This is a genomic window from Dyella sp. 01N448 (assembly GCF_056399225.1).
Map to the genome: position 1 here is coordinate 456,498 of NZ_JBFTQX010000001.1, position 57,513 is coordinate 514,010.

49 protein-coding genes (1 of these 49 cut by a window edge) are annotated in these 57,513 nt (G+C 63.5%); 27 read left to right on the forward strand and 22 right to left on the reverse strand.

Annotation, left to right across the window (positions count from 1 at the left end):
* Window positions 1-235: 235 nt before the first annotated feature.
* From AC1DKY_RS01995 to AC1DKY_RS02005, 3 genes are all read left to right on the forward strand, one after another.
* Window positions 236-1,756, forward strand: coding sequence for a tetratricopeptide repeat protein (locus tag AC1DKY_RS01995; RefSeq protein ID WP_441602078.1), 1,521 nt, complete (start codon window positions 236-238; stop codon window positions 1,754-1,756).
* A gap of 29 nt (window positions 1,757-1,785) precedes the next feature.
* The gene (locus AC1DKY_RS02000; protein ID WP_441602079.1) at window positions 1,786-2,262 is read left to right on the forward strand and encodes a LysR substrate-binding domain-containing protein; all 477 of its coding nucleotides are present in this window, start codon (window positions 1,786-1,788) and stop codon (window positions 2,260-2,262) included.
* 68 nt (window positions 2,263-2,330) lie between these two features.
* A complete protein-coding gene (locus AC1DKY_RS02005; protein ID WP_441602080.1) occupies window positions 2,331-2,981 on the forward strand; it encodes a uracil-DNA glycosylase in 651 nt (216 codons plus the stop codon).
* A 60-nt stretch (window positions 2,982-3,041) separates the two neighbouring features.
* Here AC1DKY_RS02005 and AC1DKY_RS02010 read toward each other — a convergent pair whose 3' ends face one another.
* From AC1DKY_RS02010 to AC1DKY_RS02020, 3 genes are all read right to left on the reverse strand, one after another.
* On the reverse strand, window positions 3,042-3,566 hold the full coding sequence (locus AC1DKY_RS02010) for a hypothetical protein (RefSeq protein ID WP_441602081.1): 525 nt from the start codon (window positions 3,564-3,566) through the stop codon (window positions 3,042-3,044).
* A gap of 175 nt (window positions 3,567-3,741) precedes the next feature.
* On the reverse strand, window positions 3,742-5,244 hold the full coding sequence (gene pdxR / locus AC1DKY_RS02015; protein ID WP_441602082.1) for a MocR-like pyridoxine biosynthesis transcription factor PdxR: 1,503 nt from the start codon (window positions 5,242-5,244) through the stop codon (window positions 3,742-3,744).
* Between the two features lie 256 nt (window positions 5,245-5,500).
* On the reverse strand, window positions 5,501-6,202 hold the full coding sequence (locus AC1DKY_RS02020; protein ID WP_441602083.1) for an SDR family oxidoreductase: 702 nt from the start codon (window positions 6,200-6,202) through the stop codon (window positions 5,501-5,503).
* A gap of 220 nt (window positions 6,203-6,422) precedes the next feature.
* Between AC1DKY_RS02020 and AC1DKY_RS02025 the strand changes: the two genes are divergently transcribed.
* The 8 genes from AC1DKY_RS02025 (at window position 6,423) to AC1DKY_RS02060 (ending at window position 13,162) form a co-directional block, all read left to right on the forward strand.
* The gene (locus tag AC1DKY_RS02025; RefSeq protein ID WP_441602084.1) at window positions 6,423-7,328 is read left to right on the forward strand and encodes a LysR family transcriptional regulator; all 906 of its coding nucleotides are present in this window, start codon (window positions 6,423-6,425) and stop codon (window positions 7,326-7,328) included.
* 123 nt (window positions 7,329-7,451) lie between these two features.
* Complete coding sequence (locus AC1DKY_RS02030) at window positions 7,452-7,796, forward strand: FxLYD domain-containing protein (protein ID WP_441602085.1); 345 nt, start codon at window positions 7,452-7,454, stop codon at window positions 7,794-7,796.
* A gap of 125 nt (window positions 7,797-7,921) precedes the next feature.
* Window positions 7,922-8,707: an alpha/beta fold hydrolase gene (locus AC1DKY_RS02035; protein ID WP_441602086.1), complete on the forward strand. Its 786-nt coding sequence runs from the start codon at window positions 7,922-7,924 to the stop codon at window positions 8,705-8,707.
* A 98-nt stretch (window positions 8,708-8,805) separates the two neighbouring features.
* Window positions 8,806-9,192, forward strand: coding sequence for a DUF1090 domain-containing protein (locus AC1DKY_RS02040; RefSeq protein ID WP_441602087.1), 387 nt, complete (start codon window positions 8,806-8,808; stop codon window positions 9,190-9,192).
* A 165-nt stretch (window positions 9,193-9,357) separates the two neighbouring features.
* Entirely contained in the window at window positions 9,358-10,305 is a 948-nt protein-coding gene (locus AC1DKY_RS02045; RefSeq protein ID WP_441602088.1) for an ABC transporter ATP-binding protein, read from the forward strand.
* Window positions 10,302-11,063: an ABC transporter permease gene (locus AC1DKY_RS02050; RefSeq protein WP_441602089.1), complete on the forward strand. Its 762-nt coding sequence runs from the start codon at window positions 10,302-10,304 to the stop codon at window positions 11,061-11,063. The genes AC1DKY_RS02045 and AC1DKY_RS02050 overlap by 4 nt, the downstream gene beginning before the upstream one ends.
* A gap of 103 nt (window positions 11,064-11,166) precedes the next feature.
* On the forward strand, window positions 11,167-11,751 hold the full coding sequence (locus tag AC1DKY_RS02055; protein ID WP_441611351.1) for a TetR/AcrR family transcriptional regulator: 585 nt from the start codon (window positions 11,167-11,169) through the stop codon (window positions 11,749-11,751).
* Window positions 11,735-13,162 carry an apolipoprotein N-acyltransferase gene (locus AC1DKY_RS02060; protein ID WP_441602091.1) on the forward strand — a complete coding sequence of 476 codons (1,428 nt, stop codon included), beginning with the start codon at window positions 11,735-11,737 and terminating at the stop codon, window positions 13,160-13,162. The genes AC1DKY_RS02055 and AC1DKY_RS02060 overlap by 17 nt, the downstream gene beginning before the upstream one ends.
* Window positions 13,163-13,395: 233 nt before the next feature.
* Here the strand turns inward: AC1DKY_RS02060 and AC1DKY_RS02065 are convergent, their stop codons facing one another.
* The 5 genes from AC1DKY_RS02065 to AC1DKY_RS02085 form a co-directional block, all read right to left on the reverse strand.
* On the reverse strand, window positions 13,396-14,313 hold the full coding sequence (locus AC1DKY_RS02065; RefSeq protein ID WP_477179873.1) for a JmjC domain-containing protein: 918 nt from the start codon (window positions 14,311-14,313) through the stop codon (window positions 13,396-13,398).
* A 346-nt stretch (window positions 14,314-14,659) separates the two neighbouring features.
* The gene (locus AC1DKY_RS02070) at window positions 14,660-15,301 is read right to left on the reverse strand and encodes a DUF2894 domain-containing protein (protein ID WP_441602093.1); all 642 of its coding nucleotides are present in this window, start codon (window positions 15,299-15,301) and stop codon (window positions 14,660-14,662) included.
* Window positions 15,291-15,941 (reverse strand): OmpA family protein, encoded by a 651-nt coding sequence (locus AC1DKY_RS02075; protein ID WP_441602094.1) that lies wholly within the window; start codon window positions 15,939-15,941, stop codon window positions 15,291-15,293. Before AC1DKY_RS02075 ends, AC1DKY_RS02070 begins: the two co-directional genes overlap by 11 nt.
* Window positions 15,938-18,034, reverse strand: a complete 2,097-nt coding sequence (locus tag AC1DKY_RS02080; protein ID WP_441602095.1) for a DUF802 domain-containing protein — start codon at window positions 18,032-18,034, stop codon at window positions 15,938-15,940. The genes AC1DKY_RS02075 and AC1DKY_RS02080 overlap by 4 nt, the downstream gene beginning before the upstream one ends.
* A 10-nt stretch (window positions 18,035-18,044) precedes the next feature.
* Window positions 18,045-18,752, reverse strand: a complete 708-nt coding sequence (locus tag AC1DKY_RS02085; protein ID WP_441602096.1) for a DUF3348 domain-containing protein — start codon at window positions 18,750-18,752, stop codon at window positions 18,045-18,047.
* Between the two features lie 205 nt (window positions 18,753-18,957).
* On the opposite strand from AC1DKY_RS02085, the gene AC1DKY_RS02090 reads away from it, so the two are divergent.
* The 4 genes from AC1DKY_RS02090 (at window position 18,958) to AC1DKY_RS02105 (ending at window position 21,906) form a co-directional block, all read left to right on the forward strand.
* Window positions 18,958-19,617, forward strand: coding sequence for a hypothetical protein (locus AC1DKY_RS02090; RefSeq protein WP_441602097.1), 660 nt, complete (start codon window positions 18,958-18,960; stop codon window positions 19,615-19,617).
* A gap of 2 nt (window positions 19,618-19,619) precedes the next feature.
* Window positions 19,620-20,282: a helix-turn-helix transcriptional regulator gene (locus AC1DKY_RS02095; RefSeq protein WP_441602098.1), complete on the forward strand. Its 663-nt coding sequence runs from the start codon at window positions 19,620-19,622 to the stop codon at window positions 20,280-20,282.
* Window positions 20,283-20,351: 69 nt separating this feature from the next.
* Window positions 20,352-20,981 (forward strand): class I SAM-dependent methyltransferase, encoded by a 630-nt coding sequence (locus AC1DKY_RS02100; protein ID WP_441602099.1) that lies wholly within the window; start codon window positions 20,352-20,354, stop codon window positions 20,979-20,981.
* A 1-nt stretch (window position 20,982) separates the two neighbouring features.
* Window positions 20,983-21,906 carry a flavin reductase gene (locus AC1DKY_RS02105; protein ID WP_441602100.1) on the forward strand — a complete coding sequence of 308 codons (924 nt, stop codon included), beginning with the start codon at window positions 20,983-20,985 and terminating at the stop codon, window positions 21,904-21,906.
* 127 nt (window positions 21,907-22,033) lie between these two features.
* On the opposite strand, the gene AC1DKY_RS02110 is transcribed toward AC1DKY_RS02105, so the two are convergent.
* The 5 genes from AC1DKY_RS02110 to manD form a co-directional block, all read right to left on the reverse strand.
* Window positions 22,034-24,142, reverse strand: coding sequence for a TonB-dependent siderophore receptor (locus AC1DKY_RS02110; protein WP_441602101.1), 2,109 nt, complete (start codon window positions 24,140-24,142; stop codon window positions 22,034-22,036).
* A gap of 231 nt (window positions 24,143-24,373) precedes the next feature.
* Window positions 24,374-25,132 carry an SGNH/GDSL hydrolase family protein gene (locus AC1DKY_RS02115; protein ID WP_441602102.1) on the reverse strand — a complete coding sequence of 253 codons (759 nt, stop codon included), beginning with the start codon at window positions 25,130-25,132 and terminating at the stop codon, window positions 24,374-24,376.
* 85 nt (window positions 25,133-25,217) lie between these two features.
* Window positions 25,218-26,474: an MFS transporter gene (locus tag AC1DKY_RS02120; protein ID WP_441602103.1), complete on the reverse strand. Its 1,257-nt coding sequence runs from the start codon at window positions 26,472-26,474 to the stop codon at window positions 25,218-25,220.
* A gap of 54 nt (window positions 26,475-26,528) precedes the next feature.
* On the reverse strand, window positions 26,529-29,147 hold the full coding sequence (locus tag AC1DKY_RS02125; RefSeq protein WP_441602104.1) for a glycoside hydrolase family 2 TIM barrel-domain containing protein: 2,619 nt from the start codon (window positions 29,145-29,147) through the stop codon (window positions 26,529-26,531).
* A 204-nt stretch (window positions 29,148-29,351) separates the two neighbouring features.
* On the reverse strand, window positions 29,352-30,578 hold the full coding sequence (manD, locus tag AC1DKY_RS02130; protein ID WP_441602105.1) for a D-mannonate dehydratase ManD: 1,227 nt from the start codon (window positions 30,576-30,578) through the stop codon (window positions 29,352-29,354).
* A 90-nt stretch (window positions 30,579-30,668) separates the two neighbouring features.
* Between manD and AC1DKY_RS02135 the strand changes: the two genes are divergently transcribed.
* The 5 genes from AC1DKY_RS02135 to AC1DKY_RS02155 all read left to right on the forward strand — a co-directional run bounded on the left by AC1DKY_RS02135 (window position 30,669) and on the right by AC1DKY_RS02155 (window position 37,946).
* Window positions 30,669-31,469 (forward strand): FadR/GntR family transcriptional regulator, encoded by an 801-nt coding sequence (locus AC1DKY_RS02135; protein ID WP_441602106.1) that lies wholly within the window; start codon window positions 30,669-30,671, stop codon window positions 31,467-31,469.
* Between the two features lie 12 nt (window positions 31,470-31,481).
* On the forward strand, window positions 31,482-32,897 hold the full coding sequence (gene uxaC / locus AC1DKY_RS02140) for a glucuronate isomerase (RefSeq protein ID WP_441602107.1): 1,416 nt from the start codon (window positions 31,482-31,484) through the stop codon (window positions 32,895-32,897).
* 32 nt (window positions 32,898-32,929) lie between these two features.
* Entirely contained in the window at window positions 32,930-34,243 is a 1,314-nt protein-coding gene (locus tag AC1DKY_RS02145) for a mannitol dehydrogenase family protein (RefSeq protein ID WP_441602108.1), read from the forward strand.
* A 256-nt stretch (window positions 34,244-34,499) separates the two neighbouring features.
* Entirely contained in the window at window positions 34,500-36,788 is a 2,289-nt protein-coding gene (locus AC1DKY_RS02150) for a TonB-dependent receptor (protein WP_441602109.1), read from the forward strand.
* Window positions 36,789-36,929: 141 nt separating this feature from the next.
* Window positions 36,930-37,946 (forward strand): PfkB family carbohydrate kinase, encoded by a 1,017-nt coding sequence (locus AC1DKY_RS02155; protein WP_477178550.1) that lies wholly within the window; start codon window positions 36,930-36,932, stop codon window positions 37,944-37,946.
* Between the two features lie 43 nt (window positions 37,947-37,989).
* Here AC1DKY_RS02155 and AC1DKY_RS02160 read toward each other — a convergent pair whose 3' ends face one another.
* The gene (locus AC1DKY_RS02160; RefSeq protein WP_441602111.1) at window positions 37,990-40,200 is read right to left on the reverse strand and encodes a TonB-dependent receptor; all 2,211 of its coding nucleotides are present in this window, start codon (window positions 40,198-40,200) and stop codon (window positions 37,990-37,992) included.
* Window positions 40,201-40,422: 222 nt separating this feature from the next.
* On the reverse strand, window positions 40,423-40,566 hold the full coding sequence (locus AC1DKY_RS02165; protein WP_441602112.1) for a hypothetical protein: 144 nt from the start codon (window positions 40,564-40,566) through the stop codon (window positions 40,423-40,425).
* A 189-nt stretch (window positions 40,567-40,755) separates the two neighbouring features.
* On the opposite strand from AC1DKY_RS02165, the gene AC1DKY_RS02170 reads away from it, so the two are divergent.
* Window positions 40,756-41,016 (forward strand): hypothetical protein, encoded by a 261-nt coding sequence (locus tag AC1DKY_RS02170; RefSeq protein ID WP_441602113.1) that lies wholly within the window; start codon window positions 40,756-40,758, stop codon window positions 41,014-41,016.
* A 3-nt stretch (window positions 41,017-41,019) separates the two neighbouring features.
* On the opposite strand, the gene AC1DKY_RS02175 is transcribed toward AC1DKY_RS02170, so the two are convergent.
* Entirely contained in the window at window positions 41,020-41,853 is an 834-nt protein-coding gene (locus AC1DKY_RS02175) for a helix-turn-helix transcriptional regulator (protein ID WP_441602114.1), read from the reverse strand.
* 160 nt (window positions 41,854-42,013) lie between these two features.
* On the opposite strand from AC1DKY_RS02175, the gene AC1DKY_RS02180 reads away from it, so the two are divergent.
* Window positions 42,014-42,883: an isocitrate lyase/PEP mutase family protein gene (locus tag AC1DKY_RS02180; protein WP_441602115.1), complete on the forward strand. Its 870-nt coding sequence runs from the start codon at window positions 42,014-42,016 to the stop codon at window positions 42,881-42,883.
* Between the two features lie 78 nt (window positions 42,884-42,961).
* Here the strand turns inward: AC1DKY_RS02180 and AC1DKY_RS02185 are convergent, their stop codons facing one another.
* A complete protein-coding gene (locus tag AC1DKY_RS02185; protein ID WP_441602116.1) occupies window positions 42,962-43,249 on the reverse strand; it encodes a hypothetical protein in 288 nt (95 codons plus the stop codon).
* A 266-nt stretch (window positions 43,250-43,515) separates the two neighbouring features.
* Between AC1DKY_RS02185 and AC1DKY_RS02190 the strand changes: the two genes are divergently transcribed.
* On the forward strand, window positions 43,516-44,790 hold the full coding sequence (locus AC1DKY_RS02190) for an MFS transporter (protein WP_441602117.1): 1,275 nt from the start codon (window positions 43,516-43,518) through the stop codon (window positions 44,788-44,790).
* Between the two features lie 1,040 nt (window positions 44,791-45,830).
* Here AC1DKY_RS02190 and AC1DKY_RS02195 read toward each other — a convergent pair.
* The gene (locus tag AC1DKY_RS02195; RefSeq protein WP_441602118.1) at window positions 45,831-48,728 is read right to left on the reverse strand and encodes a TonB-dependent receptor plug domain-containing protein; all 2,898 of its coding nucleotides are present in this window, start codon (window positions 48,726-48,728) and stop codon (window positions 45,831-45,833) included.
* 723 nt (window positions 48,729-49,451) lie between these two features.
* Here AC1DKY_RS02195 and AC1DKY_RS02200 point away from each other — a divergent pair.
* Together AC1DKY_RS02200 and AC1DKY_RS02205 are read left to right on the forward strand one after the other, a co-directional pair.
* Window positions 49,452-51,374 carry a M61 family metallopeptidase gene (locus AC1DKY_RS02200; RefSeq protein ID WP_441602119.1) on the forward strand — a complete coding sequence of 641 codons (1,923 nt, stop codon included), beginning with the start codon at window positions 49,452-49,454 and terminating at the stop codon, window positions 51,372-51,374.
* A gap of 68 nt (window positions 51,375-51,442) precedes the next feature.
* A complete protein-coding gene (locus tag AC1DKY_RS02205) occupies window positions 51,443-52,117 on the forward strand; it encodes a cysteine hydrolase family protein (RefSeq protein WP_441602120.1) in 675 nt (224 codons plus the stop codon).
* 115 nt (window positions 52,118-52,232) lie between these two features.
* Here the strand turns inward: AC1DKY_RS02205 and AC1DKY_RS02210 are convergent, their stop codons facing one another.
* Complete coding sequence (locus AC1DKY_RS02210) at window positions 52,233-53,609, reverse strand: aldehyde dehydrogenase family protein (protein WP_441611339.1); 1,377 nt, start codon at window positions 53,607-53,609, stop codon at window positions 52,233-52,235.
* A gap of 478 nt (window positions 53,610-54,087) precedes the next feature.
* Between AC1DKY_RS02210 and AC1DKY_RS02215 the strand changes: the two genes are divergently transcribed.
* Together AC1DKY_RS02215 and AC1DKY_RS02220 are read left to right on the forward strand one after the other, a co-directional pair.
* A complete protein-coding gene (locus AC1DKY_RS02215) occupies window positions 54,088-54,678 on the forward strand; it encodes a DUF5671 domain-containing protein (RefSeq protein ID WP_441602122.1) in 591 nt (196 codons plus the stop codon).
* Window positions 54,675-55,115 carry a hypothetical protein gene (locus tag AC1DKY_RS02220; protein WP_441602123.1) on the forward strand — a complete coding sequence of 147 codons (441 nt, stop codon included), beginning with the start codon at window positions 54,675-54,677 and terminating at the stop codon, window positions 55,113-55,115. The genes AC1DKY_RS02215 and AC1DKY_RS02220 overlap by 4 nt, the downstream gene beginning before the upstream one ends.
* A gap of 81 nt (window positions 55,116-55,196) precedes the next feature.
* Here the strand turns inward: AC1DKY_RS02220 and AC1DKY_RS02225 are convergent, their stop codons facing one another.
* From AC1DKY_RS02225 to AC1DKY_RS02235, 3 genes are all read right to left on the reverse strand, one after another.
* Complete coding sequence (locus AC1DKY_RS02225) at window positions 55,197-56,420, reverse strand: sulfotransferase family protein (protein WP_441602124.1); 1,224 nt, start codon at window positions 56,418-56,420, stop codon at window positions 55,197-55,199.
* A 243-nt stretch (window positions 56,421-56,663) separates the two neighbouring features.
* Window positions 56,664-57,317 (reverse strand): SPASM domain-containing protein, encoded by a 654-nt coding sequence (locus tag AC1DKY_RS02230; RefSeq protein WP_441602125.1) that lies wholly within the window; start codon window positions 57,315-57,317, stop codon window positions 56,664-56,666.
* Window positions 57,310-57,513, reverse strand: partial view of a radical SAM protein gene (locus tag AC1DKY_RS02235; RefSeq protein ID WP_441602126.1) — the 3' end only. It continues 255 nt past the right edge of the window; the window shows 204 of its 459 coding nt (coding positions 256-459); its start codon lies off the right edge, out of view; the stop codon is at window positions 57,310-57,312. Before AC1DKY_RS02235 ends, AC1DKY_RS02230 begins: the two co-directional genes overlap by 8 nt.

Consider the following 57,513-nt stretch of genomic DNA (forward strand, 5'->3'; position numbering starts at 1 on the left):
GTACGCAGTACTCGCCGGGGCTGGTGTTGCACTCACCAGTTCGTCGCTTGTCACGTCTTATCTATCCCAAGCAAGGACTCTTGATCCTGCTCTGCTGGCCACTGCGATGTGTGGCAGCGGGTCGGCCACATGGTCTCTGACGCGCCACCTGGCATTTGCATCGGCTGTTGCCGGGCCAGCGGGCGTTGCATCGGCGCCCATGCCGCTCTTCGCCGATCTCACAGGATCTCGGCTCTTGATCACGACGCGTAGCGAGCAGGCCAGGCGCTACTTCAATCAGGGCTTGGTCCTCACCTACGGTTTCAATCACGCGGGAGCGGTGCGCTCATTCAGGGAGGCGCAGCGGCTCGATCCGGGTTGCGCGATGTGCTGGTGGGGCGAGGCACTCGCGCTGGGACCCAATATCAATGCTCCGATGGACGATCGCGACCGGACCAGCGCGCTGGCTGCGATGGATCGGGCGCTCGCACTTCGCGCGCACGCATCGCCACTTGAGCAGGCGCTGATCGACGCCATTGCGCGCCGCTACTCTCGCGATGCGAAGGCTGATCGTGCCGTGCTCGATGCGGCCTATGCCGACGCCATGCTGGATGTCGCGCGTCGCTTTCCGAACGACGACGACGTCGCGGTGCTCGCCGCGGAAGCGGCGATGGATACCAGCCCATGGAACTACTGGGAAGCCGACAAGCGAACGCCCGTAGGGCGCAGCGGTGAGGCCGTTGCGTTGATCGAGAAGGTGCTTGCCCGCCATCCGGAAAACCTGCAGGCGGCTCACCTCTATATCCATCTCATGGAGAACAGCGCCGATCCACGCCGCGCCGAAGCGGCTGCGGATCGTTTGGCGCAACCGCTCGCTCCGAGCGCGGGACACCTCGTCCACATGCCGGCGCATATCTATGCATTGACGGGGCGATATGCCGATGCCATGAGGGTCAACGTTGCGGCGGCCCGATCCGACGAAGGGCTGATTCGCCGTACCGATGACCACAGCCTGGTGCGTTACGGCTACTACCCGCACAACATCCATTTCATCGTCGCCTCGGCCCAGATGGCCGGCGACATGGACACCGCTATCCGCGAGGCCGGTCGACTGCGTACCGTGCTCGATCCGGAGACGTCCGCGCGCATTGCCTGGGTGCAGGCGATCGATGCTGCGCCTTATCTGGCGATGGCGCAGTTCGCGCAAGCCGAGGCGATACTCGCCATGCCACCGGCGGATGCGCGTCTTCCCTATGCGGTAGCCATGCGCCATTACTCACGCGCAGTCGCCCATGCCCAGCGACAAGATCGTGCCGCCTTCGACAGCGAACTGAGGGCGCTCGCCGCGCTGCGTGCTTCCGATGCGTTCGCGCCGATGATCGAGCAGGGGGTACCTGCACCCGATCTCCTTCTGCTTGCCGAAGCTGTCGCGCGTGGCAGATTTGCGCACGCGCAAGGCCGCTTCGACGAGGCAGCGGATCACTATCGCGAAGCCATCACGCTCGAGCGCAAGATTCCCTATCAGGAGCCCGCGTACTGGTACTACCCGGTCAGCCAGTCGCTTGGCGCGGCTTTGTTCGGAGCGGGGCGATTTGAGGAAGCCAGCCGAGCATTCCAGGCAGCGCTGCAGCAAACGCCGCAGAACGGCTGGGCGTTGTATGGACTGGCCCAAAGCGAAGATGCGCTGGGCCATCAAAGCGAAGCGGCCGCGGCGCGAGCGGCTTTTCAGCGCGCATGGCTCGGTGATCCATCGTGGCTGCGCATGGAGCGGCTGTGACGCGCAACGGATAGCAGCTCAAAAGGCCATTGATCGCATTTTCAGCGCGCGTCGAGCAGCACACATCGGTGCTGCTCGGGATGCAGTGCATTGGTGCTGCAAGCGATCAGGCGATCGACCAACCACCATCCACCAGCAATCCATGCCCCGAAACAAACGGCGCGTCATCGGAAGCCAGGAACGCAACGACATTCTGCATTCGCTACGCCTTTCCCAGCGGCGCCATCTTTGGTTGGGAATTCACCAAGGCGGGCGAAGCCATCCAGGTGGACGTCGATGGACCACTCGCCCTGGACAGCCAGGAACTGATGGTCGATGCCGCGGCGCAAGGCGTAGGGCTTGCCTATGAGTGGGAGGATCGCGCTGCGCCTTATATCGCCGATGGTCGACTTCGATACTGCCTGGAGGATTGGTGCACGACGGAGGAAAATCTGTTCCTCTACTTTCCGAGTCGCAAACATCAGTCGGCGGGTTTGAGAGCACTGATCGAGGCGATCAGGGCGTAAAGTCGGATGGACTGGATGGCGCGTCGGATGGCGCTCGTGGAAGATCACTAAGCCTTATGCCTATGGCCATGCGCACTACTGCGAAGATCGAAGCCTTCCTGGAAGCACTCTACTCGGCGCCGACCGCCGGTATACCGCACGTCTTCGATCCGTGGAACGCTATCTCCAGCGACGACATTGCTCCCGCCGCGATCGAAGGCCGCCGCGAACGCCTGAGGCTGCATCTGTCTGCTCCTGCACCGAGGTTGCTGCTGGTCGGCGAGGCGCCAGGCTATCAAGGCACACGGATCACCGGTTGCCCGTTCACCTCCGAGGCTCTGCTGCTGGAGGATGGCGTGCCGCGTATCGGAAAGTTGCACGGCCGACTTACTTCGCGGCGGCTACCCTGGCGCGAGCCATCGTCCACCATCGTGTGGCACGCGCTGCGTGAACAAGGTTTGATGGATCACACCGTCCTGTGGGGCGCCTTCCCATGGCATCCGCACGGCGCGACGCCCTTGTCGAACCGTGCGCCCAACGAAGCGGAGAAGGCCATGGGCGCGGCACTGCTGCAGCAACTGATGGCTGCGTTGCCTGGCGTGACCGTGGTGGCCGTGGGCAATGTCGCCGCCGATTCGCTGCGCAAGCTGGGCGTACACGCCGACAAGATCCGCCATCCTTCCAATGGTGGCGCGACGATGTTCCGCGCCGGACTTGCCTTGGTGGCGCAGCAACTCTGATGGCAAGGGCGACGTGCCGCGCGAACGCTTTCGACCATGAGAAGCACGGTTGGATCCGCGCTATGGCTTGACCCGCGTCAAGTACGCCTTGAACGAAGTCGCCCAGGTTCGGCCGCCGTCCCTGGAGTAATCAATTTCAAAGCGGTGGGAGTTGGTGGTGATGTCCGACCAGACGCCACGCACCAGCACGGTACGTCCCTTATAGACGGACGTGCCGTATAGCTCGCCGCGACCGTCCTTGAAGCTGCCAGTCGTGGGAGCCTCGAACGCTCCCGTATCGCCGTCTATGTAGGTCTGGCTCCATTGCCCGGCCTTGGCGTTGTAGACGAAGAGCGTGGCGCCCTCCCAGTGTCCATCCGGGCCGTCGGCCTCGATCTCCTCCAGCCATGCGCGGCCATTCCAGACCGGCCGCGCCGTCTTGGTGCCGTCCATGGTGACCGTGTGAGTCCCGCCTTCGAATGGGTCGAGTACTTGCGTCACGTGCGTATGCCACGCACCGCGAGCGAAGTCGAAGTCATGGGACCCGTCGCGCGGCGTTTCGGCCCTTGCACTCAGGGACAGGCAGGCCAGGACACCTGCCAGCATGCCTCCACCTAATTGCAGTCTCCACGTCATCGTTTTCTCCATTTAGCCAAGCCTGAGGCGTGACTCTAGGGAAAACCGATCGTTCCTGTGGGGCCAATGAGGAGAAACTCGCGTGGTCCACTTCGATGGGCGCGAGTTGGACGCGGGGCGCCAGGTAGCGAACGACCGGGCGTGGCTAGAGCACGCGGCGCAGCGCCTTGAGCCCTTGTTCGATATCGTTGAGGTCAACCGCCCCGTAGCCGAATACCAGTCCTTCCGATGTTGGCGAGCCGAAGAAATAGCGCTCGAAGGAATGCAAATGCACGTTGGACTCCGACAATCGTGCCGTGACGCGTTCCAAGCGATGGGGTTGCGTCGCGGACGCCGACACGTGCATGCCGTAGTGCGACTGCATCGGCGATAGTTCTTCGGAGAAATCCGCTCGGAGGATGTCGACCAGTAGATCTCTGCGCTTTCGAAACACATCACGGAGCTTGCGTACATGTTGCGCCAGGTGGCCGTCCGCGATGTAACGGGCGACGGCCATTTGCGTCAAGGTCGGGCAATGCCAGTCGAGACAGTTCTTGGCCGTGACCAGCGCCGACATGGCCCATGGGGGCGCCACGATGAAGCCCAGGCGCAATGCGGGAAACATGCACTTGGAGAAGGTTCCCACATAGAACACCTCATTCGCGGTGGCCGTTGAACGCAGCGCCTGCAGCGGAGCGCCGTCGTAGCGGAACTCTCCGTCGTAATCGTCCTCAATGATGACCGCGCCATGCTTGCGGGCAAAGTCGAGCAATGCCGATCGCCGCCGCATCGACATGGAGACGCCGAACGGAAACTGGTGCGACGGACAAACGCACACGATGCGTACCGAGTCCGGCAAGGCGTGAACCACCAGTCCTTCCGCGTCCACCGGTATGGGTACTACCTTCGCGCCGGCAGCGAGAAAGGCCGCACGCATCGGTGGATAGCCAGGATCCTCAATGGCGACTGTCGTAACCCCTGGGGTCACCAGCACTCGGGCGAGCATATCGAAGGCTTGTTGCGCGCCGGCGGTCACCAGCACATCGTCGGGCTCGCAGACAACCGCACGCGACACGCCGATATGCGTCGAAACGGCTGCCCGCAACGGGTAGTGCCCCTGATTGCCCTGCGGGCTCTTGAAGGCGGGAGGCTTCAATTCCATTCGCCGGAGTTGCTTGGCGCTGACCCGGCGGAATATGTCGAATGGAAACAGGCGCGGATCAACCAGCGCGGGACGAAAATCCAGACACCTCGCGGTGCTTGTCGAGGTTCCCGGTTGACTGTCGTTCCAGAAATTCAGCGCCTGTGCCAGCTCAGGTCGCGACCACAGCGCATTCAGGCGTGGATCGGGCGCTTGCCGTGTCGAGGGCCGCTCACGCGGCGGGCGTTTTTGCTTGGGCAGTACGTAGGTTCCCGAGCCTTGCCGGGACTGTACCCATCCTTCGAGCGCCAGTCGCGCATAAGCCCGGGCAACCGTGTTTCTTGAGACGCCGAAAAAGGTCGCCGACTGACGTTCCACCGGGAGTTTGGCCCCAGGGACCAAGCGACCATCCAGGATGGCGGCACGCAATTGCGTGTAGACGGCTGCCGCCGAACGGCGGCTCCCCTTGGGCGGGAGTTCGAAAGCAATTTCGAACAGGCTATTCGTATCCAGCACATCACTTGCCACGAACTGCCTCCGAACTGGCTCAAGCGCACGGGGAGGTGAACAAGCTACTGCAGCGGAGCGGGTCCTGCGCTTCCAGCGGTTGCCAATCAACGCGGAGCAAGCGGGACCATCCTGCATCGAGGTACGACCGAGCGCCATGTTCAGGCGCTCGGTGTTGTAAGTCCATAGCCCACACGTGATCGAATCCCGCGCGCCATCACCCTTGGAACAGGCTTGGAGGCTGCGCGCTGGCGGGCGATCACCTCCATGCCGAACTTCAGGAGCGTGGCGGCAAGTAGATGGGCCGCGCTGCTGCCAAGCCTTGCTTCACCTGCACGCTGCGCTCATCGGCCAGCACTTCATCCTCGCCCGCTTCGAGCCCGTCGAGCGCGCGCTTGACGATGTCCTCCGACGTCGACTTCGGGGCATCGAAGTCACGGGCAAGATCGGTATCGACAAAGCCCATATGCAGCGCCGTCACCTGCGTGTTCTGTCCTGCCAGTTCGAGGCGCAGCGCATTGGTGAGGGACCACGCGGCGGATTTGCTGGCTGAATAGGCGGCCATCGCGCCGCTCACCCACGAGACGACCGAGAGCACATTGAGCAAGGCGCCGCCGCCGTTGGCCTTGAGCACCGGCGCGAAAGCCTTGCTCATGCTCAGCATGCCGTAGAAGTTGGTCTCGAAGATGCGTCGCGTGACGGCTTCGCTGTCCTCGGCAAGAAAGCCGCCGGCCTGGGCGATGCCGGCATTGTTGATCACCAGCGTCACATCCGAGGCGAGCTTGGCGGCAGCCGCCACGTCGTCCGGGTTGGTGACGTCCAGCCGCAGAGGTTGCACACCGGGCTCGGTAATCGTGGCGGGGTCGCGCGCTGCGGCGTAGACCTTGCGGGCGCCGCGGGCGAGCAGCTCGCGGGTGAAAACCAGGCCGAGTCCGCGATTGGCACCGGTGACAAGAACAGTGGCGTCTTTGATGTTCATAGGAAACTCCAGGAGATGGGGGAAAGGGAGTGATGCCGCCTCAGGCGGTCCCGGCCGTGATGAGTTTCGTGACGAATTCCAGAGGTCCCCCGGTTGGCCGGTCGCCGTAAGGGGAGCATGTGTTTCAAGGGCTCATCGCATGGACGCAAAGGCTAGATCCTTTCAAATCCGGGCACTAGACGGTAAATTCGGAAGGCACCCTTTCATCTGGTGAGAGGCCGTGGACCGACTCGAAGCCATGACCGTGCTGCTGACGGCGGTAGACGCGGGCAGCCTTTCCGCCGCCAGCCGGCAGCTGCATATGCCGCTGGCCACCGTCAGCCGCCGCGTGTCGGAATTGGAAGCGCACCTCAATGTCCGCCTGGTGTTGCGCGGTGGGCGGAAACTCGTGCTGACCGATGCAGGGCGCGATTACGTCGCCTCCTGTCGGCAGATTCTGGAAGACATCGAGCAGGTCGAACGCACCGCCGCCGGTGAATACCGCGCGCCGCAGGGTGAATTGATCATCAGCGCGCCGGTAGTGATCGGACGCAATCACGTGGTCCCGGTGCTTGTCGCGTTCCTGCGCAGCGCTCCGCAGATTCGCGCGCACATCCAGTTGAGCGATCAGGTCAGCCATCTGTTGGAGGATCATGTCGATCTTGCCGTACGACTTGGCGCCTTGCCCGACAGCACCCTGGTAGCCACGCGCATCGCACTGCTCGACCGTGTGCTGTGCGCCAGTCCTGCGTATCTGCAGGCACGTGGCGTCCCGCAGAAACCCGAAGATCTTGCTGCGCACGATTGCATCACTTACGTGGGCTACTCGGCGGCGGACATGTGGGAATTCGGCGAGGGTCAGGCCTCGCGGGTGGTCAAGGTGTCATCGCGCCTGAGCGTCAATTCGGCCGAAGCCGCCGTGATCGCCGCCACCGAGGATGGCGGCATCGTGCGTGTCCTGGCCGATCAAGTCGATCATCTGCTGAAAGCCGGCATGCTGGTGCGCTTGCTGCAGGCCTATGAGCCTGCTCCCATGCCGCTGAGCCTGGTGTATCCGGGCCAGCGGCAGATGCCCCTGAAACTACGCGCTTTCATCGATTTCGCCACGCCGCGACTGCGCGAGCGCTTCGGCTATCAACATCCCTGATACGGATGGCAACCCGCTGAGCTTCGGCCACGCCGCTGGCTTGCTGTGATCGAAGTGACTGCGCAACGGGCTCGAATCAATCTAGACTTGCGCGCTTCGTCCCTGGTGCTGTCCCTGATTGCAATGAAACGTCGCTCGATCGTGTGGTGGGTGTTGCTTGGATGTGTGGTGAGTTCGTCGGCCGTCGCTGCGGGTGCGCCGGTGCGGCATGTGCGGCTGGGTGCTTATCGGGTCGAACGCGACGTGAAGCCGGGGCACAATAAAGTCGTGGGCACGCTGACCAACGTGGGTCGCGTGCCGGTGCATTCGGCTCGGGTGAGCTTCCGCTTGTTCGACGCCATGGGTCATGCCATCGGGCGTGCGACGGATCAGGTGCATAACCTCGCGCCCGGGCAGACGTGGAAGTTCCATGCGGTCGCCCGGGGCAATGTGAGCCGGGCGCGCGTGCTGCGTGTCGAGGAGCGGTAACGTCCACGCCGCGGGTTGAATCGGGGGATTTGGAAAGTCCGCGCTCGCGGACGGCTCGATAATGACCGCTCCCCCTTCGAGAACAGCAAAGCATGGAAACGCGCTTTACCGACTCCGGCGTCCGCATGCGTCTTCATTCATCGCGGCACGGCACGCTCAATTGGTTGTTGCTGCCCGGCGGCCCCGGCATTGGTTCGGAAAGCCTGCAGGAGTTGGCCGATGCCATGGTCGTACCCGGCCATATCTGGCTGATTGATCTTCCGGGCGACGGTTCGAATACGGAGCACGCAAGCGACGACCCGTTCGCGCACTGGCCGCAGGTGCTGATCGAAGCCGCGCAGGCCGTTGGCGACGCTGTTTTCGTGGGGCACTCCACCGGCGGCATGTATCTGCTGGCCGCGCCGGCATTGCGCGGCGTGGTTCGCGGCCTGGCCTTGCTGGATACCGCACCTGATTGCGCCTGGCATGCCCAATACGTGGCGATGACCAGGCGCGATCCCCTGCCGGCTTTCGAGCAGGCCGTCGTCGCGTACACGAAGGACCCCTCTGTCGAGAATCTCACCACCTTGGCGGTCACCTCCGCCGAGTGGAACTTCACGCCCGCAGCGCTGGAAGCGGCGCGCGCCCTGCTGGCGCGCATGCCCTATAACCGCGCGGCGGTGGAATGGTCGGACGCCCACTTCGATCACACCTATGCGGCCAGCTGGTGGCCGCTCGACATACCGGTGCTGCGCCTGTGGGGCGAATGCGACCGGATCGTGAGCCAGCGCGGATGGTCGGCCGCGCGCTACAACACGCCCAACGTGATGACGGCGGCGATCCCGGATGCCGGTCATTTCCCGTGGATCGATCAACCGGCGGCCGTCTCCGCTGCCTTCAAGGCGTATGCCGAGCGAGTGCTCACAGGCTGAGCAGGGCGCGGCGAACACATTACGATCACTCGACGAATGGACCATGAGGAAGGGCGCCGCTGCGTTGGCGCTCCCCTCGATCACTCCAGGAGTCGCCCATGAAAGTCGTCACCTCGCTGGCCCTTCTTGCCGCTTCCCTGTGCCCAGCTGTACTGCTCGCCCAGTCGGGCGGTTGCGATGCCAAGCGCCAATCGATCGAGCAGGAAATCACTTATGCCCAGGCCCACGGCAACGCCTCGCGCGTGCAAGGACTGCAGACCGCCTTGGCGCAAGTGAAAGCGCATTGCTCGGATGAATCGTTGCGCACCGATGCCGAACAAAAGGTGGCCAAGGCGCAGCAGAAGGTGGTCGCGCGGGATCAGGAGTTGCAGGAAGCCAGGGAGCAGGGCAAGAGCGCCGACAAGATGGCGGACCGCCAGCGCAAGGCGGACGAAGCCCATGCCCAACTCCAGCAGGCCATGATGGATGCCGAGGCCTTGCACTGATCCCGCGGGATCTTGCCAGCACCGGAGTGGACGCCGCTCCCGCCGAGGCGCAGTCGCATGAAGCGCGGCGCCTCATGCCTGCAAGCGAACCTTTCGTGTCACGTGGCCATTGAATGTCGGGGTTAGAATCCTCATGGTTGAGCTGCGTTCGAACCAAGGAACCCCATGAACGACTCGTCCCACCTGACCCAGCAAGCCGTTTCCATACGAGGCATCAGCAAGACCTATAAGGGCGGCTTCCAGGCGCTGAAGGCGATCGATCTGGACATACGGCGTGGCGAGATCTTTGCCTTGCTCGGTCCCAATGGTGCAGGCAAGACCACGCTGATCAGCATCATCTGCGGCATCGTCAAACCCAGCGGCGGCAACGTGACGGTGGATGGTCACGATGTGCTGCGCGACTATCGCGCGACGCGCTCGAAGATCGGCCTGGTGCCGCAGGAACTATCCACCGATGCCTTTGAAACGGTCTGGGCGTCGGTGCGATTCAGCCGCGGCCTGTTCGGGCGCGAGCGCAACGACGCGCATATCGAGAAAGTGCTGCGTGCACTGTCGCTGTGGGAAAAGAAGGACGCCAAGATCATGACCCTGTCCGGGGGCATGAAGCGCCGCGTGCTGATCGCCAAGGCGCTGGCGCATGAGCCCAGCATCCTGTTCCTGGACGAACCCACCGCCGGCGTCGATGTGGAACTGCGCCACGACATGTGGCAGATGGTGCGCGGGCTTCGCGAAACCGGCGTCACCGTGATCCTCACCACGCACTACATCGAGGAGGCCGAGGAAATGGCCGACCGCGTGGGTGTAATCACGCGCGGTGAGCTGATCCTGGTGGAAGAAAAAGATGTACTGATGCGCAAGCTGGGCAAGAAGCAGCTTTCCATCACGCTGCAGACGCCGATGCAGGCGCTGCCCGAGGGCCTGGATGCAACCGGCCTGGAGCTGGCCGACGACGGCGCCACGTTGATCTATACCTTCGACGCCCAGAGCGAAGACACCGGCATTGCCGAACTGCTGCGCAAGCTGGCCGAGCGCGGCGTGGACTTCAAGGACCTGCATACATTGGAAAGTTCGCTCGAAGATATTTTCGTCAGCCTCGTGCGGGGTGCGCCATGAATCTCCCCGCGATCCGCGCCATCTACCGCTTCGAGATGGCCCGCACCTTCCGCACCCTGACCCAGAGCATCGTGTCGCCGGTGTTGTCGACGTCGCTGTATTTCATTGTGTTCGGCACGGCAATCGGCTCGCGCATGGGCGAGATCGGGGGCACCAGCTATGGCGCCTTCATCATTCCCGGCCTGATCATGTTGTCGCTGCTCAACGAGAGCATCTCCAACGCCTCGTTCGGCATTTATCTGCCCAAGTGGTCGGGCACCATCTATGAACTGCTTTCCGCCCCGGTGTCAGCGCTGGAGGCGATCCTGGGCTATGTGGGCGCGGCCGCTTCCAAGTCGGTGATGCTCGGGCTGCTGATCCTTGTGACGGCGCGTTTCTTCGTGCCGTACAGCATCCTGCATCCGGGCTGGATGATCGTGTTCCTGCTGCTGACGGCGGTGACCTTCAGCCTGTTCGGTTTCATCATCGGCCTGTGGGCGGATGACTTCCAGAAACTGCAGGTGATCCCGTTGATGGTGGTGACGCCGCTCACCTTCCTTGGCGGCGCGTTCTATTCCATCGGCATGCTGCCGCCGTTCTGGCAGAAGGTCGCGCTGTTCAACCCGGTGGTTTATCTGATCAGCGGCTTCCGCTGGAGCTTCTACGGACACTCCGACGTCAACGTGGTGTTGAGCGCAGGCATGACCCTGGGCTTTCTGCTGCTGTGCGCCGTGGCGGTGGCCTGGATCTTCCGCACCGGATACAAGCTGCGCTCCTGAGTCCGGGGCGGGCCGCCGCCCCGATATGCTGGAAGTTCCAAGTGCCCGGGCCGTGACGTCTGGGCCATTGCCTCGTCCCGTCCGTCATGTATACAGTGTATACATGAGCCGCCTCACCACCGCCGAAAAAATCCTCAAGGCCGCGCATCGGCTATTCGATCGCGAAGGCGCCGACGCAGTGACCATGCGCCGCGTCGCCGAGGCGGTGGGTATCACCCCGATGGCGATTTATCGGCACTTCCCGACTCGCGATGCATTGCTGAAGCAGCTGTCCGATGACAGCTTCAAGGCCGTCGCGCATGAGTGGGAGGCGCATCGCGGGAAGAGCCGCGACGTGATGAAGCGACTGATGGCGCTGGCTGGCCCTTATCTCGATTACGCGTTGGCGCACCCACACCTGTTCGATCACGCCTTCTCGGTGCGCCGCGACGACGCACGCCGTTATCCCGAGGATTTCCGCGCCGGGCTGTCGCCCACCTTCAATGTCGTGGTCGACACCGTGGCCGAAGGGATGGCCAAGGGCGTGCTCAAGCAAGACGACCCGCACGATGTCGCCATGGCCCTTTGGGCCCAGCAGCACGGTCTGGTCGCCCTTTATCGCGCCGGTCGTTTCAGTTTCGACGAGGCGGCGTTCCGCGCTTTCTATCTGCAATCGATGGAGAGGTTGATCCATGGCATCAAGGCTTGATGGTTCCGCTCTTCTGACCTGGCTGGGCGCGACAGCGCTGGCTGCCCTGTGCTGGTGGTATGGCAGCGGCGTGCAACCGCTGTGGTGGCTTACCTGGCTGGCGCCGCTGCCGGTGCTGTGGCTCGCGCCGAGGGTGCGTGCGCCCGTGGCTGCACTCGCTGCCTTCGCTGCGTTCGCGACCGGTGGCTTCAACCAGTGGGACTACCTGCACCACTACATCGGTTTGCCGCTGCCGTTCATTGCGTATGCCATCGGCATGCCGGGCGTGGCGCTCGCTTTGTGCGTGCTGCTGTTTCGTCGATTGCTGCTGCGTGGCAGCAGCTTGCTGGCGACGCTGGCGGTGCCGACCGCCTGGCTTGCCATCGAATACATCAGCAGCCTGCTTTCGCCGCACGGCACCTTCGGCAGCATCGGCTACACCCAGATGGATGCCCTGCCCATCCTCCAGGTGGCCGCAGTCGCCGGACTCTGGGGTATCAGTTTCCTGGTGTTGCTGGTGCCCACCGCGATCGCCGTGCTGCTCGCACCGCGGGCTGCAAAACGAGACCGCTTGATCGTGGCGGTGTCGACCGCCGTCGTGCTCGCCGTGTCGCTTGCCTATGGCGGCTGGCGGTTGCAGGCGCCAGCCGTGTCTACGATGCGCATCGGCCTGGTGTCGCTGGAAAAGCCGATCCGTCCCGCCCTGGCGGATGCCGATGGCCAGGCCCTGCAAGCGCGCTATGTCGATGCCGTGAGTCGTCTCGCGGACCAGGGCGCGCATCTGGTGCTGATACCCGAAACCTCGTTCGCCACGCCCGATGCCAACCTTCCTGCGCTGGCGCAGCTGGCGACGCGGCGTGGCATCACCGTGGCGGCCGGCATCGACTTCAAGGGTGATCCCCGCGCCGAACGCAACATGCTGGCGGTGTTCCAACCGGCAGCGGCGTCGCCGGCAACCTACAGCAAGCAGCACCTGATACCGGGCTTCGAGCGTCAGTACACGCCGGGCAGCGGCTACACCATGCTTGGCGACGGGCCGCGGATCGGTCTGGCGGTATGCAAGGACATGGACTTCCACGACATTGGCCGCGCCTACGCCGCGCGCCATGCGCAATTGCTGCTGGTGCCGGCATGGGATTTCAGCATCGACGGCTGGCTGCACGGACGCATGGCCATCATGCGCGGCGTGGAAAACGGCTTTGCCGTGGCGCGTGCACCTCGTTCCGGCCGGCTCACCCTGAGCGATGATCGCGGCCGCGTGGTCGCCGAAGCGTCCAGCGAGCAACACGACGCCGAACTGGTCGGTGAGCTGCCGTTGCGTGAAACACGCACGCTCTACGGCCGCTGGGGCGACTGGTTTGCCTGGCTCGATATGTTGGGCCTGGCCGCATGCCTTGCATTCGCGCTGCGACCGTCCGTGTCGCAGCGATGAAACACTTAGCGCCGCTTCCGCACCGGAATTGATGGCACGCGGCAGACCGTCGTCCGGTTCGCGCAAAATTACGTAGTCTTCAGCAGGTGGGGATCTCCCCGCCGGCGTGCATTCGCCCGTTGCCCTCGCGGCGGATATCAGCTTCGCCCCGATCAGCAGGAAATTACGTTTTAGCGCGGGAGCTGGCCTCTGCTTTCTGGCCTATGGCGGAGGTTGGCCACCCCGCGGCGCAGCTAATCCGCGACGGCGTACGCGCTCTTGTGAAGCAGAGAAGGGCAGGCGGGTGGATGCCCACCCGGGCCGCGACACACCACGATGGCTGACGCCGCGGCGTATGCCGCCCGATCAAACACGTGGTTCCTGCCATAGTCCGGCGGCGTCATGCCGAGCCGGAAGAGCATCTCGCGCATCACATGCACCTTGGCGTTCCTGCGCGTGGCGTCGGTGTTGTAGGTGAAGCTGATGGTGGTGGACGACTCGTCGCTGGTCTCCACCATGTGCGGACTGGTCAGCGGCATGTATACGCCCGTGCCGGGCCCCAGCTTGAACACGTGTGCGCGCTGGCGGAACTCCTCGCTCCACAGCGTGCGGCTCAAATCGTGACGCATGTGAAAGCAATCGCGAGCACGGTCGCTGCATACGGCGGTGTCATCGGCGTCCCAGACATAGACGGTCTTGGTGCCACGCACCTGCAACAGCAGCACGTGGCTGCGATCGATGTGGAAAGGCGTGGCTGTATTGGGCGAGGCGGAAAAGATCCAGCCCGCGCGGTAGTAAAGCCCGGGATCCTTGCGCTCGATCTGGGGCTTGATCGGATTGATCACCGCATCGACCAGCTCGCGATAGCGCGGGTCCGCCTGGATGTGCCGCAGCAGCACCCACGCCTTCGCCGCGCTGATATCGCGTAGCGAATCGACCGCCGACTTGGCAGTGGGAAACAAGCTGGCAGCGTCGTCGAAGTCGGTGCCGGCGCTGACATTGCTGTTGAACGCGTACCAGAGCTTGGTGCCGCGACAGCGCTTGCCAAGTTCCACCAGCTGTTCGGTCTGCAACAGCGGGTGGTCAGTCAGACAGTGTTTCAGCGGCTGGATGCGCCATGGATCAAACGCGTCCCAATCCATCTCGATAAACGTTTTTGTGCTTTCACTCATAGCGGACCCCCAACCCTTGCGAGCGCATGCGTCGCGTGTGATGTGTGGCCCCTGTGATGAATATTTATACGCTGAGGCATCGCCAGCGAGCAGGCGTCTAAACGCAATACGCCGTGAAAGAAACTACGTTCCGGGATGGCTGTACGTGCATCGTCGCAAGAGATTGCACTCGATCGCCTGGCGTCAGGAAAGGCGAAAATAGTTTCGCCGCGCAACGATGGCGACGCGCATGGTGCGTGCTGAAAATCGCGGTTCAACGCCTTAAAAAAGCTAGCTTGCGCGTATCTGTCGATAAGCGTTGCTGATACAACCGTGCGTCACTTGTGGCTACGCTGGTGACTGGCAATCAGCTTGCGCGCGGCTTCGCCTTGGCGCGTTTGCGGGTGCTTGGCGCACGCGCGGCATCACTCGTCGTCGGTGCGTTTGCGTTGATCTGTTCGATCCACGACAAGCTGTCCGCGTACGAGAGGAATTGTTCGAGATAACCCGGCGACAGTTCGCGCATGAGTGCGATGGAACGATGCACCAGCGCGCCGGAGTTCAAGGGGCCCGCATTCTCCGGCACCTGTTCCAGCGACTGCCGCATCTGGCTGGTGGTGCGCAGCGTGGACCAGAGCCTCTTGAACTGATCGAGCATCTCCAGCGTGGGATAGCTGGCGCCTGGCAGTGCTTCACGAGTGGCGGCGTGCTCAAGGCGCGCCGCTATGCCCGTTTCGATATGGGCGAGCAGATCATTCAGCGCACTTGGCGCACCTGTCGTCGCCTGATCGGTGTTCGCGCCGGGCGCCGCATTGCCCAGTTCGTGCGCGTACGCCTCGATCAGTTCGGCCAGGCGAGCATCGAGGATGTGCCGCGTCTTGCCTTCGTGCCTGGACGCGCGCGTTGCCAGCGCTTCCATCACGTGAAAGCGCATGGGATCGAGCCGGTCGGCGCCTTGTTCACGCCACGCGGCTAACTTCGCGCGAGCGGTCGCCGCATCAGGGCTCATGGGCAGCCACGTTGGCATTCGACGGTCGCGGCATTGGCGCCATTTCCACGCGGCGATTCTTGGCGCGGCCTTCGTCGTTTGTATTCGTGCTTACCGGTTGCTCCGCGCCAAAGGCGGCGGCGAATACCGATGACGCAGGCACGCCTTCGGCGATCAAGGCGCGGGTGACGGTGAGCGCGCGCTCGGCCGACAGTTCCCAGTTGTCGGCGAACTGCTTATTGCCGTCGCGCACCTGGCGGTCGTCGGTGAAGCCGCTGACCATCAGGATTTCGTCGCGCGATTTCAGATAGCCGGCCAGTGGACTGGCAAGACTCTTCAACAGGTCGCGTCCTTCCGGCTGCAACTGATCGGAGTTCAAGGCAAACAACACGCTGCCGCGAATACCGATGCGCCCATTGACCAGAGTGACGCGTCCGGCGGCCAGCGGCCCTGCCAAGGCCTGCTCCAGCGTCTGGCGACGCTGCGCTTCGGCCTGGCGCTGTTTGACCTCTTCATCCAGCCGGCTCGACAGCTGCAACTGCATGCCGATCACGCCGACCAGGATCAGCACGAACGCGCCCAGCAACACCGACATCAGGTCGCCGAAGGCGGCCCAGATCGTGGCGCTCGATTCGGCTTCGCCTTCCAGGTCGTCGATCATGCCGTTTCGGCCTCGATCGCGGCGCGCTGGCTGGCAAGCTGCTGCATGTCTTCGATGATCTGCTTCTGCGACAGCATGCTCAGGTCGATCACTTCCCGCGCCTGGGCCACGTAGTAAGCGAGCTGCTCGTCGCTGCGCGCGACCGACTTGTCCAGCGCGCTGGCAATCAGCTCCAGGCGTTCCATCAGTGCCTCGTTGGATTGACCAAACGACTGCACCGCCGCGCCGAACGCATCGCCCAGGCTCGCCACTTCGACGGCACTGCTGGTGACTTGTGCGGCCACGGCGTTGAGCTTGCCGGTCTCCGCTTCGATATGGTCGGTGAAGCGCGTGCTGACGCGCTCCAGCAGGTCGGCCGAGGTGACCACCAGTGCGTCCACGGCGGTGCGCTGCTCGGTGGATGCGTGGTTTACCGCATCGAGCAGGGTTTCCAGCGTGGCCAGCAGGCGGCTGCGTTCTTCCAGCATGGCGGTGTCGCGCACCATGCTTTCGGACAGCTTCTGGCGCAGCTCGGCAACCACTTCGGCGGCGGCCTTGGGTGCTTCGGAGGCGGCCTCGACCAGGCGGGAGATCTCGGCGATGGTGGCGCTGGCGTGCGACTGGGTTTGTGCCGAGATGTCGGCGGCGGTGCGCGCCAGTGCATCGCAGACGGTCTGCTGCTGGCTCGCGGCATGCTCGCTCGCCTGCGCCCACTGCGTGCCCAGCGTGTCGGTCATGGCGCCGAGCGCCTGCGACCAGGCGGCCAGTCGTTCGTGATCGCGCGATTCCAGCGTGGCTTGCAGCTGCGCATGCGATTGCTGCATCAGCTCGACCAGCGATGCGGCGCGTTGTTCGAAACTTGCCGCGGCCGTATCCCAGGCCTGCTGATTGCGCGCGGCGAGTTCGCCATTGGCGTCCTGCTGCTGCGACAGCGCCTGCTTCCAGGCGTCGGCAACGCCGTGGGTGGTGGCGTCCAGGCGTGCGGAGACGTTGTCCAGCAGGCCGGCCGAGCGTTGTTCAAAGGTGTCGGTGAATTGCTGCAGTGAGCCGCGCAGGTCGTGAGTCAGTGCTTCGTTGGTGCCGCGATGCTCCGCCAGGGCGGCGTTCCACAGCTCGGCGACCGTGGTGGTGGTGGTCTCCATGCCGCGGGTCAGCGCCTGCAGTTGCTGCTGCACGGCCTGATTCACCTGATCGTGCAGCGACACGGTCTCGCGCGCGATACCGTCCATCGTGGCCGTCATGATGGGCTGCAATGCCGACGAAGCGGCACGGGCGCTTTCACTCACGCTGTCCTTCAGCGACGTTTCCACCGAAGCGGCGAGGCGGGTGTAGCTCGCTTCGGTACGCGCGTGGAACGCTTCCTGCCCGGCCAGCTGGCGCTCGTTTGCAGCGACGCTCTGCTGCTCGATGGTCGCCATCATCGTCTGCAGGCGATCGACCAGGGTCGGCATCAGCTCGGTCTGTTGCTGCAGCAGCTTGAAAGCCTGCTCACGCTGATGGCTCTGCGAGTACACGCGCAGCGTGGTGGCGATCTTCGCGTCCAGCAGCTGCACGGCCTGCAGGCGCTCGCGGCGGCACAGGGCGGAGAGCAGGCCGAGCATGGCCGAGCTGGCGACGCCGGCAATCGACGTGCCGAACGCAAAGCCCAGGCCCTTGACCGGCGCGGCGAGCGAGCCGCGGATGGCCTGCAGATCGGTCGCGCTTTCCAGCGCGATGCCGGTGCCGCGCAGCGTCGCCATCATGCCGAGCAGGGTGCCGAGCATGCCCAGCAGCACCAGCAAGCCGACCAGATACGGCGTGAGCGACGGCACGGGCATGGCCGCGCGCTCGCCTTCGACGCGCAGGCGCGTCGCGTTGCGCACGCTCGGATGCAGGCTGCTGAGCCAGTCAGCAAGGCTGGCCGGCGCGGCGGACAGCGCCGTCACCGCCTGCGTCAGCGTTGCCGTGGCTTGCCGATAGCGATGCAACTCCAGCGCACCGGCGAGATAGCACAGGCCAATCAAACCCGCGACGGCAGCGCCCAGCGGATTGGAACCGATGTAACCGGCGCCGATCCAGCACACCGCGACAAGGCCGGCAACGAACACGGCGAGATGAAGAAGATTTCTGAACATGACTACCCAATTAGCTGGTGCGAAGCGCTGCAAGCAAGCCTTCGACCGGTTGAAAACGAACGTCCAGTTCGGCGAGCAACACGCTCTGCATATCCCTGCGAAACACGTCCAGCCAGGCGCCGCGGATCACCGCGGTGGTGTTCTCGGTGGCCTGCGCATCGTCGAGCGATTTGCCCTCGGCCTCGCGCAGGCGATCAAAATGTTTTCCCAGTACCGCAGGCACGGCGGCCAACAGCATTTGTTCGCGCGGACTCAGCGCCTGCTCCATCACCGCATCCACCGCGGCCAGTCGCGCCATGTCGTGGCTCTTCTGCGCGAGCATGTCGCGCAGCCGGCCGCGCAGATGGCCGGTGGTCGCCTGCATCTTCCGCTGCAGGGCGAAGTAGCGTTGGCGGAAGACGGCGTAATCGACCGCCTCGTCCGCCGGCTGTCGTTCGGTGAACGCCTTGTCGCCGGCAATCGTCTGCGCCAGCGACACGCGCGCACGCGCGCACTCCTCATCATCCGCACTGCCGAAGGAGGGGGCATCGCCGCCGTCGACGGAGGGCTGGCCGTCCAGCACCGTGGACAAGGCCAGCGCATGCGTCCAGTCGAGCCAATGGCTCAGCCGGTCCGAAAGCGACTGTTTGGATTGGGCGACGTCAACGTCCGTCAGGCGTGCAAGCAAGCGAATGAACGTTGGGCCACGGACTGTCGTCCAGGGAGAGGCAGACACCATCAACTACTGGCAATAAAACCGTCATTTTACACGGTAAGCCGACCCGGGCGCCTTCCGCGCGATGTCGGCACTCGCCGCCGGCCGGTTCGGCCCGATCCCGTTCAGCACTAGCTGTAGTAGGCTTTACACATAGGTTGATTGCGTATCTCGAGGGCTGGCCCAGGATGAGCGTAGTCGCATCCGGCGACATCCATGGGGAAAACCAATGAACGCTCGACTTATCTTCGCCTCCGCCCTGTTCCTGACCGGTACGGGTTTGTCCTTCGCCCAGCCCGCACCCGCTGCCACGATGGATGGCATGGCCATGGCAGAAACCGCCGCGCCCGTGGCCGCCCCCAAGCTGCAGGCGGCCATGCGCTCCCTGTGGCACGACCATGTGGTGCACACCCTCGAATACGCCCTGGCCGTGCATGCGCACGACGCCGCCAAGGCGAAGGCGGCGGAAGACGCCGTGGTGACCAATGCCAAGGCAATCGCCAATGCAGTGGGCAGCTTCTATGGGAAGGCCGCGGGCGAGCAGATGTTCACCTTGCTGGCGGGACATTGGGCTGGCGTGAAGGCGCTCACCCAGGCCGACAGCACGCACGACAAGACCGCCGAAACGGCGGCGATGAACGCGCTGGCCACCAATGGCGGCGAGATCGCCAAATTCCTCGCCGGCGCCAATCCGAACCTGCCGGAATCGGCGGTATCGAGCCTGCTGGCCGGGCATGTGGCGCATCATTCGGCACAGATCGAGGAAATCATGGCAGGCGACATGACGGCCGAAGCCAGCACCTGGACCGCGATGCAGCAGCATATGAACGTGATTGCCGATGCGCTGGCCGGCGCCATCGCCAAGCAGTTCCCGGCCAAGGCAGCCTGATCGTGAGCGGTCTGGACCAGCTTGGCGATACGCAGCAGCGCCTGATGCGGGCCCTGCTGGCGGAACACGCCGGGAGCACGGTCGAGACCCTCTGCGGCAAGCTGCGCATCACCCATAACGCCGTGCGCCAGCACCTGAGCGCGCTGATCGCGCACGGCTACGTGGAGCGGGCCCGCTCGCGTCCCAGCGGCGGGCGACCGTTGGCGATCTTTCGCATCACCGAGACGGGCAGCGCGCTGTTCCCCCGCAACTACGCGGTGATTGCTTCGGAAATGTTCGTCGCCCTGCGCACGCAGCTGGGCGACGAACAACTCGAAGCCTTCATGCAGCAGATGGGCCGCTCACTGGGCCAGCGGGAGCTGCCCTTGCCGGCCACGGCGAGCCACGAAGAGGTCGTGCGCGCGCTGTCGGCGCAGCTCGATCGCCTGGGCTACGAGGCGCTGCCAGTGAAATATCGCGACGAATGGCAGATCGAAGCCTTCAATTGCGTCTTTCACGAGGTGGCCAGGCAACACAAGGAAGTGTGCAAGTTCGACCTGGCCTATATGAAGGCGGCCAGCGGGCGCGAGGTGCACCACATGGAATGCATCGTGCGCGGCGGGCAGTGCTGCCGCTTCCGTCTCGGCGTGGCGGCGACGGAGCCTGACCCGCACAACCTTCCGTAACCGGCCGGGCACTCACGCAGAGCCGAAGCGATGCACGCTGCGGGCAGCGAGAGGTCGGGCGAACCACACATGCATACGGGCGAGCAGTACCACCAAATCATGCTGAGCTCGCCGCGCGACCAGCAGGTGCGCGACCGCTTTCAGAAGCTGGCGCTGGAGCTGTTGCCCGCCGGCGCCGAGGTGCTCGATTTCGGCGCGGGCACCGGCATCGATGCCAAGACCTATGCCGCCAGCGGTCACCCGACGTTCGTGTATGAGCCGTCCGAGGCCATGCGCGGTTACCTGGCCGTGCACTGCCGCGACGATATCGAGCGCAAGGCGATCATGCCGGTGACATCGCCGCAGGCCTGCCGGGTGGGCGCCGTGACGGCGAATTTCGCGGTGCTCAACCATATTCCCGATCAGGCGGCGCTGTTCGAGCAGCTGTCGGGCGTGGTTCGCCCCGGCGGCTTCGTGCTGGCAAGCATGCTCAACCCGTATTTCCTCGGCGACGCGCGTTATCGATGGTGGCGGGCGAACCTGCTCAATCTCGCGCTGCGCGGCCACTATGCCATTACCAGCGAGAGCAACATCCATCGCTTTGCGCCGCGCATCGTGGCGCGTGCGGCCGCGCCGCATTTTCGGCTGGAGCGCGTGCTTCCACGCGGGCTGGGCACATTCACCGATCTCTACCTGTTCCTGCTGTTGCGGCGGTGCTGACATGTGGAAGGACTGGCTAAGGCCGTTCGTTCGCCCGCTGCCGCAATGGGCGACGATTGCGCTGGCGCCGCCGCAACACGCGGTGGACGCCAGTTTGCGCTGGGACGGTGGCTCGGCCGATGTCACCAACGATCACACGGTGGCGTCGCTCAAGCCGCTGACCATCGCCACCAGCGTCGATGCCGGCGACCATGCGGTGATCCAATACAGCGATCGTGCCACGGGCGACACCGTCGGCACGTTGCACTTGGCCAAAGCCACCTCTATTGCTGTCGACGACAAGACGCTCACGCTTTACCACGTGGCCAAAGGCGAACATCGCTGCCTCGGCTGGCCGCGCCGCCCGTGGAATGCATGGCTGCAAAATCGCCTGATGCGCAAACATCCTTCGGCGCAGCATGCATTGATGACGCCCGCAGCGGTGCAGCAGTTGATGATCGCCTACCTTTGCCCGCGGCCGGTCGTGCTGGTGTCGGTGGGAGCCGGGGATCATCAGAATATATTTCCGATGGACTTGATCGGTCCGCTGGAACGCAGCGGTTTCTATTCGCTGGCGTTGCGCAGCACCAATGTCTCCGCGCCCTTCATGCGCGAGCTGCGCAAGGTGGCGCTGTCCAGCGTGCCGGCCACGATGAAAGCGGCGGTCTACAAGCTCAGCGAGCACCACAAGCATCCGTTGCAGGATTGGCAGGCCTTGCCGTTTCCGGTTCGCCCCTCGCAGGACTTCGGGATACCCGCGGTGGCCGAGTCGCTGCGAATCCACGAGTTGAGCATCGTGCACAGCCAGGAGATCGGTTCGCACCTGTTCTTCGTGTGTCGTGTCGCCTCAGGCGAAGAGCTGTCCGACGGTACGCAGCTGCATCACACGCCGGCGTATTACCAGGCGTATCGGCGGCATCAGGCGGAGGCGTTTGCGGAGGTCTAGTTCGCCCGAACGCCACAGCTGTTTGTGTAGGAGCGCACTTGTGCGCGACAACCTACGGAGCGATACACCAAAGCGTGGCTGTCGCGCACAGGGTGCGCTCCCACAGACAATCGTTCCATGCTCCCGCTTACCAGCGATACCGCGCCGACACCGTGATCTCCCGCGGATACCCGTAATAACACCAGATCGCGCTATTGCACGCGCTGACGTACTGGCGATTGAACAGGTTCGCGGCCGTCACCTGGAAGCGCCAGCGTTCCACGTCATAGTGCGCATTCGCATCGAACAACGTATAGCCGCCCGTGCGGAACTGATTGAACGCATCGCCGTAGTGCTCGCCGATGAAGCGCACGCCGCCACCAAATCCGAGGCCCGCCAGCACACCTTCGTGCACGTTGTAATCGGCCGACAGCGAGGCCTGTTGCTTCGGCACCAGGGCGACTTCCTTGCCCAGCGTGGCATCGTTCGCATGGGTGACCTTGGCGTCGGTATAGGCATACGCGGCCGTCATGCTCAGGTGATCGGTCACCGCGACATTTGCTTCCAGCTCCGCACCACGCGTACGCGTCTGGCCCTGCTGCAGCGAGAAGAACAGGTGGTTGGGATCGACGGTGAGCGCGTTCTTCTGCGTGAGCTGGTAGATGGCGCCGGTGATCAGCGTGCGGCCATCCGGCGTCTGGTACTTCAGGCCGCCTTCGTACTGGTCGCCGGTGATCGGCTTGAACGCGCTGCCATCAAAGGTGGTGCCAACGGTCGTCTTGAACGAGTGCGAGTAGGCCACGTACGGCACCAGACCGATATCGGTGGTGTAGTTCACGCCCAGGCGGCCGGAGAACGCGTTGTCGTTCTGCTTCTGCTGCGTGTTGGCGATCAAGTCCTTCACGTCGTTGCTGACCCAGTCCTCGCGGCCGCTGGCGACGATGCCCCACTTGCCGATGCTGATCTGGTCCTGCACGTACGCACCCAGCTGCTCGAGCAAGCTGTTGGTGTGGAAGGTATAAGGCGCCGGCGGAATCGGCTGACCGTAGACGGGATTGAAAATGTCGATGGTCGGCGCGGAGCCGAAGCCCGACTTGTAGTCGTTGTGGCTATGCAGATAGTCCACGCCCATCAGCACGTTGTGCTGCACGCTGCCCTGGTCGAATTTCGCCTCGACCTGGTTGTCCGCCGCAAACACGTTGGCGTGATCCACCAGCGGATAGTTGTAGCGGTTGAGCGTGCGCAAGTCGTCCTGCAGGCCCAGGCTGCCGATCGAGCGATGGTCGACCTTTTCGTTCTGCAGGCGCAGATCCTGACGGAACGACCATACGTCGTTGAAGCGATGGTTGAAGGCGTAGCCGATCGATTCGTCGGTTTTCCAGTAATGGTCGTAGCCCGGCTCCCCCGGATTCACATCGCGCGGAATCTGGCCGTTGGGATTGGGGTACAGCGTGCCCTGCGACGGCAGGAAGCCGCCCACGCCGTCGGACAGCGTGCGTTGATAGCGGGGGAGCAGGGTGAAGGAGGTGTTGTCGTCCGGCTGCCAGGTGAGGCTGGGCGCGAAGTAGTAACGGTCGTCCCTGGAATGCTTGATGTTGGAATCGCCCTGGCGCGCCAACGCCACGACGCGCCACAACCAATGGCCATCATTGTCGAGTTGACCGCCGGTATCGCCAGCCAGCTGCTTCTGGCCGAAGCTGCCCACGGTGGCTTCGATCTCGTGCGGTGCATCGAGGCTCGGGCGCTTGCTGGTCATGTCGATCATGCCGCCGGGCGGCAGCTGGCCGTACATCGCCGACGACGGCCCCTTGTTCACTTCGATGCGTTCCAGGCCGTACGGCTCGATGCGCGAATCGGCGGTCCATGAGCCGCTGGGCAGCGCCAGGCCGTCGAGGAATTTCGCCGGGTCATAGCCGCGGATCAGGATCCAGTCGCTGCGCGGATCGGCGCCGTAGCTGCCGCCCACCGCGCCGGCCATGTAGCGCACCGCTTCATCCAGATTCTGCATGCCGTAAAGCGACATGCGATCGGGCGTGATGGTGCTCACCGATTGCGGGATCTCGACGGTCGGCGTTTCAGTCTTGGTGGTCGAGTAGACGACATTGACCGGCGCGAGCGACACGCTCTTCTTGTCGGCCGCGCTGGTGGTCTTGGTGGCAGTGTTGCTGCTCTCGGTCTGGTCGTCGGCGTGGGCCGGGCCGAGCAGGGCAAACGAGATCGCTACCAGAAGCGCAGTTCTGGAAAAGGACGCGGACATGTTGAGGAAACCCTAGAAGAATCGTGGCCGTGACCGCGGGTGGCGGCACGGCTCGCCCGAGGCGAGTTACACAATGATAATGATTCTTATTTGTAGATCAACTTATTACGTCAAATGGCCGCGGCGCAATGTCCGGCGGGGGCGTCCACAACCCGCCCAGGCGCAGCTGCAAGCAACTGATCTGCTTGTGTAATGGCGGCGCCCAGAGGGAGGGCGTGCGACGCGGTCCGCTTAAAGGACGGCTCGTATGGCCGCCTCGGCCAGCGGCTCCATCGCCCTATAACCCTCAAGCGTGGGGTGAACGCCGTCCTCGGCCATACCGGCCTTCATGCCGCCCTCGGGCGTCGCCATCGCGCCGTAGTAGTCGGCATAGGTGAAACCGTTACGCGCGGCATAGGCCTTGATCCAGCCGTTCAACGCCTGGATGGTGGGGACGGTTTGCAGGCCCGGGCGCCAGGGGAAGCGGGCCGCGGGAGGAACGCTGGCCAGGATGACGCGGATACCATGCGCCTTCGCCAGTTCCGCCATGGAGGCGAGGTTGCCTTCCACTTGTTCCAGCGTCGCCGGTCCCGTGTTGCCGGCCACGTCGTTGGTGCCGGCCATGATGTGCACGGCTTGCGGATGCAGGTCGATCACGTCCTGGCGAAAGCGCAACAGCATCTGCGACGTTGTCTGGCCGCTGATGCCGCGATCGACCTTGCCGTTGGTGAAAAACGCCGCGTCCTTCTGGCCCCAGAACTCGGTGATGGAATCACCCATGAAGACCACACGCGGCGTCGGACTGCCGGGCTTCATCAGTTCGGCATTCTGCGCGCGGTACTGACACAGTTGTGCGAAGTCGCGTGCGAAGACGGTTCCATTCTCGGATGCCTTCTCCATCGTGCATGGATCGGCAACGATTCCGGCGACGTGTTCCTGCGCGTTGGCTGGCGACATGGCGAGGCACAACAGCGAGGCGAGCGCGGAAACGGTCATCCATCGAGCAGTCATGCGGGTATCCGTGATGAAGGGTGCATGCAAAAGCGCGCAGCCACCTTAATTCACGATGCAGGACGATGGAAGTTGATGCGCGGCATCACGCCCGCGCCACACCACGCCGTTCCCGCAACAAGCTCCACAGCGCGATCGCAGCCAGCAGGTCGAGGATGCCCAGGCAGGCGAACAGCGGGTGGTAGCCCAGGCTGTCGGCCAATGCACCCACGACCAGCGAGAAGGCCAGGCCACCGATCCATGCGGCCGAACCCGCCATGCCGGTGGCCGTCGCCACGATGCGACTGTCGAACACGTCGGCCGACAAGGTCATCAGGGCACCGGACAGCATCTGGTGCGCGAAGCCGCCCACGCAGAACAGCACGATGGCCAGGGTGGTGCTGTCGGCCAGGCCGATGCACGCGGGGCCGATCATCAGCGAGGTGCCCAACGTCATGACCAGCTTGCGCGACGTGAGCAGCGATGCACCGAAGCGACGCATCAGCCATGGGGCGAGATAGCCGCCGCAAAGCGAGCCGGCATCGGCGGCAAGGAACGGGAGCCAGGCAAAGGCGGCGACATGCTTCAAGTCCATGTGACGCACTTCGGACAGATACAACGGGATGAAAAAGTTGAAGGTCTGCCACGCCGGTTCGGCGAGAAAGCGCGGAATGGCGATGCTCCAGAATTCCCGCGTCGCGAGCACGGTGTGCCACGCATCCACGCCTTTAGCTGGCGGGTCCACGGCACGACCGCTCAAGATGTAGGCGCGCTCCTCGGCGCCGAGGCGAACATCATCCTCGGGCTTGCGATAGCCCCAGTACCAGAGTGCAGCCCACAGCAAGCCCAGTCCGCCGGTGACGATAAACGCCATCTGCCAGCCCCAGTGCAGAATGCAGAAGATCACCAGCGGCGGCGCGATCATGGCGCCCAGCGATGAGCCGATGTTGAACCAGCCGGTGGCTACCGTGCGCTCCTTCGGTGGAAACCATTCGGAGACGACCTTCAGCCCGCTGGGTATCGCCGCCGCTTCGGTGGCGCCGAGCAGGCCGCGAAAGAACGCGAGCCCCATCCAGCTGCCGGCCAGCGCGTGCGCGCAATTGGAAATCGACCAGCCGATGGCGAACAGCGCAAAGCCAAGCCGCAAGCCGAGCTTATCGAGCACCCAGCCAGCGATCGGCTGCATCACCGTGTATGCACCCTGGAACGTCGCCACCACCCAGCTGTATTCGCGCGTGGACATCGCGAATACCGTCTTGAGCGTGGGCGCCGCCACGGCGAGCGACGAGCGCGCGAGGTAATTGAGGATCGTGCCGAGTGTGACGAGGCAAATGATCCACCAGCGCCGGCCGTGCGTGAACATGAGTTGACCTCGCGCGCAGTGCGCACCGGTGGATCGTGAAGAAGGGCGTGCCGCTTAGCCCGGCGTGACGGTAATGGCAGACACGATGGCCGGGCCGCCCTCGGGAATGAAGTCGAGCACGAGCCTGCCGTTCTTCACTACCACGGGGAAGCGGCGCTCGACTGCCTTGAGGGCACCGCCTGCAGCCTTGGCTGGATTGAAGTGTGAGAGCACCACCGTACCTTCTGCTTTGACCGTAAACGTGCGCGAGGCCGCCAATGCGGCATCGGGTTCGGCGACATGGACGGTGACTTCCCAGCGGCCGTTGGGCAACGGCACGTCGTACTGGAACGCACCTTCGCGATAGGCCTCATAGAGCGCCGCGTCTTTCGCGCCGGCGATGTGCTTCACCGGAACTTCCGTACCGGCTTCGTTGGCGCCGCGACGGAACGGGTTGAGCGTCTTGCCTTCGCCGCCGACAAAGAAATTATCCGAGCCGAAGCGCTGCGCATCGCCGGTGGTCAAGCCGGTAAGGCTGCCGGACTTGATGCGCATGCCAGCGGCAGCATCCGGCGCGGTCCAGTTGACCGTATCGCTGAGCTGCTTGCCATGGATCGAAGCATTCACCTGCACGCTGTTGCTGCCGGGCTTCAGCGCTACGTCGTGCCAAACGCAGATGTGCTCAGGACAAGCCGCTACGCCGCGATCCCGGCCGTTGACGCTGAGCGTCGCGCGCTCGGCATTGCTGTACACGCGCACCTCGGTCACCGGATAGGCGCGGTCGACATAGCGACGGCCCGTGATGTACAGCACCGGCTCGCCCGACCACTGCGCCTTGTAGAAATAGAACACGTCCTTCTTCACCTTGCGATCGAAGGTAACCAGGCCCTTGTCGTTGAGGTAGATCGCATCGCCTTCCTCGCGCAGGTCGGAAGGAAAGTCGAACATGTTCCAGATCCACACGCCGGAAAGATAAGGGCGCGCGGCGAGCGCCTTCCACGATTGCTCGTGCACCCAGCTTTCGTATTCTTCCGGATGCGGACGTCCAAACACATTGACCGGACCTCCCAGCGGATTGTCCGTGTGCTGGGTGAGGCCGCCACCGGCGCCGTACTCGCTCACGCCGATGGGCATGGCGGGGTAGCGTGCGTGCATCTTGTCCAGGAAGCTGCCGAGCTCTTCCGGCTTGCCGTAATACCAGCCGAAATAGCGGTTGTAGCCGGTGAGGTCGGCCACATTGCTCAGCACCGGTTGGCCGGCGATGGCGTCTTCGCAGCAATCGGCATAGCCGGTGGCGCGAGAGGGATCTTCCTGCTTGGCGACCTCGTTGAGGACCTTGAGCATCACCAGCGATTGCGCCGGTGTCTTCAACTTCAACTGCACGGGACGGATGTCCGTCTCGTTGCCGACCGACCAGACCACAATGGAGGGATGGTTGTAGTTCTGGCGGATCAGTTCCACCAGTTGTTCCTTGCCGTTGTCGATCAGCGCCTGCCTGGGTGCGCTGTTGGTGAAGGAGGACTGGTGCACGAAGGGCACTTCGGCCCACATGATCATGCCGGTCTTGTCGGCGTCGTCGTACCACTCCTGCGCGTGCTGGTAGTGCGCGCCGCGAATGGTATTGACGCCCATCTCGGCCATGATCGCCATGTCTTCGGCGTGATCCTGCGGCGAGATCGCCCAGCCCTTGCCCAGCCTGTCCTGGTGACGCGATGCGCCGTGCAGCGGCAGCGCTTCGCCGTTGAGGCTGAAGCCCTGGTTGGCGTCGAACTTGAAACTGCGCACGCCCAGCGGTTGCTCGACACGGTCGATCACCTTGCCGTGGTCGCGCAGCTCCACCGTGACAGCGTAGAGATAGGGATCCTTGAGGCCGCGCCAGAGCCGTGGCTGCTTGAGCGTCAACGAGCGACGCGCGTCGAGCGTGGCCGAGCCATCGAGCTTCAGGGCGCTGCTGTCGTCGGCAACTACATGGTTGGCATCGTCGCGGATGGTGGTGACGAGGGTGAGATTGCGCGACGCCGCGGAGAAATTGCGCAGCTTCGCCAGCACCGCCACCTTGGCGGCGTCCTTGTCGACTTCGGGCGTGCTTACGTAGACACCGGGGCTGCCGTGATCAAGCAGGTCGATCTGCGCGCTGTCCGTGTCGATCAAGGCCACCTGGCGATAGATGCCGCCATGAATGAAGAAGTCGCCACCGAGCGGTATGACGTTCTCGGTCGACGCACCGATATCCGGCTTGGTGTTGTCGGCTTTGACCACGATCACGTTGCTGGCGCCGGGTTTGATCGCCTGGGTGACGTCAAAGCGGAAACGCGAGAACGCACCCTCATGGCGGCCGACATGCACGCCGTTGACCCACACGTCGGCGATATTGCCGACCGCGTCGAACTGCAGGAACAGGCGCCGCCCCGCGAGCTTCGACGGCACATCCAGATGCAGGCGATACCAACCCAGGCCATGGTTGTTGTTCATGGCCGGCGACGGCGTGAGGCCGTATTCGCCCACGCGGTTCCAGGTATGCGGAAGGCTGACCGAGGTCCAGCCTTGGTCGTCGTAGTTGCTGTCGGTGACACCCGCCGGGTCGCCGCCGAAGCGGAACTGCCAGCCGGTGGTGAGTGCTTGGGTGTTGCGGCCGTCAGCTGCCGGCGAGGTTGCGCTCAGGGCGGGCAGGGGCAGGATTGCGGCGATCGCCATCAAACTTGCCAGGCACGCGGAAGCAAGGACTCGTCGAACGCTGGGTCGATGCATCACCGGTTATCCTGTTTGCGAAATATTGGTTTGACCAATACTCCGGCAAGGCCGCGGTGGTGTCAACGAGACCAGCGGCACGGAGAGGCAGCGATGGCCCATAAAAAAAGCCGCCGTGCAGGACACGGCGGCGGAGGGAAATCGTGTCGCTTACCAGTTCCACATGGTGCCGTCTTCCAGGCGCGCGACCGGGAGATAGGCGGGTTGGTACGGGTACTTCGCCGCTTCCTTCTCGTCGATCTCCACGCCATGGCCGATCGCATCGCCGGGATACAGATAGCCCTGCTCGAAGGAATAGGCGTGAGGGAACACCGCATCGGTTTCGGGCGAGTGGCGCATGTATTCCTGGATGCCGAAGTTGGGCACCCAGCTATCGAAGTGCAGTGCGGCGCCCATGGTCACCGGCGACAGGTCGGTGGCGCCGTGGCTGCCGGTGCGCACCTGGTAGAGCGCGGCCAGATCGGCGATGCGGCGCAGGTGGGTGATGCCGCCCGCGCGCACCACCGTGGTGCGGATGTAGTCGATCAGCTGGTTCTGGATCAGGTCCTTGGCGTCCCAGATCGTGTTGAAGATCTCGCCCACCGCCAGCGGCGTGGTGGTGTGCTGGCGGATCAGGCGGAACGCTTCCTGGTTTTCCGCCGGGGTGGCGTCTTCCAGCCAGAACATCGAATAAGGCTCCAGCGCCTTGCCCAGCTGGGCCGCCTCGATGGGCGTCAGGCGGTGGTGGGCGTCATGCAGCAGATGCACGTCGAAGCCGAACTTGTCGCGCAGCTTGTCGAACAGCGTCGGCACAAAGCGCAGGTATTTGGCGGTGTTCCACACCGTCTCCTGCGGCAGGCCGACGCCGGCCGGCTCGTAGTACATCTTGCCGCGGCCCACGCCGTAGGCATCCTTGACCCCAGGCACGCCGGACTGGGCGCGGATGGCTTTGTAGCCCAGGTCGACATAGCGGGCGACTTCATCCACCGTCTCTGCCAGATCGCCACCATTGGCATGACCATAGACCATCACGCCCTCACGGCTCTTGCCGCCCAGCAGGTCGTATAGCGGCATGCCGGCCATCTTGGCCTTGATGTCCCATAGCGCCGTGTCGACGGCGGCAATCGCGGACATGGTGACCGGCCCGCGCCGCCAGTAGGCGCCGCGATAAAGGTATTGCCAGATGTCCTCGATGCGGCGGGGGTCCTTGCCGATCATACACGGGATGACATGCTCTTCGAGGTAGGCGACGACTGCCTTCTCGCGGCCATTGAGCGTAGCATCGCCGATACCGCTGACCCCTTGATCCGTCTCGATTTTCAGGGTCACAAAGTTGCGACCTGGAGAGGTGACGATCACGCGGGCTCGTTCAATCTTCATGGAGTATCCGGCTTCCATTTCAGCGGCTGGGGGCTATACTGCAGGCATACTATTCTGCCTTGCCAATTTAGACAATATTGGTCTTACTACTTTGGAAAACACAGCGCCATGACCCCTACCAAGAAGGCCAAGAAAGCCGTCGCCGGAGATTCGGCCGAGACGCAGGCCAGTAATGGCAGGCTCTATCAGCGCGTCGCGCACCGGTTGTTCCAGGAATTGGCCAACGGCAAGTACGCGGTTGGCGACCGCCTGCCGGCCGAACGGGAACTGGCCGTCGAGCACGACGTAAGTCGCCCGGCTGTTCGCGAGGCGATGATCGCGCTGGAAGTGCAGGGTCTGATCGATGTGCGGGTGGGTTCGGGCGCTTACGTGCGCCGGCTGCCGGGCATCGACGACAGGCCGGGTTTCAATGTCACGGCGTTCGAGCTTACCGAGGCCCGCCTGTTGTTTGAGGGTGAGAGCGCGGCGCTCGCGGCCACCAATATCACCGACGCCGAGCTCGACGAGCTGGAAGCCCTGGTGCGGCAGATCTCCGATGAAAACCAGCGCCGCAGCGTGAGCGAGAACGCCGATCGCGACTTCCACATGCTGATCGCCCGCTCCACCCGCAACCTCGCCATCGTCAACGCCATCGAAGAGCTGTGGCGGCTGCGTTCCACCTCGCCCGAATGCGCCCTGCTGCACGCCAAGGCGCGTGCCGCCAAGGTGCGCCCTGTGGTGGAGGAGCACAGTGTCATCGTCGAGGCCTTGCGCACGCGCGATCCCGCCAAGGCGCGCGCCGCGATGCGCGCGCATCTGGCCGCCGTGATCGATCATCTGCTGTTCGCCACCGAAGAGCAGGCCCTCGCCAAGGCGCGCGAGGCGGTTGCTTCCACGCGTCGCCGTTTCGGCAACGTCGCTTCGATCTGATTGAGTTCACGCATGGCGCATCCCCTGGTGGTCCATCCGGACCGGTTCTTTCCTGCCGATCCCGCCGCTCGCGCAATCTGCCAGCAGCTCTATGCGCTGGTGGAAAAGCTGCCCATCGTCAGTCCGCATGGCCACACGGACCCGCAGTGGTTTGCCGACAACGAGCCGTTTGCTGACGCGACCAGCCTGCTGCTGACGCCGGATCACTATGTGCTGCGCATGCTCTATAGCCAGGGTGTGCCGCTCGAGGCCTTGGGTGTGCGTCCGCGTGGCGAGAAGTCGGCGCCGGTCGATTCGCGCGCTGCATGGCGCCTCCTGGCCGAGCACTACCACTTGTTTCGCGGAACGCCGTCGCGCACCTGGCTGGACTGGGTGTTCGCCGAAGTGTTCGGCATGCAGCAACGTCTGGATGGCAGCACGGCCGATGTGTATTTCGACCGCATCGCCGAGCAGCTCGCTACACCGGCGTTCCGGCCGCGCGCCTTGTTCGAGCGCTTCAACATCGACGTGCTGGCTACCACCGAATCACCGCTCGACTCGCTGCAGCATCACGCGGCCATTCGTGCCAGCGGTTGGCAGGGCCGGGTGATCACGGCCTTCCGGCCGGACCCGGTGATCGATCCAGAGTTTGAAGGCTTTCTGCCGAATCTGGATCGGCTTTCGCAGCTGACCGGCGAAGACGCCCGCAGCTGGACGGGTTATCTCGCGGCGCTGCGGCAGCGGCGTGCGTTCTTTGCATCGATGGGCGCCACGTCCACCGATCACGGGCATCCCACCGCCGCGACGGCCGATCTTTCCGATGCCGAGGCCGCCGCGTTGTTTGCGCGGGTCACGCGCGGACAGCCGACGCCAGCCGATGCGGAGTTGTTCCGCGCGCAGATGCTCACCGTCATGGCGGGCATGAGTCTCGAGGATGGTCTGGTGATGCAGATTCATCCTGGCAGCTTCCGCAACCACAATCCCTCGCTGTTTGCGCGCTTCGGCCGCGACAAGGGCGCTGATATTCCGCTGCGTACCGAGTACGTGCGCGCGCTGCAGCCCTTGCTGGCGCGCTACGGCAACGAGCCGTCGCTGACCATCATCGTGTTCACCCTCGATGAGTCGACCTATGCGCGCGAGCTGGCGCCCCTGGCAGGCCACTACCCGGCATTGCGACTGGGTCCTGCGTGGTGGTTCCACGATAGTCCCGAAGGCATGCGTCGCTTCCGCAGGGCGACGACCGAGACGGCGGGGTTCTACAACACCGTCGGTTTCAACGACGACACGCGAGCCTTCCTGTCGATTCCTGCACGACATGATCTGGCGCGCCGTATCGATTGCGGCTACCTCGCCGAACTTGTCGTCGAGCATCGCCTCGAAGACTGGGAAGCGGCCGAGCTCGCGGTGGAACTGGCGGGCCCGCTCGCCAAGCGGGCCTATCGCTTGTGAGCACCCGGCTGTCGCGGGCGACCGAGGCCCTGTTGTCGTCGCGCGTCCGTCGCCCCGACTATGCGCGTGACGCGCAAGCCTGTGGCCTAGTGCATCTGGGCATCGGCGCATTCCATCGCGCCCACCAGGCGGTCTATACCGATGATGCGATGAATGCCGGTGATCGCGACTGGGCGATCACCGGGGTCTCGCTGCGCTCGCCCGACGTGAATGCGCTATTGGCGCCGCAGGACGGTTTGTACACGCTCTCAGAGCGCGGGCCTGCCGCCAACACGCCGCGCTTGATCGGTGCGGTGCGCCGCGTGCTGGTCGCATCGCAAGACCCTGGCGCGCTGGTTAGTGCGCTGGCCTCGCCGGACGTGCACGTTGTGACGCTGACGGTGACCGAGAAGGGCTACGTATCCCTTGGCGATGGTTCCATCTACGACTATCTCGGCAAGGCAATGATGCAGCGTCGCGTTGCGGGCGTGGGCGGCTTGAGCCTGGTCAGCTGCGACAACCTGCCGGGCAATGGTGAGCGGCTCGCGGCCGCGCTCGGCGAATACCTCGATGCCACCGACGCGAAAACCGCACGCTGGTTCCGCCGTGAATGCGCCTGCCCGTCGAGCATGGTCGATCGCATCGTGCCGCTGGTGACCGATGCGGACAAGAACGCTGTCGCCGATGACATCGGCATGCGCGACGAAGGCGCCGTGGTCACCGAACATTTTCGCCAGTGGGTGATCGAGGATCGCTTCGCCGGTCCGCGGCCGCGCTGGGAAACCGGCGGCGTGCAGTTCGTCACCGACGTGCGTGCCTACGAGGCCGCCAAGCTCAGAATGCTCAACGGCGCGCATTCCGCGCTGGCTTATCTTGGGCTGGCACGCGGCCACGAATTCGTCCATCAGGCCATCGCTGACGCTGCCATCGCGCCGCTGATCGATCGCCTCATGCGGCAGGAGGCGGCGCCCACGCTGCCTTCGGTGGCGATGGACTTGATGCGCTACGCCGATGCCTTGATCGAGCGCTTCACCAATGCCGGGCTGCCGCATCGCCTGCGCCAGATCGCCATGGACGGTTCGCAGAAGATCCCCCAGCGCTGGCTGGACACCTTGAGCTGGCACAGCCGGCAGGGCCAGACCTGTCCGGCGCTGCTGGAGGCGCTGGCCGCCTGGGTCGACTTCGTGCGTGGTGTGGGTCATGCCGTCGACGATCCGATGGCGGAGCAGCTCGCGGCGCTGTGGATGAGCGAGGGCAGGGGCGGCATCGTGGCCGCTCTGTTCGGTGCGCGAGGTGTCTTTGCTGGCTCTTGGGTGTGTTCCGAAGAAGAGCGGCAGGCCATCACCCGGATGCTGAAAGCAGATTGACCAATTTATTTGCAATTGCTGCCGCGCAGCATTGCAAGTGGTTTGTCAGGCTCGCTCCCTTTGCTATCCGACGATAATCGCGGCGAAAGCGAAACATCTGTTTTGACTATGGTTTTGTCGCGACGCACAAGACTGCGCTGACATTTTAAAAGTTGCCGCTAAATACCAAATCTGCATAACCGGATTGGTTGACGGTGTCTCCATTGACAGGCAGTATTGGTCTGACCAATAAGGCCGTATGGGGAGAGGCCAATTTATGAAGCGCAAGGTTTTAAGCCAGTGGGTGGGAGCCGTACTAGCCGGTTATGTGCTCATGAACACCCCGGCGGTGGCGGCTGACAACGACGCGCCCGCTCAGGCGCAGTCGGGCGACACGACCGCCAAGAACACCACCACGCCAGCGCCTACCAAGGATCTGCAAGCCGTGACGGTGACGGCGGAGAAGCGCACGGAGAACCTGCAGAAGGTTCCCGTGGCAGTGGCGGTGGTCAATGCCGATCAGCTCGAAGCGTTTGCCGTTCGCGACTTCAACGACCTCAATCGCGTCGCGCCGTCGCTGGTCATCAAGCCGGCCGAGAATCCCGTCAACGCATCGCTGACCATCCGCGGCGTGGGCACCTTTGCGTTCTCCATTGGCGTCGAGCCCAGCGTGGCGGTCGTGGTGGACGATGTTCCGATCGCCTTCCAGCCGCGCGCCTTTACCGATCTGTCGGACATCGCACAGATCGAAGTGCTGCGCGGCCCGCAGAGCACGCTGTATGGCAAGTCCGCCTCGGCGGGCCTGATCAACATCACCACCCTGCCGCCCTCGGACACGCTCACGGCCGAAGTCAGCGCGCTGGCCACGGGTGACGGCGAGGCCGGCGGCACGGCGGTGTTCTCCGGTCCCATCACGTCTAACCTCGGTTTCCGCAGCAGCTGGAATTACGACAATTTCGGCGGCAACGTGACCAACCTGTACAACGGCAACGACGTCAATGGTCGTCGCACGCTGTCCACGCGCAACAAGCTGGTGTGGGATCCGACCGAGGCGTTGAACGTCACGTTTGGCTTCGATTACATCGATGGCCACACCACCACCGGACGCCCGTTCATTGCGCTGGGCCCCACCGCCTATCTGCGCGGCGTCTATGCGCCGCCGGTGTTTGCGCCGGGCGTCACGGCCTATCCGGACAACACCAATGTCGTGAACAACTACACGACGGGCACCGATTACACGGATACGGCCGGTTCGGTGAAGGTCTCCTACGACTTCGGTGGTCCGACGCTCATGTCGATCACCTCGCTGGACAGCTACAAGATGTTCGATCGCCTGGATCAGGACGAATCGGCGCTCAAGCAGCTCGACAACCGTCAGTTCGGCACGTTTGCCTCGCATCAGACCACGCAGGAATTCCGCCTGCTGTCGCCGGGCGATGATCGCTTCCGCTACACCCTGGGCCTGTTCTACGCGGATGTGAACTACAGCCGCAACTTCGGCCGCGGTCCGTATTACTCGCTAGCTTCCTGGTATGCGACCTCGTACTCCAAGCAGTACGCCGCCTTTGGCCAGGTCGAATATGACGTGCTGCCGGATACCACGTTGATCCTCGGTGGTCGCGAAAGCTACGAAAAGATCGGCTACACCTTCAACGACTACATCGCCAAGAAGGCCTTCAACGGCAGCAACGGCGACACCTTCGGCACCTACAAGGTCGGCGTGCAGCAGCAGATCAACGACGACATCATGCTGTACTTCACCACGGCCTCGGGCCACAAGGGTGAGACCTACGATCTGTCGACGGGCTTCAACGCGGTGCGTGCTGCCGGTGGTCCGGTGAAGCCGGAGACCTCGACTGATTACGAGCTCGGCTCGCGCATGCAGTTCCTCGATCGACACGTGACCTTGAACACCACGTTGTTCGATACCCACTACAAGAACTTCCAGGCACAGGGTATCGAGACGCTGTCCGACGGCACCACCAACTACCGTCTGGCCAACGTCGGCAAGCTGCATACGCGCGGTATCGAGCTGGAAAGCGGCTATCACGTGAACGAGGACCTGACCCTTGGCGCCTCGGTCACTTATCTCGACGCCAAGATCACCGAGTTCCCGTTCGCCCAGTGCTATCCCAACCAGACCCTGGCACAGGGCTGCACGGGTACGGCGGTGAAGAGCCAGAACCTGGCCGGCGCGCGCCCCCCGCTCGCGCCGAAGTGGAAGTTTGCCGCCAACTTCAACTACACCCATCCGCTGGGTTCGACCGGCCTGCTCGGTGTGATCGATGGCTCGTATACGTTCCAGAGCGCCGTCAATTACTCGCTCAGCCAGGATCCGCTGACCGTGCAAGGTGCTTATGGCGTGGCCAACTTCGACATCGGTGTGCGCCAGGAGGCCGATCGTTGGGAAGTGGTGGGCTTCGTCAACAACGCGTTCAACAAGCACTACTACTCGAACCTGACCAACTCCACCAGCAACTACAACAATATGCTGGCGGTGCAGTCCTATCTGCCGCGCGATTTCGAGCGCTACTTCGGTATCCGCGCCACCTACAAGTTCCAGTAATCAAGACGTCCCGCGATGCGCTTCCCAGGTGAGGCGCATCGCGGGTAGCCGGAACAGCGGCACGGACGCCGCGGCTGAGCGATGGTTCGCGCTATCCTCCGGTCGGCGACAAAGGTGGAGTGCAACCAGGCGATGAATCCCATCAGTGACGGCAACGTGGTGTGCTTTGGCGAACTGCTGATGCGCCTTTCGCCGGCTCATAACGAACTCTTGCTGCAGTCGCCGAATCTGCGCGTGCATTTTGGTGGCGCCGAAGCAAATGTGGCGGCATCGCTGGCCATCCTCGGCCATCGCAGCGTGATGGTCAGCACCCTGCCTGACAACGCTTTGGGCCGCGCCTGCGCCGGCGAGCTCAAACGCCTGGGCGTGCAGCCGGCCATTCGGTATGCCGATGGTCGCATGGGGCTGTATTTCCTTTCGCCGGGAGCGATGCATCGTCCCGCCGATGTCCTTTACGATCGCGCCGACTCTGCGTTTGCGTTGACCCGCGGCGATGCCTACGACTGGTCATCCCAGTTGGCGGGAGCGAAGTGGCTGCATGTGTCCGGGATCAACCTGGCCTTGGGTGAGGCCACGTCTGCAGCAGCACGGGCCGCGGTGAAGGCGGCACGCGATGGCGATATTCCCGTGTCGTTCGACTGCAATTACCGCAGCAAGCTCTGGGGCGACCGGGCAGGCGATGCCCCATCACTCACGAGCAAGATGGCTGCCGAGGCTGACGTGCTGATCGGCAACGATCGCGATATCGCACTGATGCTCGGCGCCACCTTCACCCAGGAAGATGCCAGCCAGCGTTTTGCGGCCGCCGCCGAGCTTGCCTTCGCGACGTGGCCGCGGCTGCGCTGGATGATCGCCACGGAGCGCCTTCATCACAGTGCGGATCAACAGGACGTGCGTGGTCTTTGCGCAACGCGCGATGGCATCATGCACACGCGATGGTGCGCGCTGCCGGGCATCGTCGACCGCATTGGCACGGGTGACGCGTTTACGGCAGGTTTCCTGCACGGTCTGCTGTCTGGGGCTACCGAGCGCGACGCCCTGGAATTCGCCTTCGCCGCTTTCTGCCTCAAGCACTCGGTGTCGGGCGACGTCAATCTGCTTGGCGAAAGCGATATCCGCCAGTTCATGGCCGGCGAGTCGTTCGACGTCCGCCGTTAGAGGCACTCGCCGGGACAGTCCCGCGAACTCCCATGCGTGTCAATTACAGATCCGCGTGCACGCTCACAAACGCACTGCGCGATTCGCCCACGAGTGCGCCTGCACCATTCGCCGCCACGAAATAGCGTCGGTTGGTGAGGTTGCGCAAGTTCACATCCACGCCCCATACCGATGCCTGATAGCCGAGCAACCCGTTCCACACGACGGAGGACGGGATGCTGTTGGTGTTGGTGATATCGCTATAACTCTTGTCCTGGTAGTTCACGCCACCACCGATGCGGAAGCCGGGCATGCCCGCGATGGGAAAGCGATAGGTGGTCCACAGGTTGCCAAGGAAATTCGGCGCACCCTGCGGACGATGTCCCACCGAGGTGATGCCCTGCGGATTGTCCGTGATGGTAGCGTCCTGACTGGTGACATTGGCCAGTAGATGCCACTGGTCGGTGAGGGCGGTATCGATGGACGCTTCCGCGCCGCGCGTCTTCTGGCTGTCGAATACCACCGCTTCCACGCCATTGAGAGTCGTAGCGGCCGCCACGTGGTCGCGCTTCACGTCGAACGCCGCGGTGTTCAGCACGATCCGGTCGTCGAGCCAGGCGAACTTGATGCCCGCCTCGTATTGCAGCGCGGATTCCGGCGCGCCCACGCCGTTCTGCGTGTTCTCCGAATTGAAGTTGGCCTGATGGCTGCGCGAGACGCCGACATAGGGCGACATCCACGAGAACAGCTTGTAAAGGGCGCCGATATTCCAGCTCAGTGGCGCATCGTTGCAGGAGTCTTCCACGCCGGCGAGCAGTGGCTTGCCATCGGTGCCGAACCGGCCGGGGACGGTGATGCGGGGCCTAAGCGAGGTGTCCCACCAGTCCTGGCGCACACCGGCGCGCAGCTTGAACGCATCGGTGACGTCGACCTGGTCGGTGGCGTAGACGCCGTAGTAGTTCGCACGCAGACGGTCGTCGTCACAGGAGTGCTTGGCGTCGCATTTGAACGTCACGTCGGCGAGCGAGGTTTCCGGCGGCACCGGCGCGAACGCGTCGACGATGTTGGGCAGGTCGGCGGTGCTGCGTTCCGTGGACAGGCGCTGGTTCTGATATTCAAAGCCGGTGAGCAAGGTGTGGTGCACATCGCCGGTGGCGAATCGCCAGACGGGTTCAAACTGGTAGTCGACGCTGTCGTCGGCGTCATCCTGCTGCCGCAGCTGGCGATTCACCACTTCGCCGTTGGTCACCCTGGTGCTGGCGCTGTCGCCGTTCACTACGGCATCCAGCGTGCGGTGAAGGTAGGAGAGGCGATTGTTGATCGTCAGCACATTGCTCACCGCCCACTCGTCGGACAGCGTGGGCCGCACGAAATCCGAATGCGCGCTGGTGAAGGGCGAGGAATACAGCGCATTGATCGACACATGCCGCAGTGGCTGGCCGTCGAAGTAAATGATGCCGTACGAGTCGGGCGTTTCATGGATGTTGCGCGCATCCAGCGCAACGTCGGTGATGTGATTGCCCCACAGCCAGCGCAGGGAGGGGCGCACCTCGTAGTCGTGGCTGTGCAGGTCGCGAAAGCCGTCCACATGCGAGAACGTCGCGTCGACGCGATAATCCAGACCGGCCACGCCGGTAGGGCCGGTGACGTAATCGCTGTTGGTGATCGAGCCGAACGAGCCGTACTGCAGGCTGCCGCCGTAGTGGAACGTGGCGGCAGGTGCGTAATGCACGATGTTGATGGTGCCGCCCGGCGGACCGCTGCCGAACAGCGCCGAGCCCGGGCCTTCGAGAATCTCCACCCGCTCCACGCCGTTGAGCGAGTGCGACAGCCCGCTGAGTTGATCGCCATCGGAGAAGCCATCGCTGTAGATCTGCGCGTTGAGGCCGCGGATCAGGAAGTGATCGAAGTAGCCCTTCGAATCCTGCCCACCGGCATTGACGCCGCTGGCGTTGGCGACCACGTCGCGCAACATGGTCGCGCCTTGCTCGGCCATCAGGGCGCGTGGAATCACCTGCACGCTGGCGGGCAGGTCCTCGATACGGGTGCCGGTCTTGCCCAGCGAGGGCGCGAGACCGGGTTTATTGGTGCGGTCGCTCTGGTCGTAGACGCCATGCACCGAGACGGGCGTGAGAGTCACGGCCTCCTGCGCCCATGCCGTGGAGGCAAACAGCGCGACGCCGGTGAGCAGGGCGAGATGGACGCCATGACTTAGGCGCGAGTGCCGCAGCGGACGCACGGCAGGGGAAAAGCGGCGATCCTGGATATGTGGCATGGGTTCCCTCGGCGGCGAGTGAGGCTCAGCAGGCAGTAACTGAGAATCACTTTCATTTGTTTTGCGCCGTAAGTGCCCGTTGTCGAGGCTATGGTTTAAACGCAAATAACTACGTTTTCCGCAGGATTTTTCAAAGGAATGCCGCGTACCCGGCAGCGATTTGTGGATGCCGGGTAGGCGGCACGCGACACGCGCATCGCACTGGATGCACGTGACCAGACATCAGCCGGTCGCGCGGGATTGGGCTTCGCGCAATTTCTCCGCGCACTCCTCGCAACACACTTCCACCACGCGATGGCCGACGGTCACCTTGATGGCGTTGTCGTCCAGCGGGTAATCGCACGCGGCGCAGGTCCTCTCACTCATGGCACGTCTCCGGATGTCACCCGAGATTGGGTTCACCCAGAAGACCACGCGCCCGTTCTCCTACGCTGTCGAATTCTTTAGCCGTTGGTGGTGACGCGAGATGCCGGGCGCGATTTTTAGGATTCGTCCCATATTTCCCGGCGATGGGCATACCTAAGCTGCGCAGACTCACTCACGCGCAGTCTGTCCATGTCCCCGAACCCGTCTTCCACGTACCTTGCCCGCCCTGTGGACGCACGCAGCGAACGCGCCTGTCGCGCCTGGGCACGGGCGGGCGGCATCATCTGCGCCATCGTCACGCTGATTTCCATGGCGTTCTCCGCCGAGTGGAAAATCCACCTGCTGCTTTCCGATCCCCTCGTGTGGATGACCACCTTGGTCGCGATCGCGGCCGGACTCGTGGGCGGCTACGCGCTGGGCGTGCACCTGCACGTGCCCATCGACGACTGACGATCAGGCGGGACCGCGCGACGCCTGGCGAAACTCGTTAGGCGAGCGGCCATAAGCCTGGCGGAACGCGTTGGTGAAATGACTGTGACTTGAGAATCCCAGTTCCGCCGCAAGGGCCGAGAGATCATCCACCTTGCCCAGCCGATCGAGCGCGCGCGCCAACCGAAGTTGCAGCTGATAGCGATAGAGCGGCATGCCTTCGACCTGCTTGAACACTTGCGTCAGGTAAACCGGCGAGCCGCCGATTTCCTCGCCGATCTCGGCCAGCGTCCAGCGACGCGACAAGTCGCTGGCCAGCAGCATCTTCACGCGATCGGCGAGGCGACGACGGGCGTGCGTGGATGTCGGCGTGCGCGAGGTGCGCGGTCCCAGGCTGCGGCATACCAGGGTGAGCGCGAGCGCCTCGGCTTCCAGCGGCTCGATGCTGTCGTGTTCGAGGTTGTGACGCAGCAGCGCCACCAGCGCTTGCGCACGAGCATCGATGCGCTGCGACTGGGCGCGGAAGATCGTGTCTTCGCCGGTCTGCACCAGCGCCTTGGGCGCCAGCTCGGCAAGCAGCGCGTCCGACAGGCGCAGCGATAAACAAGCATCGCCGCCCTGCAGCGGATGACTCACCTGATAGCCCTGCTGCGCATTGAAGAACAACACGTGATTGGCGTCGGCCACGGTCTGGTCGGAGGCCACGTGGCGCAGGTACAACCCGCGATAGGGAAACACCAGCTGGGTCGAGGCGGCACATTCTTCCGCGCTGCGATGGCGGCAGGTGCCGCTGCAGTGCACGTCGCGCAGCGTCAACGTTTCCGTCGACAGCAGAACCTGGCTGGAGAAACTCGACATGATCGGGCCGGCTGCACTCGTCCGGAGGTGCTGCGAGCATAACAAGGCCCCGCGTGCCCATCCTGTGCCAAGGGTCGGTAGCTAAAGATTCTGACAGCGGGCCCGCGCGGCGAATGGTCTCCTGGTCAGGCCCGATGGCGGGCGTCCCCAGGTCACCACCATGAACCACGATCAGGCCACCCAGGCCCAGGCCTTCCACCAGCTCCACGCCGGCGCCGAACCACTGATATTGCCCAACGCCTGGGACGTCGCCAGTGCCCGCGTGATCGAGCACGCCGGTGCCAAGGCCGTCGCCACCAGCAGCGCCGCGATGGCGTGGGCGCTGGGTTACCCCGATGGCGAACAGATGCCGCTGGACGAGCTGCTGGCGGCCTGTCGCCGCATCGCCGAGGCAGTCTCGGTGCCCTTGAGCATCGATATCGAACGCGGTTATGGCGTTGATGCCGAGGAAACCGGCGGCCTGGTCGGTGCCTTGATGCAGCTGGGTGTCGTCGGCATCAATATCGAGGATGGCAAGGATCCGGCCACCGGCCAACTGGCCGATTCGCGTCTGCTGGCGCAGCGCATCGCCTGCATTCGCGCCGTGGCGGAGCATCGCGGCATCGCGCTGTTCATCAACGCGCGTACCGATACCTATCTGAGCAAGGAGTTGTCGGGCGAGGCGCGCTTTGAGGAAACCCTCAAGCGGGCGCTGGCGTATGTCAGCGCTGGCGCGAACGGCATCTTCGTTCCCGGTCTCGCCGATGCCGATGAAATCCGGCGCCTCGCCGAGCTGCTGCCGGTGCCCCTGAATGTTTATGTGGGATATCCCGGTGCGCCGGACGCGGCGACTTTGCGTGAGCTGGGCGTGCGTCGCATCAGCCTGGGCTGCGGCACCATGCAGGCGGTGCTGTCGCATCTGGCCCGCATCGCGCGGGAAGCGCTGGTCGAAGGTCGCTACGACACCATGGGCGATCACATGCTTTCGGTGGGCGAGGCGAATGGCCTGTTCGAACCAGGCGTAGCCAGCGAACAGCGTCGACGGGCCTGAACTCTCGGCAAGGCAAATCGTTCTCAGGCAAAGCGCCCGCCATGAAGGCGGGCGTTGTGCATGGTGCAACGCATCGCCTTACCAGCGGTTGCGATTGGCGGCATCGGCGGCCAGACGCAGCTCTTCATCGGCCTGGGTCAGCAGCGCCTTGGCGCGGGCGGCATGACCACCGAGCCGATCGTCGTTGTCGATCTGTGCGTCGCTCACCAGCTGCCAGGCCTGCACGATATTCTGCTGGGCGTTGCGCAGGTTGCCGTGGCGATAGCCGATGTCGACCACCGGGCCGCCTTCCTGCGCCATGCTGGCGAACGGCAGGGCCAGCGCGGTGGCCAAAACGATACCCGTGATCAGTGCCTTGGTGTTCATGTCGTGCCTCCGGAAAGGATGAGTGAATGTCTTCATGCAACGTGGATCAGTGCATGGATGAAATGCTCCTCCGATGTCGCCCGTGCCGCTTTCCGATCTGCATGGCCTTTTCCAAATGCCACGGTCGGCGCGTCCAAAGCGCTTGCTGGTATCGTTTGACGGCACGCCGGCCTCGCCCAAGCATGTGAAGGCCGCATGATCGATGGAACCTGGGAGACGGCCGCGCAAGCGCCGCATGGGACGTGACGATGCTTCAGAGAGCGGCCATGAAACGCGCCGGGCAGGGCGGTGTATCGATGACACGTGCATCGATGGTGATTGCCGCGCTATCCACCATCGTGGAGTGGTACGACTTCACGCTCTATCTGTATTTCGCCACGGTGTTGTCGCGCGTGTTCTTCGGCGGTGGCGGCAACTCGTTGCTGGCGACGCTGGCGGGCTTCGCCATTGCCTATGCGATGCGGCCGCTCGGTGCGCTGGTGTTCGGCATCATTGGCGACAAACTGGGGCGGCGCCATACGCTGCTGATGTCGATGGCATTGATGACGGTGGCGATGCTGGCGACGGCGCTGCTCCCGGACTTCCACCGTATCGGCATGGCAGCCGGCTATCTGTTGCTGCTGTTGCGCTGCCTGATGGCGTTCTCCGTGGGCGGCGAGTACACCGGCGTGGTCGCGTATCTGCTCGAGGGTGCGGACAAGCATCACCGGGGATTGATCACATCGCTGGCTTCCGCAGCCAGTGAAATTGGCGCCTTGCTCGCCGTGGGCGTATCCGCGCTTACCGTGGGTTTGATGAGTCGAGAGAATCTCGATGCATGGGGTTGGCGCATTCCGTTCTTCGTCGGCGCGGCGTTGGCGGGGAGCATCTGGGTCGCGCGCTCGGCCATGCAGGAGTCGCCGGATTTCGAGCGGCAGAAGGCGCGTGGCACCGTGCCTGTGTCGCCCGTGCGCGACACGCTGGCGCATCACCGAGCTGCCATTGCGAGGACGTTTGCGATTTCGGCGCTGGGCTCCATTACCTATTACGTGGGCATCACTTATGTGCCGACGTTTCTGAGTTCGACGGGTGCGATAGGCGAGGGCATGTCTCTCGCGTTGTCGACCGTTGCGGCGGTTGCCGTCATTCTCGTTACGCCCTGGGCGGGAGCGCTTTCCGATCGCCTTGGCCGAAAGCCGGTGTTGGTCGTGCTCGCCTTGCTGTGCGCGGCGCTGCCTTCGACGATGTTCGCGCTGATGGCGCAGGGTTCGTTGTGGCACGTGGTGATCGCTGCAGTGGTGCTGGCCTGTGTGGCTGGTGGCGTGAGTGCCGTGGCTGCGTCGGCGACGGCCGAGCAATTTCCGGGTGAGGGACGGCTAAGTGGATTGGCGCTTGGCGTCACGGTGGCCACCGCGATCTTCGGCGGCATCACGCCGTTTCTGGCTGAGCTGCTGGTCAAGATGACGGGGTGGGCGGCGGTGCCGGGGGTGATGATTGCGGTCATCGCGCTGGCGGTGTTGCCGGTGTTGATGACGATGCCGGAGACGCGGCCGCGGGCTTGAACGGGTTGCGGCCATTCCTTCACCCGCCCGCCGCGTCATACGGGGACCCCGAGGGCCTGGAGCCGCATCAAGAGCCGAATAGCGCGCGTCGTTGCCGGACCGGGTAGTTCTTTTGTAGGAGCGCACTTGTGCGCGACCAGCCTACGAAGCGGTACATCCCAGCCCTGCGGTCGCGCACAAGTGCGCTCCTACAAGGGTGCGCGCGCCTTGGGTCGCAGATTGAGAGTGATGGGCGGCGATTTTCTTGTGGGAGCGCACCCTGTGCGCGACAAACCTACAGAGCGGTACACCCCGGCGTGGCTGTCGCGCACAGGGTGCGCTCCCACAGACAAGCAGGCACGGCGGTGATTGATGGACGGATGCTGGGGGAGGCGCTGCTTCAAGGCCTCTTGTTCGGTGCCGCAGACACATCCTGCACAAAAAAGGCCGGGGCCCTCTCGCAGAGCCCCGGCAACGACATACGGGAACCCCGAAGGTCTAGAGCCGCATCAAGAGCCGGACAACGCTCGTCGTTGCCCGACCGGGTGGTTCTTTTGTAGGAGCGCACTTGTGCGCGACCAGCCTACGAAGCGGTACATCCCAGCCCTGCTGTCGCGCACAAGTGCGCTCCTACAAGGGTGCGCACGCCTTGGGTCGCGGATTGAGAGTGATGGGCGGCCTTTTCTTTGTGGGAGCGCACCCTGTGCGCGACAAACCTACAGAGCGGTACACCCGGCGTGGCTGTCGCGCACAAGTGCGCTCCTACAAGGGTGCGCACGCCTTGGGTCGCAGATTGAGAGTGATGGGCGGCCATTTTGTGGGAGCGCACCCTGTGCGCGACAAACCTACAGAGCGGTACACCCCGGCGTGGCTGTCGCGCACAGGGTGCGCTCCCACAGACAAGCAGGCGCGGCGGTGGTTGATGGACTGAGGCTGGGGGAGGCTCTGCTTCAAGGCCTCTTGTTCAGTGCCGCACACACATCCCGCACAAAAAAAGGCCGGGGCCCCTTGCGGAGCCCCGGCAACGTGTTGCGGGGAGGTGTTACAGGTTTGCGTGTTGCTTAGAACGTCTGGTTGTACTGCAGGTAGATGTAGCGACCCAGGTCCAGCGTCGGATCGACCGAGCCCGACGAGTTGTAGCCCAGCACATAGGCGTTGACGGTGTTCGGCGGGTGCTTGTCGAAGATGTCACGCATGCCGAACGCGATCGTGCCCTTCCACGGCAGGGTGTAACGGACCTGCGCGTCATTGAACACGGTGGCGCCCATGCGGTTGGCACCGGTGCCGTAGCCCCAGTTCACGCTGGTGTAGTTGGGCATGTTGCAGTGGATGGTGTCGCTGAAGCACTGGTCCAGGAACGCGCCGTAGTAGCGAATACCCCAGGTAGCGCCCCAGTTGCCCAGGTTCCAGTCCAGGCCCAGGTTCGCGCGCCAGTGGTTGTAACCGTACTGGCCGGCGTAGTTGACCACCGGAGCATTGGTGGCGCTGACCTGGTTCCAATCGTCGAGGTAATTCACGTTCATGTTGAACACGAACTTGCCGAACGAGAACGCGGGCAGGCGATAGTTCACGCCCATGTTGTAGCCGGTGGTCTCGATCCAGCCCAGGTTGGCGTTGCCGCGGTTGAGGTTGATCACCTGGCCGTTGGCATCACGCTGGAACGCCGAGCAGAACTCCTGCACCGAGTACTGATAGCACTGGTCCAACACGTAGTTGGCGTCGATCGGCGTGATGACGTTGGTGATCTTGATGTCGTAGTAGTCCAGCGTCATGTCCAGGCCGTCCACATAGTGCGGGCTGTACACGAGGCCGAGCGTGCGGGTGGTGCTGTGTTCCGGCTGCAGGTACTGGTTGCCGGCGCCGGCCACGAACGGCGTGGTGCCCTGCTGATTCGGGCCCTTCACCGCATTGCCTGCCGTATCCAACTGGTGGAAGTTGGTCGGCGACAGACCGGCGGCCGCACAGTTCTTGGCCACGGACGGGTTGCTGAGGCTGCCGAAGTTGACGTCGCAGGGATCGGTGTACTGATCGAAGGTCTGCGAACCGCCGCCGAACAAGTCGCCCAGCGTCGGCGCACGGAAGCCCTTGGCGAACGTGCCGCGCACCATCAGGTCATCGAACGGCGACCAGGTGAAGCTGTACTTGTTGTTGGTGGTGCTGCCGAAGTTGCTGTAGTGCGAATAGCGGCTGGCGACGTCCACGGCCAGCGACTTGGCGCCCGGGAGATCCTTCAACAGCGGCGCATTGAGCTCGAGGTAGGCTTCGTTGGTGGTGTACGAACCATTGGTCGGACCGGCGGCAAGGTCGGTGGTGTAACCGGCGCTGGCCATTTCATCGGGCTGGTCGTAACCGCTGACGCCGCGATGTTCGATACCGGCTGCAATGCTGAAGGTGCCGGCCGGCAGCTCGAACAAACCGCCCGTGATGTTGGCGGTGAAGTCCTTGTTGATGCTCTGATCCGTGGCGTGCTCGCGCGCCATGATGTAGTTCAGCACTTGCTTGTTCGACGCGCTCGGGCCGCCGAGGATGTTGAACGGCGTGCACTGGTTGAGCGCGATCGGGTTGGCGGCGGTACCGCACTGCACGACGCCGCTGGCGTTGAGGAACGACGGGCCCAGCGCCTGCTGCAGGTTGAGCAGGTTGATGTTGCCGGTGTTGGTGGTGTCGACGTCGTACTTGTTGTAGCCAAAGCCAGCGTCCCAGTTCCAGGCATGGCTGAGGAAGTCGAAGCTGCCTTCAAAGCCGGCATCGAAATGCAGCGACTTGGCGCTTTCGCTGCTCACGCGCGGCAGCTCGGTGATGCGGCGCGCGTACGACAGGTCGTTGCCCGGCAGCGGGTTGTAATAGCTCTCGCCGCTCAGGTACACCGGGAAGTTCGGCTGGCTGGTGCTGGTGAGCGGATAACCGGCGACCTGAGTCGACGAATTGCGCTCGGCGTACATGCCGGTGGCCTTGAACGTCACGTTGTCCGAAAGGTTGTAGCTGCCTTCGGTGAAGATGGACTTCAGCTCGGTCGGCAGCTGCTCCATCATCTGGTTGGTGGCGTTGAAGTAATCGTTGTCCTGCACGCCATCATGGTAGTTGTTTATGTTGCGCGAGTCGGCGCCCACGCCGATGTGGTTCGGATCACCCGTGTGGTTCAGCACATAGGTGTCGCCGTCGTTGGGGTTGGTGAAGCGACCCCACGGGCCCGTACCGCTGTAACCGGCCGTGCGGTCGAAATCACCATAGGTGTACTTGGTGAAGTCGCGATCCTTCGCCCAGATGGCGCTGGTCTTGTTGTACGTCGCGGCAAACACGATCGACGACTTGTCCGTGGTGGTGCCCACGGTGAACGAGTAGGCCTGCTGCGTGCCGTCGTTGTTGCCGCCTTCGTTCTGGCCGACCGAACCGCTCACGGCAGCGCCGTTGAAGCGATCCTTGAGAATGATGTTGACCACGCCGGCGATAGCGTCGGAGCCGTAGATCGAAGAGGCACCATCCTTGAGGATTTCGATGCGTTCGATCAGTGCCACCGGAATGGTGGACACGTCGGTGTAGCCATTGAGGCTGGTCATCCAGCGCTTGCCGTTCACCAGCACCAGCGTGCGGTTCTCGCCGAGGTTGTACAGGTTGACGTACTGGCCGCCTTCCTCGGTGTTGCTGGTCAGCACGGCGGCCTTGGAGAAGGTCGGCTGGCCGGTGATGGTGAGGTTCTGCAGGATGTCGCCGACGCTGGTCAGGCCGGTCTTCTGGATGTCGGCCTGCGTCATGGTGATGACGGGCTGTGCGGTTTCCACGTCCACGCTGCGAATGCGCGAACCGGTGACGGTGATGGTTTCGAGCTTCTTGGCCGAATCCGGCGTGGCGTTGCTGCTGCCGGTGTCCTGAGCGAATACGCTGCCTGCGGCGGCCAGGGCACCCACGGCCAGGCCCAGCCGGATAGCGGTTGCCAGTTTGCTGTTTCCAAAATGCTTCACGTTTTGACTCCCCTAACGACGTGATCAAAGAAGGTGGCAAGCCAGGCGTCGTCCTGGCTTTGCTTAGGCGTGCAGGTCCCCGCGGCACTGTCCTGAAGACAGTTCCGTCAGCCTCTGAACCGAGCTCAAAACCGCAGGTCCCCCCTGCCGCCCTTCATCGAACTTAGACAACTGGATCACAAAAAGTCAACGATTTTTGTCAGCCATGTGTAAGTTTCAGAAAAAACAAATGCTTAGACAGCCGTCACAGCCACGCTTAGCTGAACAAGAACGATCAAATGCGCCTTTCCGGGCATTTGCTGTCTACTAACTTACAATAACGAACGCCAGCGTATGGCGTGGCGACAGGCAGGAGGGGGTGATGACTAACGCCAACCTTTCGCTCAATGAATTTTCTCTAACTCATTTGCTTATTTTTTAGACAGTCTCAGAGTCAATGGGTACGCAGCTTCACCGAGCTCTTTTGAGCCAAGTGCCGATCCGTGAGAGGGCGGAAAGCGCACCCGTGCACGCCCGCCCCTAGACCCTGCCGAAGAGCCCGATCGCCAGGCGTCCAGTCACCCGCCGTGCCGCAAGGGGCCGCTAGATCATCGCCACGACGAAGTCGAGCCAACGCTTGGCGCTGGCGGTGCGATGCGCGGGTGGTGCTAAGTTGCGCCATCTTCCATTCGCTCACCGGAGCACTTCATGTCTCGCGCCCCTTCCGCCGCGTCTGCGGCTGCTATGCGTCGCAGGTTTTCGCGGCTCGCTCTGGCCGTGGCCTGCGCGCTGGGCGCGAGTGTGGCGGTGGCGGAGCAGACGCGTACCGACGATGTGCCCGCCCCGCAGGACAGCGAGTATCCAGGCACGGTGACGCTGCATGTGGACGCGAGCGACACGACGCAGGGCATCTTCCGCGTGCACGAAAGCTTGCCGGTGAAAGCAGGCGCACTGACGCTGCTCTACCCGCAGTGGATCCCGGGCGACCACTCGCCGACCGGCCCGATCAACATGCTCGCCGGCCTCAAGCTCAGCGCCAACGGCAAGCCGATCATGTGGAAGCGCGACAAGTACAACGTCTACGCCTTCCATCTGGACGTGCCCGAGGGTGTGTCGTCGCTCGATGTGGATTTCCAGTACCTGTCCGGCCGCACCGACAGCGAAGGTTTCGAGATCACCGACCGCATGATGGACATGGAGTGGAGCAAGGTCTCGCTCTATCCGGCCGGCTACTACACGCGCGGCATCACGTATGCGCCCAGCGTGACGCTGCCGCACGACTGGCAGCTGGGCACGGCGCTGGAAACCGCATCGAAGTCCGGCGACACCGTCACTTTCAAGCCGGTGACCTTCAACAACCTGGTTGATTCGCCGATCTACGCGGGACGCTACTTCAAGCGCGTTGACCTGACCCAGGCCGGCGACGCGCCGGTGTATCTGGATGTGTTTGCCGATGCGCCGAAATACCTGGAGATGTCAAAGGAACAAGTACAGGTGCACCGCGCGCTGGTCACCCAGGCGCTGAAGCTGTTCGGTTCGCATCACTACGATCACTACGATTTCCTGTTCTCGCTGTCGGACACGCTGGGCGGCAATGGCACCGAGCATCACCAGTCCAGCGAAGACGGCCTCGGCGCCGACTACTTCACCGCCTGGAAGGATGCCGCGCCCGATCGCGACCTGCTCGCGCACGAATACGTGCATTCGTGGAACGGCAAGTTCCGCCGCCCCGACGATTTGTGGACGCCGAACTTCAACGTGCCCATGGGCGATTCGCTGCTGTGGGTGTACGAGGGCCAGACCCAATACTGGGGCTACGTGCTGACCGCGCGTTCGGGCATATGGTCGGCGCAGCAATTCCGCGACGCACTGGCCATGACGGCCGCCAACTACGAACGCAACCGCGTCGGCTTCCAGTGGCGTACGCTGGAAGACACCACCAACGACCCCACTGCCGCGCGTCGCTCCGGCCTGCCGTTCCGCAGCTGGCAGATGAGCGAGGAGTACTACAGCGGCGGCCAGATGATGTGGCTGGAAGTGGACGCCAAGCTGCGCGCACTCACCCAGGACCACAAATCGCTGGACGACTTCGCCCGCGCGTTCTTCGGCGTCGACAACGGTAGCTACGTCACCAAGACCTATACCTTCGACGACGTGGTCGCCGCACTCAATGGCGTGGCGCCGTACGACTGGGCGACCTTCCTGCGCGCCCACGTGGACACACTCAATCCGCCGCTCCAGGACGGCCTGGCGGCCACCGGCTGGAAGCTCGTCTATACGGACAAGGAGAGCGACTACGAGGCGCAATACAACAGCCGCTCGCAACCCTCGCGCCACCTCTACAACTTCGCCTGGTCGATCGGCCTGACCATCAACGACAAAGGCGAAGTCAACGATGTGCGCTGGAACGGCCCCGCCTTCAAGGCCGGCATCAGCACCGGCGCCACCGTCGTTGCGGTGAACGGGCAGGACTATTCGAAAGACTTGCTGAAAGACGCCATCACCGCGGCCAAGGGCAGCAAGACGCCGATCCAGCTGCTGCTGAAATATCAGGGCGGTTACCGCACCGTCGCGCTTGATTACCACGACGGCCTGCAGTACCCGCATCTCGTACGCATCGAAGGCAAGCCCGATTACCTCAGCGAAATCATTGCGCCGCGCAAGTAAGCATCGACGGGGCGTCTGGATGGCCAGACGCTCCATGCTCGCATCGACACCCAGGTCGGAGGTACTTCTTGGCCCGCATCAATCTGCCCTGCGAGCGCGGACGCTCGATCGAACTGGACACGGCGCGCACGGTGCTGGCCTGCATCGACTTCCAGGCTGATTTCGTCTTGCCTGAGGGCCGCGCGGGGGCCTTGGGATTGCCTGTCGAGGCACTGTTGGCGGCGATACCGGCTGCACAGCGCGCACTGTCGGCGGCACGCGAAGCCGGCATGCTCGTGTTCTTTACCCGTGAGTGTTACGCGCCTGACCTGTCCGACCTCAATCTGTTTCGCCGCCAGAACGACCTGGTCATCGGTTCGCCTGGGCCCTTGGGCCGCTTCCTGGTGAAGGGTGAGAAAGGGACGGAGATCATTGCAGACCTGCGCCCGGCCGATCGAGAGCCCGTGATCGACAAGGCGGGCTTCAGCGCCTTTCACCAGACAACGCTCGATACCGTACTGCGCGTACGCGGCATCGATACGCTGCTGCTCATGGGCTATACAACCCAATGCTGCGTCGCCTCGACGCTGCGCCAGGCCGTCGACCTGGGCTATGCCTGTGTTCTTCTGCAGGACGCCTGTGCGGCCTATGACCCTGCCGATCACGAAGCCACCGTGCGCGTCATGTACAGCGAGGGCGACAACTTTGGTTGGGTAACTGATACACAGCGCCTGGCCACGGCGTTGCACTCGTCCAGGCATTGAGCCGGGCGTATCTGCTCGCCCGCCTCTCTGTATCCGTGCCACCGCATGGTTGTCGCATACGATACCTGGAGGTTCTCTCCAAAGGACTGACATCGAACAACGCTGGCGGCTATCGCTAGCTCTTGAAGACGATCATCTTCTCGGCCGTCATCTCGTGCATGGTGTAGGGAATGCCGCCGATGCCATGCCCCGATACATGGCGGCCCGCGAATGGCATCCAGTCGACGCGAAAGGCCGTGTGGTCGTTGATCATCACGGCTGATGCATCCAGTCGTTCGGCAGCTTCGAAGGCGGATGCCAGCTCCCGCGTGAAAATGCTCGATTGGAAAGCCACGGGAAGCGAGTTCGCGGCTGTAATGGCCTCGTCCAGCGTGCGAAACGGATAGACGCAGGTAAGCGGGCCGAAGACTTCCAGCGTGGACACCTTGGCGTCTTTGGGCGGATCAACCAGGATGGATGGCTTCAACGTCGTTTCGCTGATACGGCCACCTCCAATCAAACGACTGCCGGCCGCCACCGCTTCGTCGATCCAGCTCTGCACGCGATCGGATTCTGCCGGCAAGATGAGCGGCCCCACTTCTGTTTGCGGCAACACCGGATCACCGACGTTCAAAGACGCCACCCGGCGAGCGAACCGATCGAGAAATTCCTGCTGAATGTCCTCATGGACGTAGATGCGCTGGACGGATACGCAAACCTGGCCAGCATGGTAGTAACCGCCCTTGGCAATGGGCTCGATGATCTTGTCGAGGTCCGCGCTCCTGTCGACGATCACAGGGGCCGCGCCACCGTGCTCAAGCGCACAGCGGGCGCCGGGAGCGAGCTTCGAGCGAAGATACCAGCCGACGCGCGCGGACCCGATGAAGCTGAGAAATGCCACTCGGGAATCGGTTGCAAGCGCTTCGGCGAGCTCGCGTTCCTCGGGCAGGAAGGTTTGCACCCAACCCTCCGGCATGCCGGCCTCGTGCACCAGCTTGACCAGATCCAGACAGCTGAGGGGCGTGGTCGTCGCAGGCTTGACGATAACGGGGCAGCCCGTCGCGATCGCCGGCGCCACCTGGTGAACAATCAGATTCAGCGGATGGTTGAAGGCTGAAATGGCAGCGACTACCCCGATGGGTTCTTCAATCGTCCACGCCCGGCGATGGTCACTGGACTTGGTGATGCCCATGGGAATCTCGCGACCCGCACTGGTTCGGAGGATCTCTGCGGCATTTCGAACGCCATCGATGGCCCGATCAGTCTCCACCAGCGCGTCCGCGTAAGGCTTGCCGCCCTCACGCGCGATCTGTTTGCCAAAGTACTCGCGCCTGCCCTCCATGAGCGCTGCGAGCTTTCGCAGAATCTCGATACGTTCATACGGTTTGAGCCAGCTGGACCGGTCCTTGAACAACCGGTACGCCGTGGCAAGCTTCGCCTCCAGAGCCTCGGCGTCATCGCTCGGCAGCTCAGTCATCAGTTGGCGATCAAACGCCTGCACGACCTTGATCATTTCATCCTCCTCTTGGCAGTTTGGTATGGCGGGCGATTGGCAATGACTTCGCCGGCACGGAGCTGCGCAACGTTACTCGTGCCTCGGCGAAGGCGAGGTGAGAAGTGATGGGAGAGCTGCTGGATTGCGCGCGGTCATGCCATCCCCGTGAGTAGCTGCAGCGCGGCCTGCATGCGCGCATGGGGCGCTGGTCCTTACCCAGTACTCTTGGCGGAGGGCTTTGACATCCGCTTAACAGCGCTGCAGCGGTCAAACGGGCTTGACACTCCGACGGCTTGAACCCGCGATCTCGGAATGGGAGAGTCACTGCGTCCGCTTCTGGCCCGGCCACATGGCGAAAGACAGACATCTGCCCTATGCCGCGCCTCGCCAGGCCCGGATCGGGAGGCATCGTTAGCTTCATCGTGCTTGATCACCAACAGGGGAAGTTATGGCTAGCAGCACACAGGACTTGGAACGGTTTGTGCGGAGTTCGCTCATGCGCGGATGCTCGCGGCAGAGCATCGACAAGGCACTCATGGAGGCTGGCTGGACGCCAGAACAGGTGCGCGGAGCGCTCTCGAATTTCGCCGACGTTTCATTTGCAGTGCCGGTGCCCCGGCCCCGTCCCTACTTATCGGCAAGGGACGCGTTTATCTATCTCGTCTTGTTTACCACGCTCTATCTGAGCGTCTATCACTTCGGGAGTTTGCTGTTTGAATTAATCAACCGCAGCTTTCCGGACGCAGCCTCTCCATACAATAACGGTGTAGCACGAAGCATCCGCTGGTCCGTGGCCTCGATCATCATCGCCTTCCCGGTTTTCCTCTGGCTCACGGCACGGATTCGCAGCGAGGTGAGCCGGCAGCCGGTGAAGCGCCAATCGGCGGTTCGCCGGTGGTTGACCTATCTGACGCTCTTCGCCGCGGCCGTGGTACTCATCTGCGACCTGATCACATTGGTCGACGGCGTGCTCGGCGGAGAAATTACGGTTCGATTCACGCTGAAGGTCGTCGTTGCCGCCGTGATTGCGTGCACGGTCTTTGGCTACTACCTGTGGGATTTGCGCGCTGATGAGCGCGTCGCATGATGCCGCGCCTGGGAGTGCGGTTGCTCGCGATAGTGGCTTCCCTGGGCATGGCCGCAGCCATTGTCGCGGGCCTGGGTGTGCTCGGTTCACCCATGCACCAACGGGCGTTGCAACTTGATTCGCGCAGGGTGTCTGACCTGAGTCTTATTTCCATGCAAGTCAGCGCGTACTGGGCCCAGCACAAGTCCCTGCCACCCGATCTCGCTTCGCTCAAGCTTGCCCCGCCGATGACCAGCGACCCGGTCAGCGGTGCGACGTTCGAGTACGCAACAACTGGCAAGGAGACCTACCGGTTATGCGCCAAATTCGACGCTGCATCCGAGTCTGAGGGGCGGTCGCTCGGAACCTATGTGCTTCGCTGGAACCACCTCGCTGGCAGGTACTGTTTCGACTTGGGCACAAAGTACGGAGGCGAGGTGGGCGAGCCAATGCAATGAGACGCCATCGCCCGGGACAGTGCAGATTCGTGGCTGACAAGGGCCGCCTGACAGGGTCAGGTTGCAGCGCCCGGATTTCCGTCATGGCCTCTGGTATACGGAAAGCAGGCGCACCCAGCGCGTCCTGAAACGATCGACAACCAGGCCGGCGTGTGTCCAGATTTGCAGCAGTTGTCGGCGCAACGCAGGCGGCGGAGTCAACGTATAGCCGAGTTTCCCCGCATCGTTGGCCAGGATCGCGCTCAATCGCTCGCGCTCGCGCCTGGTCAGCGAATTGAACTCGACATCCCCCGGCCGGCGATCCAGTTTTCCGGCGACCTTGTTGCTGTCAAAAGAGCTGTTGCTCGGGGTGGGAATGCCGTTCGCGGTTGGCTGGGTCATGATGGGCAGCGGCTGGATCCCCAGGAACGAGGCCATCCGTTCAACGCCGCTTGCGGTGTCCTCGAGCAGGTCCTCATAGCGAACCAGCAGGTACGAGTCCGATGCAGGTTGAGCGGAGCGAGTGGCCGCCTCGCGGTACGACAAGCGCATTTGCCGCAGGACCAGCGTCTCTTCGCTCGAAGGGAGGCCCGAATCTCGCAGGGCCTTACAGCTCGACGCATAGACCGCGAAAGGATGGCGGACGACGTGGAGCATTCTCGCCTCGGGAAATTCCGCCATCAGACGCGCCAGGAAACGCTCGTTGGTAGGCGTTTTTTCAACCCACCGCTGCAAGGGTGAGTCAGCGTCAAGCCCGGTCGTGCAATGCGCGTACGCAAGCGCGATCGCGACCAGCGGCCATGAGGTTGTGCGAGGCCCGAGCCGCGTTTTGACCAAGGGCCACCAAGCCCGCAAGGCGCGACCGAATTCAACATAAGGTGAGCCTTCTGCCGACGAGCGGCCCAGCAGCCAGTACGGCTGCTGGTTGATGGGATTGGCGAGTCTGCGCAACCACTCGCAGCCGAGGAATGGCAGCCAGCTATCGGGCTCCAGCCGCTTCAGATGCCACGCGAAATTCGTGAGCATGGTGCCTTCGGCGGGAAGCACCGAGAGGGCTGGGTGGTGGTCGAGCAAATCGCGTACCAGCGTGGTGCCGCTTCGGCGCGAGCCAAGAACGAACACAGGCCGACGCGCGATGGCGAGCCCCCGCTCGATCTCGCCCGTAGTGAGTATCCGGGGGCCGGCCGACTCGCTGACGGACCACACGGCTTGGGACCAGGCCATGGCCGCCTGGCGCACGGCACCTAGATTGGTGACGCGCGGCCTTTGCAGCCGCTGATCGAGCTGCGCCTCGAGATCGACAATATTCAAGAACTCGCGATTCATTTCACCCGCTCTGTGCGATGCGTACAGTCGAAACTTCGAAAGCGCTCTTTTGCGCCGAAGCCTTGCCGCAAGAGGACGCACGAATCAGCACAGCGCGTACCATGGTCGTATCCCGTTCGGGCGAATCGAGAACGCCGACCCCATAGTGCTGCGACGGCACGTGCGCCCGGTGCCGATACCCTGGCGGCGGCGTTCCACGTCCAATGATGATGGTGAGTGCGCCCGGGCGTCCCTTTGGTTGCCTTAGGTGCCAAAGCCGCCGCAACACCGGCTGCAGCCAGGCAGAAGGCCTCCAGCCTCGGTGAGCGCGGCCCGCAGCGCTTCCATGCTTGAGTGCTTCCAGATGCTTTCAAGGCCGGCGTCTCGCACATTGGCGATCGGAAACCGATAGCACCGCCCGTGTACAGGCACCGACTCGCCATCAGCATCGATCATCAGGATGCGAAAGGCGTCGTGGCAACGGCGGCCAATGAATTGCGAGGGGTGACGATAGTAGATGTCGAGGTCGGCCTCGCTCGTGCGATCGGGCTGGATCGTGACGGAGAACGGCCAGGTCGTGGCCTTGATGTCGGCCAGCTCGTCGGCCAGACGGGCGATGTCGATCGTCGTGGGATCGGATTCGAAGCTGTTGGAGGCCGTGGCAGGATAGGTCGCGCCATAGAGCGCATTGTGTTCATTGGCCAGTTCGGGCGTCACGAAGTTGTTGTGGATCAGCCCAACCTGTTTCAGTGGCAGATCACTGATGTCGGCAAGAAAGGTCTTGAGGTGACCGACGTTGTACTCGCTGATCGTGCAGAAGACGGATATTTCGGGCGCGCCCTCCAGCGCCGCGACGGCGCGAATCCCCTCTACGGCCCGCGCAAAGCTGCCGACATGGCGCCGGATGCGATCATGCAAAGCCGCCGGACCATCGAGCGAGACGAACAATCCTCGGCAGCGGCCCGCCGCAAACTCCGCTGCCCGTTTTTGGCAGGAGCAGGCCATTGGTGGTGACCGTTGTGTACAAGCCCAGCGCGGACGCATAGCTCAGTGCGTCACCGAGCGGGCGCCAGGCAAGCGGCTCGGTGAATGCGAAGCCCAGGCGTGCCTCGGG

Excerpts from the sequence above, each read along its gene's own strand:
- AC1DKY_RS02065 (WP_477179873.1), bottom strand. The coding sequence starts at position 14,313 with ATGAGTGAAAGCACAAAAACGTTTATCGAGATGGATTGGGACGCGTTT.
- AC1DKY_RS02005 (WP_441602080.1), top strand. The coding sequence starts at position 2,331 with ATGCGCACTACTGCGAAGATCGAAGCCTTCCTGGAAGCACTCTACTCG.
- AC1DKY_RS02175 (WP_441602114.1), bottom strand. The coding sequence starts at position 41,853 with ATGTCGAGTTTCTCCAGCCAGGTTCTGCTGTCGACGGAAACGTTGACG.
- AC1DKY_RS02210 (WP_441611339.1), bottom strand. The coding sequence starts at position 53,609 with ATGATCAAGGTCGTGCAGGCGTTTGATCGCCAACTGATGACTGAGCTG.
- AC1DKY_RS02190 (WP_441602117.1), top strand. The coding sequence starts at position 43,516 with ATGAAACGCGCCGGGCAGGGCGGTGTATCGATGACACGTGCATCGATG.
- AC1DKY_RS02120 (WP_441602103.1), bottom strand. The coding sequence starts at position 26,474 with ATGTTCACGCACGGCCGGCGCTGGTGGATCATTTGCCTCGTCACACTC.
- AC1DKY_RS02110 (WP_441602101.1), bottom strand. The coding sequence starts at position 24,142 with ATGTCCGCGTCCTTTTCCAGAACTGCGCTTCTGGTAGCGATCTCGTTT.
- AC1DKY_RS02055 (WP_441611351.1), top strand. The coding sequence starts at position 11,167 with ATGAGCCGCCTCACCACCGCCGAAAAAATCCTCAAGGCCGCGCATCGG.
- AC1DKY_RS02050 (WP_441602089.1), top strand. The coding sequence starts at position 10,302 with ATGAATCTCCCCGCGATCCGCGCCATCTACCGCTTCGAGATGGCCCGC.
- AC1DKY_RS02225 (WP_441602124.1), bottom strand. The coding sequence starts at position 56,420 with ATGAATCGCGAGTTCTTGAATATTGTCGATCTCGAGGCGCAGCTCGAT.
- AC1DKY_RS02080 (WP_441602095.1), bottom strand. The coding sequence starts at position 18,034 with ATGTTCAGAAATCTTCTTCATCTCGCCGTGTTCGTTGCCGGCCTTGTC.
- AC1DKY_RS02180 (WP_441602115.1), top strand. The coding sequence starts at position 42,014 with ATGAACCACGATCAGGCCACCCAGGCCCAGGCCTTCCACCAGCTCCAC.
- AC1DKY_RS02165 (WP_441602112.1), bottom strand. The coding sequence starts at position 40,566 with ATGAGTGAGAGGACCTGCGCCGCGTGCGATTACCCGCTGGACGACAAC.
- AC1DKY_RS02035 (WP_441602086.1), top strand. The coding sequence starts at position 7,922 with ATGCGTCTTCATTCATCGCGGCACGGCACGCTCAATTGGTTGTTGCTG.
- manD (WP_441602105.1), bottom strand. The coding sequence starts at position 30,578 with ATGGAAGCCGGATACTCCATGAAGATTGAACGAGCCCGCGTGATCGTC.
- AC1DKY_RS02085 (WP_441602096.1), bottom strand. The coding sequence starts at position 18,752 with ATGGTGTCTGCCTCTCCCTGGACGACAGTCCGTGGCCCAACGTTCATT.
- AC1DKY_RS02075 (WP_441602094.1), bottom strand. The coding sequence starts at position 15,941 with ATGATCGACGACCTGGAAGGCGAAGCCGAATCGAGCGCCACGATCTGG.
- AC1DKY_RS02070 (WP_441602093.1), bottom strand. The coding sequence starts at position 15,301 with ATGAGCCCTGATGCGGCGACCGCTCGCGCGAAGTTAGCCGCGTGGCGT.
- AC1DKY_RS02040 (WP_441602087.1), top strand. The coding sequence starts at position 8,806 with ATGAAAGTCGTCACCTCGCTGGCCCTTCTTGCCGCTTCCCTGTGCCCA.
- AC1DKY_RS02185 (WP_441602116.1), bottom strand. The coding sequence starts at position 43,249 with ATGAACACCAAGGCACTGATCACGGGTATCGTTTTGGCCACCGCGCTG.
- AC1DKY_RS02160 (WP_441602111.1), bottom strand. The coding sequence starts at position 40,200 with ATGCCACATATCCAGGATCGCCGCTTTTCCCCTGCCGTGCGTCCGCTG.
- AC1DKY_RS02020 (WP_441602083.1), bottom strand. The coding sequence starts at position 6,202 with ATGAACATCAAAGACGCCACTGTTCTTGTCACCGGTGCCAATCGCGGA.
- AC1DKY_RS02030 (WP_441602085.1), top strand. The coding sequence starts at position 7,452 with ATGAAACGTCGCTCGATCGTGTGGTGGGTGTTGCTTGGATGTGTGGTG.
- AC1DKY_RS02170 (WP_441602113.1), top strand. The coding sequence starts at position 40,756 with ATGTCCCCGAACCCGTCTTCCACGTACCTTGCCCGCCCTGTGGACGCA.
- AC1DKY_RS02045 (WP_441602088.1), top strand. The coding sequence starts at position 9,358 with ATGAACGACTCGTCCCACCTGACCCAGCAAGCCGTTTCCATACGAGGC.
- AC1DKY_RS02220 (WP_441602123.1), top strand. The coding sequence starts at position 54,675 with ATGATGCCGCGCCTGGGAGTGCGGTTGCTCGCGATAGTGGCTTCCCTG.
- AC1DKY_RS02200 (WP_441602119.1), top strand. The coding sequence starts at position 49,452 with ATGCGTCGCAGGTTTTCGCGGCTCGCTCTGGCCGTGGCCTGCGCGCTG.
- AC1DKY_RS02100 (WP_441602099.1), top strand. The coding sequence starts at position 20,352 with ATGCATACGGGCGAGCAGTACCACCAAATCATGCTGAGCTCGCCGCGC.
- AC1DKY_RS02125 (WP_441602104.1), bottom strand. The coding sequence starts at position 29,147 with ATGGCGATCGCCGCAATCCTGCCCCTGCCCGCCCTGAGCGCAACCTCG.
- AC1DKY_RS02150 (WP_441602109.1), top strand. The coding sequence starts at position 34,500 with ATGAAGCGCAAGGTTTTAAGCCAGTGGGTGGGAGCCGTACTAGCCGGT.
- AC1DKY_RS02060 (WP_441602091.1), top strand. The coding sequence starts at position 11,735 with ATGGCATCAAGGCTTGATGGTTCCGCTCTTCTGACCTGGCTGGGCGCG.
- AC1DKY_RS02135 (WP_441602106.1), top strand. The coding sequence starts at position 30,669 with ATGACCCCTACCAAGAAGGCCAAGAAAGCCGTCGCCGGAGATTCGGCC.
- AC1DKY_RS02115 (WP_441602102.1), bottom strand. The coding sequence starts at position 25,132 with ATGACTGCTCGATGGATGACCGTTTCCGCGCTCGCCTCGCTGTTGTGC.
- AC1DKY_RS02010 (WP_441602081.1), bottom strand. The coding sequence starts at position 3,566 with ATGCTGGCAGGTGTCCTGGCCTGCCTGTCCCTGAGTGCAAGGGCCGAA.
- AC1DKY_RS02105 (WP_441602100.1), top strand. The coding sequence starts at position 20,983 with ATGTGGAAGGACTGGCTAAGGCCGTTCGTTCGCCCGCTGCCGCAATGG.
- uxaC (WP_441602107.1), top strand. The coding sequence starts at position 31,482 with ATGGCGCATCCCCTGGTGGTCCATCCGGACCGGTTCTTTCCTGCCGAT.
- AC1DKY_RS02090 (WP_441602097.1), top strand. The coding sequence starts at position 18,958 with ATGAACGCTCGACTTATCTTCGCCTCCGCCCTGTTCCTGACCGGTACG.
- AC1DKY_RS02215 (WP_441602122.1), top strand. The coding sequence starts at position 54,088 with ATGCGCGGATGCTCGCGGCAGAGCATCGACAAGGCACTCATGGAGGCT.